Annotated in this window: 53 protein-coding genes (2 of these 53 only partly in view); 12 read left to right on the top strand and 41 right to left on the bottom strand. The window is 69.1% G+C overall.

What is annotated here, in order from left to right; translation table 11 throughout:
* Positions 1-1,058: the 3' portion of an alkaline phosphatase family protein gene (locus tag K0817_RS02725; protein ID WP_219979824.1), read on the top strand. It extends 256 nt beyond the left edge of the window; only the last 1,058 of its 1,314 coding nucleotides appear in the window; its start codon lies beyond the left edge, outside the window; it ends in the stop codon at positions 1,056-1,058.
* Here K0817_RS02725 and K0817_RS02720 read toward each other — a convergent pair.
* From K0817_RS02720 to K0817_RS02710, 3 genes are all read right to left on the bottom strand, one after another.
* A complete protein-coding gene (locus tag K0817_RS02720; protein WP_253735137.1) occupies positions 1,033-1,365 on the bottom strand; it encodes a hypothetical protein in 333 nt (110 codons plus the stop codon). The two genes, K0817_RS02725 and K0817_RS02720, sit on opposite strands and share 26 nt — an antisense overlap.
* Positions 1,362-1,868, bottom strand: coding sequence for a DUF2867 domain-containing protein (locus tag K0817_RS02715; RefSeq protein ID WP_219979823.1), 507 nt, complete (start codon positions 1,866-1,868; stop codon positions 1,362-1,364). The genes K0817_RS02720 and K0817_RS02715 overlap by 4 nt, the downstream gene beginning before the upstream one ends.
* A gap of 117 nt (positions 1,869-1,985) precedes the next feature.
* Positions 1,986-2,417, bottom strand: a complete 432-nt coding sequence (locus K0817_RS02710) for a hypothetical protein (protein WP_219979822.1) — start codon at positions 2,415-2,417, stop codon at positions 1,986-1,988.
* Positions 2,418-2,545: 128 nt separating this feature from the next.
* Here K0817_RS02710 and K0817_RS02705 point away from each other — a divergent pair, with 128 nt between their 5' ends.
* Positions 2,546-3,118, top strand: a complete 573-nt coding sequence (locus tag K0817_RS02705; protein ID WP_219979821.1) for a TetR/AcrR family transcriptional regulator — start codon at positions 2,546-2,548, stop codon at positions 3,116-3,118.
* Between the two features lie 17 nt (positions 3,119-3,135).
* Here K0817_RS02705 and K0817_RS02700 read toward each other — a convergent pair whose 3' ends face one another.
* The gene (locus K0817_RS02700) at positions 3,136-3,711 is read right to left on the bottom strand and encodes an MOSC domain-containing protein (RefSeq protein WP_374209515.1); all 576 of its coding nucleotides are present in this window, start codon (positions 3,709-3,711) and stop codon (positions 3,136-3,138) included.
* Between the two features lie 54 nt (positions 3,712-3,765).
* On the bottom strand, positions 3,766-4,254 hold the full coding sequence (locus K0817_RS02695; protein ID WP_219979820.1) for a helix-turn-helix domain-containing protein: 489 nt from the start codon (positions 4,252-4,254) through the stop codon (positions 3,766-3,768).
* 95 nt (positions 4,255-4,349) lie between these two features.
* Between K0817_RS02695 and K0817_RS02690 the strand changes: the two genes are divergently transcribed.
* On the top strand, positions 4,350-4,949 hold the full coding sequence (locus tag K0817_RS02690) for a dihydrofolate reductase family protein (protein ID WP_219979819.1): 600 nt from the start codon (positions 4,350-4,352) through the stop codon (positions 4,947-4,949).
* 1 nt (position 4,950) lies between these two features.
* Here the strand turns inward: K0817_RS02690 and K0817_RS02685 are convergent, their stop codons facing one another.
* From K0817_RS02685 to K0817_RS02620, 14 genes are all read right to left on the bottom strand, one after another.
* Complete coding sequence (locus tag K0817_RS02685; protein ID WP_219979818.1) at positions 4,951-6,225, bottom strand: D-arabinono-1,4-lactone oxidase; 1,275 nt, start codon at positions 6,223-6,225, stop codon at positions 4,951-4,953.
* Positions 6,222-7,187, bottom strand: coding sequence for a 3-hydroxyacyl-CoA dehydrogenase family protein (locus K0817_RS02680; RefSeq protein WP_219979817.1), 966 nt, complete (start codon positions 7,185-7,187; stop codon positions 6,222-6,224). Before K0817_RS02680 ends, K0817_RS02685 begins: the two co-directional genes overlap by 4 nt.
* A complete protein-coding gene (locus K0817_RS02675) occupies positions 7,184-7,693 on the bottom strand; it encodes a ribose-5-phosphate isomerase (RefSeq protein WP_219979816.1) in 510 nt (169 codons plus the stop codon). The genes K0817_RS02680 and K0817_RS02675 overlap by 4 nt, the downstream gene beginning before the upstream one ends.
* Positions 7,690-9,417, bottom strand: a complete 1,728-nt coding sequence (locus K0817_RS02670; protein ID WP_219979815.1) for a dihydroxyacetone kinase family protein — start codon at positions 9,415-9,417, stop codon at positions 7,690-7,692. Before K0817_RS02670 ends, K0817_RS02675 begins: the two co-directional genes overlap by 4 nt.
* Positions 9,414-10,397, bottom strand: a complete 984-nt coding sequence (locus K0817_RS02665; protein ID WP_219979814.1) for a sugar phosphate isomerase/epimerase — start codon at positions 10,395-10,397, stop codon at positions 9,414-9,416. Before K0817_RS02665 ends, K0817_RS02670 begins: the two co-directional genes overlap by 4 nt.
* Before the next feature lie 120 nt (positions 10,398-10,517).
* Positions 10,518-11,861, bottom strand: coding sequence for a UDP-N-acetylmuramoyl-tripeptide--D-alanyl-D-alanine ligase (gene murF, locus K0817_RS02660; protein WP_219979813.1), 1,344 nt, complete (start codon positions 11,859-11,861; stop codon positions 10,518-10,520).
* Entirely contained in the window at positions 11,858-12,484 is a 627-nt protein-coding gene (gene vanX / locus K0817_RS02655; protein ID WP_219979812.1) for a D-Ala-D-Ala dipeptidase VanX, read from the bottom strand. The genes murF and vanX overlap by 4 nt, the downstream gene beginning before the upstream one ends.
* On the bottom strand, positions 12,481-13,521 hold the full coding sequence (gene vanA, locus K0817_RS02650; protein ID WP_219979811.1) for a D-alanine--(R)-lactate ligase: 1,041 nt from the start codon (positions 13,519-13,521) through the stop codon (positions 12,481-12,483). Before vanA ends, vanX begins: the two co-directional genes overlap by 4 nt.
* Positions 13,514-14,431 (bottom strand): NAD(P)-dependent oxidoreductase, encoded by a 918-nt coding sequence (locus K0817_RS02645; protein ID WP_253735149.1) that lies wholly within the window; start codon positions 14,429-14,431, stop codon positions 13,514-13,516. Before K0817_RS02645 ends, vanA begins: the two co-directional genes overlap by 8 nt.
* 227 nt (positions 14,432-14,658) lie before the next feature.
* Entirely contained in the window at positions 14,659-17,679 is a 3,021-nt protein-coding gene (locus tag K0817_RS02640; protein WP_219979810.1) for a glycoside hydrolase family 38 C-terminal domain-containing protein, read from the bottom strand.
* Positions 17,680-17,691: 12 nt separating this feature from the next.
* A complete protein-coding gene (locus K0817_RS02635; RefSeq protein ID WP_219979809.1) occupies positions 17,692-19,575 on the bottom strand; it encodes a glycoside hydrolase family 3 protein in 1,884 nt (627 codons plus the stop codon).
* A gap of 28 nt (positions 19,576-19,603) precedes the next feature.
* Complete coding sequence (locus K0817_RS02630) at positions 19,604-20,527, bottom strand: carbohydrate ABC transporter permease (protein ID WP_219979808.1); 924 nt, start codon at positions 20,525-20,527, stop codon at positions 19,604-19,606.
* Positions 20,524-21,474 (bottom strand): carbohydrate ABC transporter permease, encoded by a 951-nt coding sequence (locus K0817_RS02625; protein ID WP_219979807.1) that lies wholly within the window; start codon positions 21,472-21,474, stop codon positions 20,524-20,526. Before K0817_RS02625 ends, K0817_RS02630 begins: the two co-directional genes overlap by 4 nt.
* The gene (locus K0817_RS02620) at positions 21,471-22,721 is read right to left on the bottom strand and encodes an ABC transporter substrate-binding protein (protein WP_219979806.1); all 1,251 of its coding nucleotides are present in this window, start codon (positions 22,719-22,721) and stop codon (positions 21,471-21,473) included. Before K0817_RS02620 ends, K0817_RS02625 begins: the two co-directional genes overlap by 4 nt.
* Positions 22,722-23,053: 332 nt before the next feature.
* Between K0817_RS02620 and K0817_RS02615 the strand changes: the two genes are divergently transcribed.
* Together K0817_RS02615 and K0817_RS02610 are read left to right on the top strand one after the other, a co-directional pair.
* Positions 23,054-24,094, top strand: coding sequence for a hydroxyacid dehydrogenase (locus tag K0817_RS02615; RefSeq protein WP_253735136.1), 1,041 nt, complete (start codon positions 23,054-23,056; stop codon positions 24,092-24,094).
* Between the two features lie 219 nt (positions 24,095-24,313).
* Positions 24,314-25,405: a LacI family DNA-binding transcriptional regulator gene (locus tag K0817_RS02610; protein WP_219979805.1), complete on the top strand. Its 1,092-nt coding sequence runs from the start codon at positions 24,314-24,316 to the stop codon at positions 25,403-25,405.
* Between the two features lie 26 nt (positions 25,406-25,431).
* On the opposite strand, the gene K0817_RS02605 is transcribed toward K0817_RS02610, so the two are convergent.
* From K0817_RS02605 to K0817_RS02565, 9 genes are all read right to left on the bottom strand, one after another.
* Positions 25,432-25,761, bottom strand: coding sequence for a hypothetical protein (locus K0817_RS02605; RefSeq protein WP_219979804.1), 330 nt, complete (start codon positions 25,759-25,761; stop codon positions 25,432-25,434).
* Between the two features lie 2 nt (positions 25,762-25,763).
* On the bottom strand, positions 25,764-26,108 hold the full coding sequence (locus tag K0817_RS02600) for a hypothetical protein (protein ID WP_219979803.1): 345 nt from the start codon (positions 26,106-26,108) through the stop codon (positions 25,764-25,766).
* 111 nt (positions 26,109-26,219) lie between these two features.
* Positions 26,220-27,338: a zinc-binding dehydrogenase gene (locus K0817_RS02595; RefSeq protein ID WP_219979802.1), complete on the bottom strand. Its 1,119-nt coding sequence runs from the start codon at positions 27,336-27,338 to the stop codon at positions 26,220-26,222.
* 25 nt (positions 27,339-27,363) lie between these two features.
* Positions 27,364-28,401 (bottom strand): LacI family DNA-binding transcriptional regulator, encoded by a 1,038-nt coding sequence (locus K0817_RS02590; protein WP_219979801.1) that lies wholly within the window; start codon positions 28,399-28,401, stop codon positions 27,364-27,366.
* Entirely contained in the window at positions 28,398-29,222 is an 825-nt protein-coding gene (locus tag K0817_RS02585) for a carbohydrate ABC transporter permease (protein ID WP_219979800.1), read from the bottom strand. Before K0817_RS02585 ends, K0817_RS02590 begins: the two co-directional genes overlap by 4 nt.
* The gene (locus K0817_RS02580) at positions 29,219-30,082 is read right to left on the bottom strand and encodes a carbohydrate ABC transporter permease (RefSeq protein ID WP_219979799.1); all 864 of its coding nucleotides are present in this window, start codon (positions 30,080-30,082) and stop codon (positions 29,219-29,221) included. Before K0817_RS02580 ends, K0817_RS02585 begins: the two co-directional genes overlap by 4 nt.
* Before the next feature lie 20 nt (positions 30,083-30,102).
* Complete coding sequence (locus tag K0817_RS02575) at positions 30,103-31,422, bottom strand: extracellular solute-binding protein (RefSeq protein ID WP_219979798.1); 1,320 nt, start codon at positions 31,420-31,422, stop codon at positions 30,103-30,105.
* 38 nt (positions 31,423-31,460) lie between these two features.
* Positions 31,461-32,741, bottom strand: a complete 1,281-nt coding sequence (locus tag K0817_RS02570; RefSeq protein WP_219979797.1) for an FAD-dependent oxidoreductase — start codon at positions 32,739-32,741, stop codon at positions 31,461-31,463.
* A gap of 140 nt (positions 32,742-32,881) precedes the next feature.
* Positions 32,882-33,295 (bottom strand): NUDIX domain-containing protein, encoded by a 414-nt coding sequence (locus K0817_RS02565; RefSeq protein WP_253735135.1) that lies wholly within the window; start codon positions 33,293-33,295, stop codon positions 32,882-32,884.
* 25 nt (positions 33,296-33,320) lie between these two features.
* On the opposite strand from K0817_RS02565, the gene K0817_RS02560 reads away from it, so the two are divergent.
* Positions 33,321-34,826, top strand: a complete 1,506-nt coding sequence (locus tag K0817_RS02560; RefSeq protein ID WP_219979795.1) for an SDR family NAD(P)-dependent oxidoreductase — start codon at positions 33,321-33,323, stop codon at positions 34,824-34,826.
* A complete protein-coding gene (locus tag K0817_RS02555; RefSeq protein ID WP_219979794.1) occupies positions 34,820-35,023 on the top strand; it encodes a hypothetical protein in 204 nt (67 codons plus the stop codon). The genes K0817_RS02560 and K0817_RS02555 overlap by 7 nt, the downstream gene beginning before the upstream one ends.
* On the opposite strand, the gene K0817_RS02550 is transcribed toward K0817_RS02555, so the two are convergent.
* Positions 34,977-36,413, bottom strand: coding sequence for a helix-turn-helix domain-containing protein (locus K0817_RS02550; RefSeq protein ID WP_253735134.1), 1,437 nt, complete (start codon positions 36,411-36,413; stop codon positions 34,977-34,979). The genes K0817_RS02555 and K0817_RS02550 overlap by 47 nt on opposite strands.
* A gap of 182 nt (positions 36,414-36,595) precedes the next feature.
* Between K0817_RS02550 and solA the strand changes: the two genes are divergently transcribed.
* From solA to K0817_RS02530, 4 genes are all read left to right on the top strand, one after another.
* Entirely contained in the window at positions 36,596-37,771 is a 1,176-nt protein-coding gene (solA, locus tag K0817_RS02545; RefSeq protein WP_219979792.1) for an N-methyl-L-tryptophan oxidase, read from the top strand.
* Positions 37,772-37,822: 51 nt separating this feature from the next.
* Positions 37,823-38,743, top strand: a complete 921-nt coding sequence (locus K0817_RS02540; RefSeq protein WP_219979791.1) for an ABC transporter substrate-binding protein — start codon at positions 37,823-37,825, stop codon at positions 38,741-38,743.
* 62 nt (positions 38,744-38,805) lie between these two features.
* On the top strand, positions 38,806-39,726 hold the full coding sequence (locus K0817_RS02535) for an amino acid ABC transporter permease (protein WP_253735133.1): 921 nt from the start codon (positions 38,806-38,808) through the stop codon (positions 39,724-39,726).
* The gene (locus tag K0817_RS02530) at positions 39,723-40,499 is read left to right on the top strand and encodes an amino acid ABC transporter ATP-binding protein (RefSeq protein WP_301339626.1); all 777 of its coding nucleotides are present in this window, start codon (positions 39,723-39,725) and stop codon (positions 40,497-40,499) included. Before K0817_RS02535 ends, K0817_RS02530 begins: the two co-directional genes overlap by 4 nt.
* Before the next feature lie 147 nt (positions 40,500-40,646).
* On the opposite strand, the gene K0817_RS02525 is transcribed toward K0817_RS02530, so the two are convergent.
* The 9 genes from K0817_RS02525 to K0817_RS02485 form a co-directional block, all read right to left on the bottom strand.
* Positions 40,647-41,090, bottom strand: coding sequence for a cupin domain-containing protein (locus tag K0817_RS02525; protein ID WP_219979789.1), 444 nt, complete (start codon positions 41,088-41,090; stop codon positions 40,647-40,649).
* 176 nt (positions 41,091-41,266) lie between these two features.
* The gene (locus K0817_RS02520; protein ID WP_219979788.1) at positions 41,267-41,686 is read right to left on the bottom strand and encodes a PRC-barrel domain-containing protein; all 420 of its coding nucleotides are present in this window, start codon (positions 41,684-41,686) and stop codon (positions 41,267-41,269) included.
* 110 nt (positions 41,687-41,796) lie between these two features.
* On the bottom strand, positions 41,797-43,005 hold the full coding sequence (locus tag K0817_RS02515; RefSeq protein WP_219979787.1) for a M20 family metallopeptidase: 1,209 nt from the start codon (positions 43,003-43,005) through the stop codon (positions 41,797-41,799).
* On the bottom strand, positions 42,998-43,777 hold the full coding sequence (locus K0817_RS02510; RefSeq protein ID WP_219979786.1) for an ABC transporter ATP-binding protein: 780 nt from the start codon (positions 43,775-43,777) through the stop codon (positions 42,998-43,000). Before K0817_RS02510 ends, K0817_RS02515 begins: the two co-directional genes overlap by 8 nt.
* Positions 43,774-45,564 (bottom strand): dipeptide/oligopeptide/nickel ABC transporter permease/ATP-binding protein, encoded by a 1,791-nt coding sequence (locus K0817_RS02505; protein WP_219979785.1) that lies wholly within the window; start codon positions 45,562-45,564, stop codon positions 43,774-43,776. The genes K0817_RS02510 and K0817_RS02505 overlap by 4 nt, the downstream gene beginning before the upstream one ends.
* Before the next feature lie 97 nt (positions 45,565-45,661).
* Positions 45,662-46,678 (bottom strand): ABC transporter permease, encoded by a 1,017-nt coding sequence (locus K0817_RS02500; RefSeq protein WP_219979784.1) that lies wholly within the window; start codon positions 46,676-46,678, stop codon positions 45,662-45,664.
* A gap of 10 nt (positions 46,679-46,688) precedes the next feature.
* Positions 46,689-48,278 (bottom strand): ABC transporter substrate-binding protein, encoded by a 1,590-nt coding sequence (locus K0817_RS02495; RefSeq protein WP_219979783.1) that lies wholly within the window; start codon positions 48,276-48,278, stop codon positions 46,689-46,691.
* 39 nt (positions 48,279-48,317) lie between these two features.
* Positions 48,318-49,892, bottom strand: a complete 1,575-nt coding sequence (locus tag K0817_RS02490) for a hydantoinase/oxoprolinase N-terminal domain-containing protein (RefSeq protein WP_219979782.1) — start codon at positions 49,890-49,892, stop codon at positions 48,318-48,320.
* Entirely contained in the window at positions 49,889-50,995 is a 1,107-nt protein-coding gene (locus K0817_RS02485; protein WP_219979781.1) for a DUF917 domain-containing protein, read from the bottom strand. The genes K0817_RS02490 and K0817_RS02485 overlap by 4 nt, the downstream gene beginning before the upstream one ends.
* Positions 50,996-51,068: 73 nt before the next feature.
* Between K0817_RS02485 and K0817_RS02480 the strand changes: the two genes are divergently transcribed.
* Positions 51,069-52,547, top strand: coding sequence for a PucR family transcriptional regulator (locus K0817_RS02480; protein WP_219979780.1), 1,479 nt, complete (start codon positions 51,069-51,071; stop codon positions 52,545-52,547).
* A 22-nt stretch (positions 52,548-52,569) separates the two neighbouring features.
* On the opposite strand, the gene K0817_RS02475 is transcribed toward K0817_RS02480, so the two are convergent.
* The 3 genes from K0817_RS02475 to K0817_RS02465 form a co-directional block, all read right to left on the bottom strand.
* Entirely contained in the window at positions 52,570-53,700 is a 1,131-nt protein-coding gene (locus tag K0817_RS02475; protein ID WP_219979779.1) for a CaiB/BaiF CoA-transferase family protein, read from the bottom strand.
* A 122-nt stretch (positions 53,701-53,822) separates the two neighbouring features.
* Positions 53,823-55,406 carry an amidohydrolase gene (locus K0817_RS02470; RefSeq protein WP_219979778.1) on the bottom strand — a complete coding sequence of 528 codons (1,584 nt, stop codon included), beginning with the start codon at positions 55,404-55,406 and terminating at the stop codon, positions 53,823-53,825.
* A gap of 5 nt (positions 55,407-55,411) precedes the next feature.
* Positions 55,412-56,348: the 3' portion of an amidohydrolase gene (locus tag K0817_RS02465; protein ID WP_219979777.1), read on the bottom strand. The gene runs 536 nt beyond the window's last position; the window shows 937 of its 1,473 coding nt (coding positions 537-1,473); its start codon lies off the right edge, out of view; the stop codon is at positions 55,412-55,414.

Here is a 56,348-nt window from a genome sequence, read left to right as displayed (position 1 = left end):
TCATGACCTCCATCACCAACCCCTCGTGGTCGTCGATCGCCACCGGCGCGTGGCCGGCGACCCACGGCAACACCGCATTCTGGTTCGATACCGACACCGGCGTCGCGCGCAGCTCGCAACGGGATCTCGCCGTGCCCACGATCGCGCAGGCCATTCGAGAACAGGGCGGCACCGTTCTGTCGGCACAGTGGTTCATCCTCCAGAACTACGGCGTCACGTTCGGCGACGCGGACGGCTTGTACACACAGCCGGGCGGGGATTGCGCCCGGCGGACCGACGATGCCGTCGCGGTGCTCGACGGTCAGCCCGTCATGAGCGGAGGCAATCCGGTCCAGATGAACGGCATACCGGACCTGATCGCGGTCTACTGCGACCGCCTGGACGCGCTCGGCCACGCCGACGGCGCCGAAGCGGAGGGGATGCCGGCTGCCCTGGCCGAGGTGGATGCCCAGATCGGCCGGCTCGTGCAGGCGACGAAGGACGCCGGCATCTACGGACGCACGGCCTTCATCGTGACCGGTGACCACGGCATGGGCACCTTCACGCAGGGGATGCGCGACGAGCTGCTCGCCGCGATCGAAACGGCCGGTTTCGACGCGGAGATGCTCTTCGCCGGCCAGGCGCCTCAGCCCGAGACCGACGCCGTCGTCGTCGTGGGCGGAGTGGGATCGCTGCACCTCGTCGGCGAGTCTGCCGGTGATCCGGATGCCGCGGCGGCGATCGAGGCTGCCGTCTCGGCGCTGCCGCACATCGCCGCGGTGTACGACAAGACCGAGCAGCAGGCGATGCACATGTCGGCGAAGTACGGCGAGCTCGTGATCGAGCCCGAGGCGGGCTGGTCGCTGGGGGCCACGCCGGCCGATCCCGCCGGCGCGCACGGCACGACGCGGGAGCTGTACGTGCCGCTCGTGATCGCCGGCGCCGGGGTCCGTCCGCATGCGGCCCCGCAGGACCCGCGTCACATCGACGTCGCCCCGACGATCGCCGCACTCCTTGGATTCGAAGGTCCCGCGGGCGCCGAGGGGCGCGTGCTCACGGAGTCGATTCGCCTGCGGTGACGGGTGGCGCCGTGCCAGGAACCGACGGTCGTTCGTGCGGGAGAGGGGATGCCACGACCCGCTCGCGAACGAGGTCGGTCCAGCGGTGGTAGCCGACCGCAGACGGATGGAAGCCGTCGGCAGCGAAGAAGTCGGGACCGACGTCGGCCCGATCGTCTGCCGACGGCATCCATTCCGCCGTAGCGGCTCGTCGAGCGAGTCGCCGATCAGCCCTGAGGTCGGCCCGCCGGCGGCTGGCAGCAGGTGGGGCGTGCGGTCGCACCCACCGGCCCTGCGCGGCGACGACGAGCGGCTGGAGAGGATTCACGAGGATCCTCGCGTTCGCGCGGGAACGCCGCGACGGGCGGGATCCAGCCGCTTCGCCGCTCGGCGGAGCATGCCTCGCACGATCGTAGAGTGCACGATCCGCACCGGCATCAGATACAACCGGCCGAGCAGGTTGTGCACTTCGACGAACGTGACGACGTCTACAGTGTGGCGCGTGCAGCGCACCGACGCGCGGAAGTCGAGATGCCGGTCGTCGCTGCCGACGAGAACCTCGTCCTCGTTCCGCGCCAGCACGCGGAAGCTGTCGCGCGAAGCCGGCCGCAGTGCGACCAGTGCGACCAGGCGGTCACGCACCGCCAGCACCGCGGTCATCGTCGCCGAGGGCTCGTGGAACAACGCGGCCGTCCACACCGCGGGATCCGCACACGCGTCCGCCGTCACAGGCTGGCGCTGACGGCTGGTCCAGTCCCCGCGGATGGCGGAGGCACGCAGCAACGGGGTGCGCGACGCGGGCGCGGAGAACGCACGAGCGGGGTGCGGCATCCCGCCCGCTCCGCGTCTACGTGACCGGCCGGTCCGCATGGCCGGGCCCGCCCAGGGCACGTGAGGACCCGGCTCGATCGCCGACGTCGTGGCCCGCCGCGACCGGCGTCGATGCGTTCACGACGCGACGGGCTCGAGGCGTGTGCCCGCGGCGGCGGCACGCTCGAGACGCCGCGCACGAAACGCTGCGACCAGCAGCAACCCGGCCGCCACGAGCACGATCAGGCCCTGCCCGAAGCCGACGCCGGAGAGCACGTTGTCGACGATCGTCCAGCCTCCGAGCGACCAGCCGATGAACGCCGGCGGCGTGATGCCTCGCCGTGCGAGCCACAGCACGATGAAGCCGATCACGATCAACGCCGGGCCGAAGCTGTTGATGCTCAGCCAGTACGCGCTCATCGCGGGCCCCAGAGTGGTGAACAGGCTCTCGTTCCAGAGCCCTCCCGTGAGCCATACCCCGGCGTGCTGCCCGGCTCCCAGAACGGTGAGCGCGCCGACGGTGTGCGCCGTTGCGAATGTGACGATGAGCCATCCTGCCCACGTGACCATGTGATCTTCTCCTTCCGACGGGCCGAGCCTGTGCCAAGCCATTGACCGCTCGGCGTTATACGATGCCGAATAACTTGAAGGTACACCGGTTATACGCTGCCGCACAACCGGTTCGATGGGAGGTCCAGATGGGCGCGTTGCGCACACCACGGGAGAAGTGGATCGAGGAGGGTCTGCGAGTGCTCGCCGAGCAGGGCGTGGACGCCGTGCGCGTCGAGGTGCTGGCGAGGGCGCTCGGGGTGACCAAAGGCGGCTTCTACGGATACTTCGACGATCGCGAGGCGCTCCTTGCGGCGATGCTCGACGCGTGGGAGCGCGAGAGCGTAGACGACGTGATCGAGCGCGCACGCAAGGCGGGGGGCGACATCGTGGACCAGGCGCGCATCGCGGGCCAGCTGACGTTCTCGAACGACCGACTGCTGCCGATAGACCTCGCCGTCCGCGCGTGGGCGCGGCGCGACCCGGCCGTCGCCGAGCGCCTGCACACGGTCGACAACCGGCGCATGCAGGTGCTCCGCGAGGCGATCGGCAGTTACTGCTCAGACCCCGACGAAGTGGAGGCTCGCGGCTTGGCCGCCTTCTGCCTTGCCATCGGGCGCCATCTCATCTCGGCCGACCATGGCGGCCGCGCGCGCGACCAGGTCGTCGCCGATGCGGCGACGATCATCCTGGGCCGCACCGGAGGCCTCGCGGCACCGTGAGCGCCGGCGTCCCGCCACTAGACGCGAGTCAGCGGATGATGCGGAAGGGGAGGCGGCTCCACGCGAATCGCGGCGCCCGGTTCGACCCGCCCTGAACGCGAGACGATCCCCATGATCCCCGCGAGGCGCACGACGTTTCCGTCTTCGTCGCGCCGGATGACCTGCTTCAGCAGTCCCTCGCGGAAGTCGTTGATCTGCTGGCAGGGATTGCGCAAGCCGGTCACGGTGATGACAGCATCCCCGATCGCCATCCGCGTCCCTACCGGCAGGTCCAGCAGCGCGACCCCGCGCGTCGTGATGTTCTCGCCGAGGTCGCCGGGGGCGACGTCATACCCGGCCGCGCGCAAGTCGTCGAAGAGCTCGCAGTGGATCAGGTGCACTTGACGCAGGTTCGGCGCAGACGGATCGGCGGCGACCCGGGACCGGTGCTTCACGGTCGCTCCGAAATGCGCGTCGCCCTCGACGCCCATCCCCTCCACGAGGTCGACGAACGGCTGCGACCGCTTGCTGAAATCGTGCGAGTCGCTGCGATGGACACCGACGACCTCACGGGCCAGGGCATTCGCACTGTCGTCCGACTCGGTCTTCGTCACGAGCCCCACGCTATTATCCGGAGGCGTATAGACGCAACCACCGCCCCGCCCTCGCTACACCCGGGCGAGCTCTGCCTCGTAGGCCGCGCGCAGTTCGCCGAACGCCGATGGCGCTCCGGGCGGGCGAGTGATGCCGAGGTGCTGCTCGCGCAACTCGTCCATGAAGCGGTCCCAGAAGTCCGGGCCCCCTCGTTCGAGCACCTCTGCACGGACCGAGAGCTCCCGGCTGACCGGGAGGTGGCGGCGCCCCCACGCACCGAGGTGGGCGAGCACGGGCACCAGCTGGATCGCCGGCTCGGTCAGGCTGTACACGACCTTCTGCTTGTGACTGGGATCGGGGGCTCGCGAGATCATGCCCAGACCCACCAGCCGCTGCAGCCGATCCGCGAGCACATTCGAGGCGATCCCCTCGTCGGACTTCGCCAGCAGCTCGTTGAAGTGCCGGCGATTGCCGAACATCATGTCGCGGATCACGATGAGCGACCATCTGTCCCCGAACACCTCGAGCGACAGGTTGATCGGGCATCCGGATCGGTGATCCATGCCGGCCTCCTTCGAACAACTACTTGCAGTCTACAACTGGTCTGCGCTAGCCTGCCAACCAGTTGCAATCAACAACCAGTTCAAAGGAGCACATCATGGGCATCGTTTTCAGCGATCTCGCCGTCTCGGCCGACGGCTTCGCGACCGGACTCAACCAGCGCGAAGAGGCGCCGTTCGGCGACATCGACGAGAACTGGCTGCACGGCTGGATGTTCGAGGCGTACGACGAGAACAGGGCCGAAGTCGACGCGATCGTCGCCTCGGGTGCGACCATCATGGGCCGCAACATGTTCGGCCCCGTGCGCGGCGAGTGGGACCGCGACTGGCGCGGCTGGTGGGGTCCTAACCCGCCCTACCACGGGCCGGTGTTCGTGCTCACGCACTTCGCGCATGACCCGATCGAGATGGAGGGCGGCACGACCTTCCACTTCGTCACCGACGGCATCCACTCCGCGATGGACCAGGCCCGGGCCGCCGCCGGCGACCGGAACATCTCCATCGCCGGCGGACCGACGACCGTGAACGAGTACCTCGCCGCCGGAATGATCGACGAGCTGAGGCTGCACGTCACGCCGTGCATCCTCGGCGCCGGCGAGCGCGTGTTCGACGGCGTCCCGCCGCAGTCGCTCGAACGCGTCTCGGTGCGGCCGACGTCACGCGTGACCCATATGGTCTACCGGCCCGTGCGACCCTGAATCACAGTCCGAGCCGGGCCAGGAAGTCGTTGCGGAAGACTCCGCGCGGGTCGAGGCGGTCGCGCAGGGCGGCGAAGTCGTTCCAGCGGGGATAGAGCTGCGGCATCCGCTGGTCGGCCCCCTCGAGCGTGAACAGCTTGCCCCAGTGCGGGCGAGCCTCGAGCGGCGCGAGGGCGGCCTCGATCGTGGGCAGCAGCGCTTCGACGCCCGGCTGGTCCGGCTTCCAGGTGAAGTGAAGGCCCAGCACATCGGTCTCGGACGCCGGTGACAGCCACAGATCGTCCCGCGCGACCGTGCGCAGCTCGCACACCTGCAGCAGCGGGGCGACGCGCGGGGCGAGCTCTCGCAGGGCCGAGATGGCCGCCACCGCGTTGCGTCGCGGCACGAGATACTCCGACTGCAGCTCGTCGCCGTTGGACGGCGTGAACTCGAGCTTGAAGTGCGGCAGGCGCGCGAACCACGGGCCGGGCTCGCCGAGCTGATCGGTGCAGCTCGCCGCCGAGACGTCGGGAAGCGGATGCCGCTTCACAGCCGACCGCGCGGAGCCCAGCACCTCGGCAGGCGCGGTGCCGGCGGCATCCGCTCGTCGCTTCACCCACAGCTGGTCGACGACGGCGGGATCGCGCCACGTGTGGAACATCGAGACGCTGTAGCCGAGGCCCGTGACGGCGTCGAGGTCGTCGAGCACGGCGTCCAGCGGCAGCCGCTCGTAGACGGTCTGCGCGATGTCGAAGGTGGGCACGATGTCGAGCTCGAGGGCGGTCACGACGCCGAGCGCCCCGAGTGAGACCACGACCCCGTCGAAGTCCGCCTCGCCCCGCGCGAAGCGGCGGGTCTGGCCGTCGGCCGTCACGAGCTCGACCGCGGCGACGGATGCCGCCAGGGACGCCACGGCGTCGCCCGACCCGTGAGTGCCCGTGGCCACCGCTCCGGCGAGCGAGATGTGCGGCAGTGAAGCGAGGTTCGCGAGCGCCCATCCTTCGGAGTCGAGCCGGGGCGCGACATCCCCGTACCGCAGGCCCGCCGCCACCCGCACGACGCGGCGCTCGCTGTCGACCGCCACTTCGGCCGGCAGCTCACGAGTGACGATGTGCACGCCGTCGGTGTCGGCGATCGTGTTGAAGCAGTGACGACTGCCCAGGGCCTTCACGCGTGACGCGGAGCGGACCGCATCCGCAAGCTCTTCGATCGAACGCGGGGCCAGGATGCGCTCGGATCCGTAGACGAGGTTCGATGCCCAGTTGCGCTCCCCGATCGTCCCTGTCGCCACGCTCACCGCACCTTCCCCGCCGGCTCGTCGAACGGCGAGGGGCCGAGCTCGTCCAGCAGCTCCTTCATCTTGGCGTACGCGCGGTTGCGATACGCCACCAGCTCCGGAATGCGTTCCGGCTCGATGGCGCGGAATCCGGCCCCCGTCTTGGTTCCCAGCTCGCCGCGCTCGATGCGCTCGGCGAGGATGGCCGGCGTCGCGAAGCGCTCGGGAAAGTCGCTCTGCAGTGACGCGTAGCAGAAGGCGTAGACGTCGAGCCCGGCCATGTCGGCGATCGCGAAGGGACCGAAGAACGGCAGGCGGAATCCGAACGTCGAACGGACGATCGCGTCGATGTCCTCCGGGGTCGCGACGCCCTCGTCGACGAGCTGGGTCGCCTCGTGGAAGAGCGCGTACTGCAGCCGGTTCAGCACGAATCCGGTCGCATCCTTCACGCGGGCGCCGATCTTGCCGCTTCCGACGATCAGCGCTTCGGCCGCGACGATCGCGCTCTCGGCGGTGGTCGGGTGCGGGATGAGCTCCACGCCGGGCACGAACGGGGCGGGGTTGGAGAAGTGCACGCCGAGAAACCGCTCCGGGTGCTCGACGGCCTCGGCGAGCTTCGCGATCGAGATCGTCGAGGTGTTGCTGCCGATGACCGCGGCCGGATTCGCCCGCGAGATGCGCCGCAGCGTCTCGTGCTTGATCTCGATGCGCTCGGGCACCGCCTCCTCGATGAACTCGGCATCGACGACGGCGTCCTCGATGCTCTGCGCGGCGGTGATCCGCTCGGCGATGACGGCCGTCGCGCCGGCCGCGAAGAGTCCTTGCTGCTCGAACTGCTCGGTCTCGGTGCGGATCCGCTCCAGGTTCGATGCGGCGATCTCGGCGGTGACGTCCGAGATGACGACGTCGTGGCCGCCCAGCGCGAACACCTGTGCCATCCCGCCACCCATGTAGCCACTGCCGACGACGGCGATCCGGGTCATGAGCGTGCCTCCGCGGTGTTGTGATCGGGGTGCTGGTCGGCTTGGCCGCCTTGGTCGTAGGAGTCGATGGCCGCCACCTTCGCCGCCGAGGCGGATGTCGGGTCGAACCGGTAGCCGAGCCACTCCGACACCAGGCGCTTGGCCAGCTCGAGACCGATGACGCGCTGGCCCATGGTGAGCACCTGCGCGTTGTTGCTCATCACCGAACGCTCCACCGAGTAGCTGTCGTGCGCGGTCACGGCACGGACGCCCGGCACCTTGTTCGCCGAGATCGCCACGCCGAGCCCGGTGCCGCAGATGAGCAGCGCACGGTCCGCGTCGCCCCCGGCGACGCGCCGCGCGGCTTCCACCGCGACATGCGGGTAGTCGGTGTGCTCATCGCCGCCGACCCCGACATCCGCCACTGAGGCGACCCGAGGATCGGCCTCCAGCAGGGCTTTCAGGGCCGACTTGTACTCGTAGCCGGCGTCGTCGCTTCCGACGACGATCCGCAGGGGCTCGGTCATCGCTCTTCCTCTCGGGTGGGACGTGATGAGGATGCCTCGGCGATCGCGGTCGCGATCAGCGCCAGCGAGGTGGCGCCGGCGTCGGGGTGCCCCAGGCTCTTCTCAGCGAGCGGCCGGGCCCTCCCGAGCGCGGGGCGCAGCGTCGAGGTGGCCGCCGCGGCGTCGGTCGCCGCCTGCGCCGCGGCGGCGAGCGCGTCGCCGATCTCGGCGCCGGCGTCGAGGCGTTCGGCGAGCGCTTCCACGTACGGGTCGAGCGCGTCGACCATCGTCTTGTCGCCGACTCGGGCGCCGCCCCGTGAGGTGACGGCCTCGAGCGCGGCGCGAGCGGCCTCGACTGCGGTCGCGCGCGGGTCGGCATCGTCGTGATCGAGTGCGCGCCCGATCGCGCGCAGCATCGCACCCCACAGCGCCCCGGACGTGCCGCCCGCTTTCTCGCTCCACGCGTCGCCGGCGGCGGCGAGCATGCCCGAGAGTCCGAGCGCCGGGTCTGCGGCATCCGTCGCGGCGTCGATGCCGGTGCGCATGCCGACCCCGTGGTCGCCGTCCCCCGCGATCGCGTCGATGCGGCCGAGCTCTGTCTCGTGTTCATGGATCGTCGCACGGACGACGTCGAGGTGCGTCAGCGCCGCGCCCGCGGCGCGCTGAGACCACTCCGACGCCGGGGGGATGTCGGTCGGCGCCTCGATCTCGTCCTCGAGATCTTCAGCGCCATCGGCACGTGCGATCTGCACGGCACCCTTGCGATACGCCGGCGTGTACGCGGGAGCAGCCCACAACGGCTCGAGTTCGTCATCGAGCCAGAAGAAGGTGACGGATGTCCCGGCCATGTCCAGACTCGTCACCAACTCGCCCACCTCGGGCTGCACGACGGTGATTCCGGCGCCGTCGAGCCGGGCCGCGACGTCCCCGAAGAGCACGAAGAGCTCCTCGTACTTCACGGTGCCCAGCCCGTTGACGATCACCGCCACGCGATCACCCCGGTTCTCGGGCACATCGCCGAGCAGCTCGTCGACGAGGGTCTGGGCGAGGTCGGCCGAACTCGTGCGCGGCACATCACGGATGCCGGGCTCGCCGTGGATGCCGAGCCCGATCGACATCATCCCCTCGGGCACCGTGAACAGCGGCTCGTCAGCCCCGGGGAAGGTGCATCCGCCGAACGCCACCCCGAGGGTGCGCGTGCGATGGTTCGCCAGGCGCGCGAGCCGCTCGACCTCATCGATCGAGTCGCCCCGTTCGGCGGCGGCGCCCGCGATCTTGAAGACGGTGAAGTCGCCCGCGATGCCGCGGCGCTTGTCGATCTCGTCGAGGGGCGCGCTGGCGATGTCGTCGGTGCACAGCACAGTGCGCGCGTCGATGCCCTCTTCGCGCAGCCGTTCCTGGGCCTCGCCGAAATGCAGCACGTCGCCGGCGTAGTTGCCGAAGCTGTACAGCACCCCGCCGCCGCGATGCGCCGCCTTGGCGACGCGATACGCCTGCCCCGCCGACGGCGACGTGAAGATGTTGCCGCAGACCGCCCCGGACGCCATGCCGGCACCCACCACCCCGGCGAAGGCCGGGTAGTGGCCGGAACCGCCACCGATCACGACGGCGACCGATCCACGAGGGGCCGGATTCGTCCTCACGACGCCGCCGTCGACAGCGCGCACGAGCTCGCCGTGGGCGGCGACGAATCCGGCGAGGGCCTGCGGCACGAAGTCCGCGGCGTCGTTCGCGATGCGGGTCATGCGGCACCGCCGTCCTGGCGCGGCTGACGCACCCTGCTTGTACCCAGCGAGTAGCCCTGGCGCTTGGGCAGCACGTGCCGGCGCAGGTAGTCGCGGTTGTCGGCGCACACGCTCAGCCCGTCGCCGCCATAGTGCTCCACGCAGATCACGCCCTGGAACCCGTGTTCGATCGCGTACGCGAAGGCTCGGCGGTAGTCGATCAGGCCGTATTGCATAGGTGCCGGCACCGCGAAGTACGCGCCACGCGCGGTGTCTTCATCGCGCGCGTAGTTCTTGACGTGCCAGAAGTTCGCGTACGGGACGGTCTTCTCGACCAGCTCCCACCACGGCTCGATGGGCCGGTGCAGCCGCACCAGATTCCCGATGTCGGGGTTGAGCCCGACGTTTTCCATGCCGATGTCCTCCACGAGCCGCACCGCGGAATCCCCGGTGCCCAGGAAGGTGTCTTCGTACATCTCGAGCGACACCAGGATGCCGAGCTCGGCCGCGTGACGGCCCAGCTCCTGCAGCCGGCCGACCGCGAGATCCCAGTCCGCCGGGTCGTCGTGGTGTCCTTCGACGGTCCAGAACCACAGCTGCTCCTGCTGCGCGGGGGTCAGCGCCTGGTGCAGACCGAACGACACCGTCTCGATGCCCAGCGCGGCCGCGGCATCCAGCGTCCGGTGGCTGTAGGCGAGGTTCGCCTCGCCGTCGGCGTGGTCGATCACGCTGCACCGGATGGCCGAGACCGAGGTGGGCACCACGCCCGTCTCGGCGGCCAGAGAGGTCAGGTCGGTCAGGCGCTCAGCGCTCAGGTCTCCGACGCGCAGCCAGGAGTCGGTGATGTCGATGCGGTCGAAGCCGGCGTCGGCGACGTCGGTCAGCGGGCCGCTCCACGCCTCGGGCCCGGCATCGGTCACGCTGCGACCGTCGGGCAGGCGACCCGGGAACGGAAGGGCCGCGGCGGCGATAGGCCAGTTCTGCGCGGTCAGGCCGGTCATGCGGGCTCCCTGTGTCATCCTTGACCTTCCGCATATTTGTTCTCGTCAACAACAATTGCGGTTTCAGCGTAGCGTCGCCGTACAACGTTGCCAAGACCGTCGGTCAGGTTGCGCAACGGGCTACTCCAGCGCGGCGACGACCTCATCGAGATGCGCCCCGCGCGAGCCTTTGACCAGCACGACGTCTCTCGGCGAGAGGTTGGCGCGCAGCCAGTCGACCGCGGCCGCGTTGTCGGGCACGGCGACACCCCGTTCGCCGGCGGCGTCGGCGAGCGGGCGCACGTTCTCGCCGACACCCACCACGATGTCGGCCCGGGCGGCGGCGTACGCACCCGCGGAGCGGTGTTCGGACTCGCTGTGGTCGCCCAGTTCGAGAATCTCGCCGAGCACGGCGATGCGCCGCCCGCCGTTGATCGAGACCAGCGCGTCGATCGACGAGCGCACCGAGCCCGGGCTCGAGTTGTACGAGTCGTCGAGCAGGGTCGCGCCGTTCTCCAGCTCTTTCACCTCGAGCCGCTGCCCCGAGTCGGCCGCGGCCGCGAGTGCGGCGGCAGCCTGTTCGAGCGGAACCCCGTGCACCAGACCGGCGGCGGCCGCGGCTGCCGCGTTCAACGCCTGGTGCGCGCCGACGAGCGGCAGGGAGACCGCGGCCGCGGCATCCGCTGTTCGCAGGGCGAATTCCGGACGACCCAGACGGTCCAGCGTGACGTGCTGCACACGCACGTCGGCATCCTCGGCCCGACCGAACGTGAGCACCGGCCCGTCGGTGAGCGCGCGCATCGCCCGCACGCGCGCATCGTCGGCGTTGAGGATCGCCGTGCCGCCGGGCACGAGCCCTCGTACCAGCTCTGCCTTGCCCCGCGCGATAGCCGACCGCGATCCGAACTCACCCAGGTGAGCCTTGCCCACGTTCAGCACGATGGCGACGTCCGGGGCGACCATGCCGGTCAGCGTCGCGATGTCTCCGACCCGACGCGCACCCATCTCGAGCACGAGGAAGCGCGTGTGCGGCTGGGCGCGCAGCATGGTGATCGGCACCCCGAGCGCATTGTTGAAGTTTCCGAGTGTCGCCACCGTCGGAGCGAGCGAGCCGAGCACCGCCGCGGTGAGGTCTTTCGTGCTCGTCTTGCCTTGCGAGCCGGTGATCCCGATCACCGTCATCTCCGGGCGCAGCCCCGCGACGACGTGCGTGGCGAGCGACTGCAGGGCTCGCGCCGAGTCGCCCGCGACGACCGTGGGCAAGGTCGTGCGGCGCGTGCCCAGGACGGCGACGGCGCCGGCTCGCTCCGCCTGCTCCGCGAAGTCGTGCCCATCGGCGTGCTCGCCCGCGAACGCGACGAAGAGCCCCCCGGTCTCCGCGCGTCGGCCGTCGAGCACCGCCGGCGCCGTCACCGTCACTGCCACATCGCCCTCGACCCGGCCGCCGACGATCTGCGCGATCTCGGCGAGGCTGAGGGGAATCATGAACGCATCCCCGGCTGCGCGATCGGAAAGTCGAAGTAGGTGTCGGGATACGGCTCATCGCACAGCGTGTAGTGCCACCACTCGGTGTCGTAAGAAACGAATCCGGATGCCTCCATCGCGGCACGCAGCCGCCTCCGGTTGCCCGTCTCGAGGCGCGTGAGCCCTCGCGCATCGTGGTGCGAGACGGGATCCATCAGGTCGTGGCCACCGCCCATGGCAGCCAGGTCGCCGGTGTCGAGGTGAAAGAGCGTCAGGTCGACCGTGCTGCCACGACTGTGCCCGGACTTCGTCGCGACATAGCCCCTCTCGAAGATCGCATCCCTGTCGAGGTTCGGGTAGTGACGCGACTTGGTGCGGCCGTCCTCGGGCCGCTGCGCCCAGCGCGTGAAGCTGTCGACGGCCCGCTGGGGACGATAGCCGTCCCACAGCAGCAGGCCGAATCCGAGCTGGGCGGCATGCTCCCGCGCGACGCGGAGCGCCTCGCAGAGCGAGCGGGTACCGACGATGCGGTTGGCCGAGTAGCCGTCCACGGGCCGGCCGGTGAAGTTGTCCCACGTGGCGTACTTCGCATCCCAACGGATGCCGGGCACCACCTCATCGACGAAGGCGAAGTCGCGGTTCATCGCCGAGCCCCCTCCATCGCCTCGGTCGCGAGTCGGTCGATGAGCTCGGAAAGCGGGATGCCAGCGGCGGCCATCATGCGCGGGTACCGGCTGTACGAGGTCATACCCGGCATCGTGTTGACTTCGTTGAGGATGACGGCGCCCTCTTCGGTCAGGAACAGGTCGACCCGGGCGATCCCGCTGCACCCCAGCGCCCGGTAGATCGCCTCGGCGGTGGCCTGCACCAACCGCCGTGAGGGAGCGGGGATGTCGGCCGGCACGATCGGCGTCGAGTTCTCGGAGCCCGTCTCGGGAGCGCTCTCCTGATGGATGCGGAAGAACCCGCCCGACAGCGCGATGCGGTCGACCTCGCCGACGGTCAGCTCGCGGCCGCTCCCCATGACCGCGCACCCCACCTCGCTGCCCACCACCGCGGCTTCGATCAGCACCTTCTCGTCGTATCGACGTGCCGCGGCCACCGCCGCGTCGAATCCCTCGGGACCGGTGACTTTGCTGACACCGAACGACGACCCGGAGCGAGCGGGCTTGACGAAGACGGGATAGCGGATCGCCCGCGGATCGATGTCCTCCCCCCGCGAGAGCACCCAGAAGTCGGGCGTGGCGATCCCCGCGGCGCGCGCGACGACATACGCGAGCGACTTGTCCATGCACACGGCGGAGGACTGGATGCCACAGCCGACGTACGGAATGCCCGAGAGCTCGAGCAGGCCCTGGATCGCGCCGTCCTCACCGAACCTGCCGTGCAGCACCGGCAGCACCACGTCCAGCCCGATCGCCTGGTAACCCTCGTCCCCCAGGACGAGAAGCCCCCGGGTCCCGGGATCCGGCGAGAGCACCACAGGACGCGACGAGCCCGAGTCCCAGCCGTCGCCGGGATCGTCGCACAGCCGCCAGGCGCCCTCCGGGGTGATGCCGACGTAGAACGGCTCGTACTTCTCGAGGTCCAGGTGCGCCGCCACCTCGCGTGCGGACTTCAGCGAGATCGGATGCTCCTCCGATCGACCGCCGAACAGCACGCCGATCCGGGTTCTAGCCATGGTGTCTCCCTTCAAATCGCAGGCAGTTGCTGAGCGAGTTCTCGACCATGTCGCGCAGCGCTCGCTCGGTGAAATACGCGGAGTGGGGGCTGATGATCACGTTCGGCAGCATCTGCAGGCGCCGCAGCCGCTCGCTCTCGACGGGCCGGCCGCGATGATCCGCATAGAAGACGCCCTCCTCTCCTTCGACGACGTCCAGCGCGGCACCGCCGACGCGGCCCGCCTCCAGCGCCCGAATCAGCGCATCGGTGTCGATGAGGGGGCCGCGCGCGGTGTTGACGACGACGGCGCCGGACTTGAGCTGGCCGATCCGCTGCCCATCCAGGAGGTGATGTGTCTCGCGTGTGAGTGGGGTGTGCAACGTCACGATGTCGCTCTCGCGCAGCAGCTGGTCGAGCGGCACGTCCTGGCCTGGGTTCGTCTGCCGCTGATCGTGCGCGAGGATGCGGCATCCGAATCCGCGCAGTCGATCGATGACGGCCGCGCCGATCCGCCCCGTTCCGATCACTCCGACGGTGAGGTCGCCGAGTTCGCGACCGCGCGTCTCGGGCAGCCGGAAGTCGTGCGCGGCGACGCGGCGCAGGACGGAAGCGGCGTGCCGCACCGCCATGAGCATCAGCATGAGCGTGTAGTCCGCGACGCTTGCGGGCGAGTACGCCACGTTCTCGACGCGGATGCCGAGGCTCTCGGCCGCGGCCACGTCGATGTGGTCGTAGCCGATGCTGCGTGTGGAGATGTACTCCACACCGGCGCGGCGCAGCGCCGTCAGGTGCGATGCCGTGATGTCGCTCTTGTGCCCGACGCTGATGCAGCGGCTGCCCACGGCGAGTTCGATCGTCGCCTCTGAGACCGCGGCCCCGGTGATGACAGGTGTGACGTCGAGCCTCGGTGCCACCTCCCGGAGCAGCATCGCCTCGTCCACGTCGCACCCGAAGGCGGTGACTTCGAGACTGGCGGTCGGACGCCCGGCGCCGGACCCATGCCCGGGACGAGCGGATCCGACGAGGAACGAGGGCGGCGGCATCCCGAAGCTGCCGGTTCGCGCGGTAGGGGGAACGACCATGCGTTCAGTCAAGACAGCGGGCCGTTGTCACCCCGTATGCGCTTTCCGATATGCGGGCGATATTTCGCGTCGAGCTACGGGCGCCGGTACCGGAGGGTGACGACCTGAAAGGGTCGCAGGGTGAGCGTCACCCGATCCGGTTGCCCGTCGATCGGCGCCGCGCCCACGAGAGGTCGCTCGAGGAGATCCACGACCTGCACGTGTTCGACGACGGCATCGGTGGCCACGACGGTCGAGCGGCGCCCCCCGCTCGATTCGTACAGTCGCACGACGAGGTCTCCGCTGCGATCCTCGGCCAGCTTGATCGTCTCGATTCGCACGGCTGGGTCGGCTGACCGCACCAGAGGCGTGATAGCACGCCCGCCGACGGCCTCGCGGAGTGAGCGGTCCAATCGATGCCCCTCCGCGGCCGCGTCCGCGAGTGACGCCTCCGGTCGGAGCGCGAAGCGGAGCGTGTGCCGCCCCTGATCGGACTGCGGGTCGGGGAACGTGGGTGCGCGCAGCACAGACAGTCCCACCCAGGTCGTCGTGCCGCCATCGGAGCGAGTGTCGCGCGAGACGGAGTGTCCGAACGTCGAGTCGTTCGCGATGGCCACCCCGTAGCCCTCCTCGGCGACGCGCAGCCAGCGATGTGCCACGAACTCGAATCGAGCCTCGTCCCAGGACGTGTTGGCGTGAGTGGGGCGATCGAGGTGGCCGAACTGGATCTCGGACGTCGACCGGTCGGCGTGCACGTCCAAGGGGAAGACGAGCTTGAGCAGCTTGTGCCGTTCACGCCATTCCACGTCGAGTGTGATGTCGACGGCCGCCTCGCCCGGCGCCAGCGCGATCGTCTCCACGGCGACGGACGCTCCGAACCGCCGGGTGGCCTCGACCACGGCGACCCCGTCGCGGACGGACGCCGTGATGCGCTCGACGGTGGCGAGGTCGACGGCGGAGTGGCGATAGTGCCGGTCGATGTCCCACGCATCCCATTTGTCGGGCACGTCGCGGTGAAGGCGCAGCAGGGCGGCGCGTTCGCCGGGGGCGATGGCGTCGCGGCCGGACGCGCCGCGGACGGAGCGGAGGAGTCCATCCGCGTCCACGACGACACGCACCTCCCCGTTGTCCAGCACCCAGCCCCCGGCCTCGGGATGGATCGTCGCGGGGGGAGGATTGCGTGACGGCGCCTCGCCGAGGGCACCTGCTGCCACTCCTGCGAGCGCGACCGGCGCCGAGTTCGCCAGAAGGCGCCGCGGGCCGTCGCCGGCGACCGCACGCAGCGCCTCGCCGACGATCCGATCGAGCTCTTCGCTCAGCCGTTCGTAGTCCGCTTCCGCCTCGCGGTGCACCCACGAGATGGAGCTGCCAGGGAGGATGTCGTGAAACTGCAGCAGAAGCGTCCGCTGCCAGATCCGCTCGAGCGCGTCGTACGGATACGGGTGGTCCGCGGTGATGGCGGCAGTCGTCGCCCAGAGCTCCGCCTCGCGCAGAAGCCGCTCCACCCGACGATTCCCCTGCTTGGTGCGCAGCTGGCTGGTGAGGGTTCCACGGTGCAGCTCGAGGTACATCTCTCCCGACCACACCGGCAGGTCGTTGTCGCGCTCGGTGCGTGCCCGATCGTAGAACTCGCGCGGCGTGCCGAGTCGCACCCGGGGAGACCCATCGAGGTCGGCTTGGCGGTGCGCGGCCGCGATCATCTCGCGCGTCGGACCTCCGCCCCCGTCGCCCCACCCGAAAGGAGCGAGCGAGACGGTCCCTGCTCCGTGGTCGCGGTAGGTCCGCTGCGCGTGCGCCAACTCGGCCGGCGACAGTTCAGCGTTGTAGGTTTCGATCGGCGGGAAATGCGTGAAGACCCGCGTGCCGTCGATGCCCTCCCACCAGAACGTGTGGTGGGGCATGGCGTTCGTCTGATTCCACGAGATCTTCTGAGTCATGAACCAGTCCGAGCCTGAGAGCCGGATGAGCTGCGGCAGGGATGCGCTGTACCCGAACGTGTCAGGGAGCCACACCTCGGTCGTCTCGACGCCGAACTCCTGCAGGAAGAACCGCTTGCCGTGCACGAGCTGACGCACGGTCGACTCACCACCGGGCATGTTCGTATCGGGCTCGACCCACTGCCCGCCCACGGGCACGAACTGACCGGAAGCAACCTTCTCGCGGATGCGCGCGAACAGATCGGGGTGACTCTCCTTGATCCACGCGAGCTGCTGCGCAGACGAACAGGCGAAGCGGAAGTCGGGATGCTCGTCCATCAGCGCGACGACATTGGAGAAGGTGCGGGCGGTCTTGCGCACCGTCTCTCGTACCGGCCACAGCCACGCCGAGTCGATGTGCGCGTGACCTGTCGCGACGAGGGTGTGGGCGCTCGGTGCCGAACGGGCTGCGAGAACCGGCGCGAGAGCTGCCCGGGCTGAGGTTGCGGTCGCCGCGACCGCGTCCGGATCGGCGGCATCCAGCATCCGGTCCAGCGCCGCCCACAGCTGTGCGGTGCGGGGGTTCTCGCTGGGAAGCTGTTCGGCGAGGCCGCGCACGACATCGATGTCCTGGAGCAGTTCCCAGATCTCCCGGTCGATGAGCACGAGCTCGAGTCGCCGAAGCCGGTAGAGCTCTTCCTCACCGGCAGTGGCCTTGTCGCCGAGACCCGTCGTCACCCAGTGGGACTCGGGCTGGATCCGGGGGTTCGCCGCCAGCTCGAGGAAGACGTCGATCGAGCCACCGGCATCGACAGGCACGTGGGAATTGCGAGGAGAGACGCCTTTGATGATCGTCCCGTCGGAGCGGAACGCGAGTGCTTCTGCTTGGAAGCCCGGGGCGGTCCGGTCGAACCCGAGATCTATCGCGATCTCGGCGCGCCGGCGGGAGTCGAGAATCCAGTCGGCGGGAACCGTCCCGCGCACGCGCAGCCAGTGCGTGCCCCAGGGCTTCCCCCAGCACGTGCCGACGGCGAAGGGCTCGAATGCCTGTCGGCGGGCATCATCGAAGCGGACCGGCTCGCCGGGCACGGCCCAGCCGGAGATGTCGAGTTCGGCGGTGCGCAGCTGCACCGCGTCGCGGAGGCTCTCCTCGACGAATCGGGTCAGGCGGTCTCGAACGCGCCGGGGATCGGAGTGCATCGCGTTCCCCCGTCAGCGCGCGAACACGGTCGCCGTCGGCCTGTCAGAACCAGCGGCCACCGAGAAGCCGACCGGAAAAAGCGGGTCTGCGGTGTCGTTGGGAACGTCCTCTCGCGATCCACGCACCGCCTCCATCGAGCGCGGGATCTCGAACGGCAGGTTCCCCCGGGGCGTCATGCGGCCGGTGAGCGCTGCGACCAGTGCCGCATCGCTCGACCCGAAAGTGGCGAGCAGCACCGACGCCACCGGAACCAGCGGGGTGAGGATCGCAGGACGATCCAGCGCGACGTCGAGCACCAGCGGAATGCCGTCGGCGAGGCGGGCAAGGCGAGCGACGAGTCCCGGACGAAATTCCAGCGAGCCCTGGCGGAAGCGAGACTCGAAGAGCAGGTCGTCGCGCGGGTCATACGGGGCGGCGATGCGTACCAGGGCCAGGTCGGCTTCCTCGGGCGTATCGACCACCGTTCCCAGCGCCTCGGCCTCGGCCGGGTCCATCCCCTCGACGTACACCCGACGGTGGCGTGATGGTGCGAACGGAAGAAGCGGAGCACCGTTGCGTCCGGCGTCCTGGAGGACCGTGATGGCCGCAGCCTGCGCGCGGAGCCCCGCCGCGCGGAAGTCGGCGCGACCCACGATGTCGTCGGCGGCCTCCTCGTCGACGAACGGGTCGTCGAAGAGGCCGAGCCGGAACTTGAGTTCGAGCAGGCGCCGCGCCGACGCGTCGATACGCGACTCGCTCACTCTGCCCGAGCGCACGAGATCGATCAGCAGATCGACGCACTCCTCTCCCCCGAACTGATCGCAGCCCGCCTCGAGCACCATGAGGAGCCGCTCTTGCGGGCTGAGGTGCTCGACACCCCACGCCTTGGCCGGGAGCACCTGCCCCTGGGCGACGTTGTCGTTGACGAGCTCCCAGTCGGTGACGACCACGCCATCGAACCCCAGCTCCTCGCGGAGAAGTCCGGTCACGATCTGCCGGTTGTAGCCGAACCCCACGGATTCGATCGGGATGCCGTTGCGCTCCAGTCCGACCGGCATCCCGTAGTACGGCATCATCCCGGCGGTTCCCGCATCGATAGCGCTGCGGAACGGCTCGAGGTGCACGTCGAATGCGCCTCCGGGATAGACCTGCTCGCGCCCATAAGGGAAGTGCGCGTCTTCGCCATCCTGCTGGGGCCCCGCCCCTGGAAAGTGCTTGGTGACGCATGCGACCGACTCCGGCCCGACAGCGGAACCCTGGAGGCCGGCGATGTACGCGGTGAGCGCACGCGAAGTGCGCCCGGGGTCGGATCCGAAGGTGTGAAGCTGGCGGCCCCATCGCGGTTCGGTGGCGAGGTCGACCTGGGGGTGAAGGGCCATCCGGATTCCCACGGCCCGGTATTCGCGGCGTGCGATGTCGGCGAACTCACGGATGTCGTCGTCCCCCAGCGCCGCCAGTCCCAGCGGCTCCGGCCACTGCGAGAACGAACCGGCCGCGAACGACGCCCCCTCGTTCTCGAAGAATCCGTGGCGGGGGTCGGAGCTGATGGTGACCGGGATTCCGTGCGGAGTCTCGGCGGCGAGCCGCTGCAGCGCGTTGGCCCAGCGCGCCGCGTCCCGTGCGCGACCGAGAGCATGCACATTGAAGTGGTTCATCCGTTTGCCGAGCACGACCGCGCTCGTCGGCGACTTGCTCAGCGCGCCCGGCGTCTCCAGGAGGGTACCCTCGGGCCCGGCTTCGATCACCGTGTGGAACATGAGCCCCACCTTCTCCTCGAGGCTCAGACGCGGGAGCAGGTCGCTCGCGCGCTCGACGGGATCGAGGCGAGGATCCTCGTACGGATCGAGCCGCCCATTGCCGTTGAGGTCACGCCAGACGAGGTCGGTGGGCGGATCGGACGGAAGACGTGCGTGCACGGTGCGAGTTCCTTTCGGGTCGGGCAGATCAGCCCTTGAGGCCGGTGAAGCCGATTCCCCGCACGATCGATCGCTGGAAGATGAGGAAGATGAGGATCGGCGGGATGCTGGCGATGAGCATGCCTGCGATGAGGTAGGCCGGATCTGTCGCCTGTGCCAGGCGGGGCAGTGCCACGGCCAGCGGCTGTGTGGCTGGGTCGGTCAGCACGATCAGCGGCCAGAGGAATTCCTTCCACGCCGTCATGATCGACAGCAGAGACACGACCGCGAGGATCGGTCGCGACATGGGAAGCACAATCCGCCAGAAGATCGTCCACCAACCGGCCCCGTCCAGCTGGGCGGCCTCGAACAGATCGCGCGGGATCTCTTCGAAGAACTGCTTCACCAGGAGGATCGTGAAGGCGTTCGCCCCGGCCGGGAGCCACACCGCCCATGGCGTGTCGGTGAGTCCGATTCCGAGCAGGGGCAGATCGAGCACCGTCAGATAGAGCGCGATGAGGGTCACCGTTGCAGGAACGAACAGGGTCACGAGGAACGCGCCGTACACGAACCGGCCGTACCAGGGGCGGATGACGGCGAGCGCGAAACCGGCCGTCGCCGACACGGTCAGCTGGACCACCCACGAGCCACCGACGAGCACGACGGTGTTCATCAGGTAGTGACCGATATCGAGCAGGTCCCAGGCGGTCGGGATGTTCTCCCAGCGCGCGGGTTCGGGGATGAGGCTGAGAGGGCGCTGCACCAGATCGGTGGTCGTCGATATCGCGGCGCGCACCATCCAGACGATCGGGATCGCGCCGAACGCGACGAGGCCGGCGAAGAGGGCGACGTGCATCGCCCGCCATCCGACGAAGATCCTGGGACGCCGCCAGTCGAAGGACGAGAGGAGACCGCGCTCGTGTGCGCGGCGCTCGGGCCGCCACCTGGCGCGCGCGGGCGCGGGCGCCGTCATCGGGAGCTCCAGGAACGGGTCAGCCGCAAGTACACGGCGGAGACGATGATGAGGACGATCGCGAGCAAGACGCTGAGCGCGGTCGCGACGCCGTAATTGCCGAACAGGAAGGCGTAGCGGTAGATCATCAAGAGGATCGTCACCGTAGCGTTCGCGGGCCCACCGTCGGTCATCACGTAGGGCTCGGTGAACACCTGTATCGCGCCGATGATCTGCAGGAGAAGGAGCACCAGGATGATGCCGCGCATCTGCGGGAGCGTGATGTAGCGCACGCGTTGCCATACCGATGCGCCGTCGAGTTCGGCCGCCTCATACAGCTCTGTGCTGACACCAGCGAGGGCCGCGAGGTAGATGAGGATCGCCGTGCCCGCGCCGGACCACGTGGCGACGATCACCAAGCTGGGCATCGCCAGCTCGGGGGACTGAAGCCAGGGGAGCGGACCGATCCCGACCAGAGCCAGGAGGGAGTTGACGACTCCGGTCTCTCCGGGGCTGAAGAAGACCTTCCACAAGAGCACGGCGACGACCGGGGGAACGACGACGGGCAGGTAAGCCAGGACGCGTGCAAGTGTGCCCCCGCGGCGAAGTTCTGACATGAGGACTGCGCAGACCAGCGGCACGGGCAGGCCGATCGCAAGCGACAGGACCGTGAACCACAGGGTGTTCAGTGCGGCCTTCGGGAGGAGCGGATCCGCCAAGAGGATCTCGAAGTTGCGCAGCCCCACCCATTGGGCAGGCTCGATGAGGTTCGTCTGCTGGAACGCGAGGGCCGCGCTCTGGAGGATCGGCCACCACGCGAAGTAGCCGAAGGTGACCAACGCCGGGATGAGGAACAGCAGCGCGGCGATCGCGGCGCGGCGCCGTTGCGGATTGCGCCTGCGCACCGAGCCCACGGCCTGAGCGGCACGGTCGACCGTGCCGCTCAGGCGCTCGGGGGCGATCGTCATGAGGCGTACTGGGCCAGGATCGCGTTCACGCGGGTCTCGGCATCGGCGAGAAGCGTCTCGATGTCGGCGTTGGGGTCGGTCAGGATCGCCTGGACGACGGGGTCCAGCGCCGCATAGATCTCCTGGGATGCCACCTCGGGCTCTGGCACGTACTCGAGGGCACCGAGCGACTCGACGTACGGGTCGAAGTTCTCCACCGGGACATTGACGTACTCAGCGATCGCATCACGATACTCGGCGTAGGCCTCATCGCTGAAGATCGGCAACACGGGGACGCCCACCGGCAAACCATCGGCTGCCGAGGCCTCCGCCGTCTCTGCCGCGACCTCGAGGTCGTAATTCGGCCGGAGCGCTCGCCAATCGATCCATTTGACCGCGGCTTCCTTCTCCGCCTCGGTCGCGGCGGCGTTCACCATGAGCACTGTGGCCCCCGCGAGCGTCGCGTCCGCCCCACCCTGCGGCATCGGACCGGCTCCGAACGCCTCCGGGTCGCCCCCGGCCGCAATGTAGTTCGGGTAGACGTCGGGCGGAGCGCTCACCCACATGCCGACATTGCCGGCGGTGAATTCGGCGACGAGGTCCTCCTGCTTGCCGAGCACGTTGTCGCCCAGGGAGTCGTCCTCCCAGCGCATCGCCTTCCACAGCTCGAGCACCTCACGCGCAGCGTCGTCGTTGAACGCGGCGCTCCACTCTCCGTTCGAATCCTGCTCGATGATCCGGCCACCGAACGTGTAGTCGTATCCGGTGAGATGCCACCCGCCACTGTTGTTGGTCGTGATCTCGCCGAAGCCGGTCTTGCCCGTGGTCTCGGCGATCTGCGCCGCGTATTCGCGCACCTCGTCCCACGTCTCGGGCGGGCTGTCGGGATCGAGTCCCGCCTGCTCGAACAGATCCCTGTTGTAGACGAGGCCGAACGCATAGCTCTTCTCGGGGATGCCGTAGACCGCGCCGTCGCGCTCGAGAAACTGCATGACTCGCGGGTTGAGGTCGTCGAAGCTCTCGAGCTCGGCCGCCGCGTCGGCGATGTCGGCGACCTGGCCGCGCTCGATCAACGCCGGCGGCTCGGTGAGGGGAACGCGAAGGAGCGTGGGCGCGCTGCCTCCGGCGAGTCTCGTCGCGAACGTCTTCGCGTCCCACGGGACGTCGGACGCCTCGATGGTGATGTTCGGGTTGGCTTCTTCGAACGCGGCGACCTGCCGCTCGAAGAGCTCGACCGCTGCCGTGTTGGTGGCTGGCGGCTTTCCCATGATCGAGATGGTGACCTTCTCGTCTTGGGCTGAGGGTGGGGCATCGTTCGATCCGCTGCTGCAGGCCGCAGTGCCTGCGAGCAGCGGGACCGCGACAATTGCTGCGAGGGCGCCCCGGGTGCGCTGGTGCATGATTCCTCCGTTCGGACGCGACCGCCTGTTGCGGTCGCGGAGCCGCCGACGAAGGCGGAGCCGGAAGGGCCGGTCACACCGCGTCGTGCGTCTTGGCCAGTATGGGGACCGTTTGATCACTTTGCAAGCTTTGAGATCAAATCTTTCCATCTAACTTTCTAACTTGTGAAGTTTGTGGCTGGTGTGCTCTTATTGCCTCCATGGCACACGTCATCGAGGACCCGGCCGGACTGGGCCCGCCCGCCGGCCTGCTCCTGATGAGCGCGCGCACATTCACCGACCTCTTCGACTCAGGCCGCCTGGCACGCCTGCACCGACTGCTGGACCTGAACACCCCCGAACGCCTGGACGATCTGAGCGGCCCGGATGCCGCTGCCCGGCTCGCCGGTGTCGAGATCCTGGTGACCGGGTGGGGCTCGCCCATCCTCGGGCCAGAAGTCCTCGACACCGCGCCGGCGCTTCGCGCGGTCATCCACACCGGCGGCTCGGTCAAGCAGCACCTCTCGCCGGCATTCTGGGACCGCGGCATCCTCGTCACGAGTGCAGCCGACGCGAACGCGATTCCCGTCGCCGAATTCACGCTGGCGACGATTCTGCTCGAAGGAAAGCGGGCGTCGCAGTACGTGGAGGGGTACCGCCGCCATCGCGACGGCGGCGGTCGGTGGCGGGACTCCATCCCGCCGGTGGTCAACTTCGGCGGCACAGTGGGCGTCATCGGATTGTCGAGGGTCGGCCGTCGAGTCGCCGAGTTGCTGCGGCCGTTCGACTTCGAGGTGCTCGTTGCGGATCCGCACGTCGGCCAGGCCGACGCAGCCGCGGTCGGCGCCCGCCTTGTGGACCTCGACACGATGCTCGCGCTGAGCGACATCGTCACCGTGCACGCTCCCGAACTGCCCGACACCCACCACCTCCTGGACGCGCGACGGATCGCCCTCCTACGGCCCCACGCCGTCGTGATCAACACCGCGCGAGGATCCCTCGTCGACACCGATGCTCTCGTCCACCGCTGCCGGGCCGGCACCTTGCGAGCGATCCTCGACGTCACCGACCCCGAACCCCTGCCATCGGATTCGGTGCTCTTCGACACGCCGGGGATCGTCCTGAGCCCTCACATCGCCGGCGCGATGCACGCCGAGACCAGGCGTCTCGCCGACTCGGCACTCGACGAGATCGAGCGGCTGCGCCGGGGACTCCCGCCGGCGCACCGTGTCTCGGGATCCTCGCTCGGCATCATCGCCTGACCCGTACCGCGGGGACGCGGGTCAGGTCGTGTCGGTGGTGCGGTGCGCACGAAGCTTCGGCCACCGTCGTCACCGGCGTCGCCCGTACCGACAAGAATCAGATCGATTGAAAGATTTGTAAACATTGCGCTAACTGAAGTGTTCGTTTCTGGCAGGCATGATCGAAACCGATCGCGGCGTTATGATGGGGATCGAATTCAGCCTCGGGAAGGGGTCGGCATGCTCGCAGCCGAGCGTCGCGCACGGATCCTCGACCGCGCTCAGCAGGACGGTGCCGTGCGCATCGCGTCGCTCGTCGACGACATCGGCGTCTCGCATGTCACCATCCGGCGGGACCTGGACGCACTCGTCGCCGAGCACCTCCTCGAGAAGGTGCGCGGCGGCGCTGTCCTCCGAAGTGATCACATTCCGCTCTCGACGCGCGAGACCTTCACCGGCACGATCGGGGTCGTGGTTCCGACGTCGTACTACTACCGCTATGTCGTGGAGGGAATCGACGACGCGCTGGTCGCCGGCGAGATGAAGCTCGTGATCTCGGAGTACGACCTCGACGAAGAGTATCGGCTCATCGACGAACTCGTCCGCGAGGGCGTCGACGGGCTCCTGTGGGTGCCAACGGTCTCAGAGCGCGAGGCGCCTGCCGAGTTCCGGGAGAGAGTCGAACGGCTCCAGATCCCCGTGGTGTTCGTCGAGCGCGAGATGCCGGGGGGCGGCCTCGGCTCGGTGTCGTCGGTGCGCTCCGCCCATGAGCGCGGCGCCCATAGTGCTCTCAGTCACCTGCATGATCTTGGGCATCGTCGTCTGGTGATGGTGAGCCGCGGAAGATCCCAGAGCTCAGAGTTCGTCCGGCGCGGGTGGCGCGACGCGGTGGACCGATTGGGTCTGGACGAGCAGAGCACGATTCTCGGACCGGGCGAGCTCGGCGCGGGGCCACGGTGGGAGCGCGGAAGCGCGGACGTGGTGCTCGACACTGTGGAGCGTATCGGCGCCACGGCCCTCTTCTGCCACGGCGACGAGAATTCGCTGTTCGGTCTTCTGCAGAGCGCGCGCGCTCGCGGACTCTCCGTGCCCGATCGGCTGTCGATCGTCGCTTACGACGACGACGTCTCGGCGCGCGCCGATCCCCCGATCTCCGCTGTCGCTCCCGACCGCCGACGCGTGGGCGCTCTGGCGACGCGCCTGCTCGTCGATCTCATCCGCGAGCCGAGTGCCGAGCCGCCTCTGCAGATCCAAGTCGAACCCCGCTTGATTCTGCGCTCTTCGACCGCCAACGCGCCCGGGTCGGACGGCGGAGCTCAGAGTGCGCCATAGGGCGCGGTCCTCGAACGCGGACGCTCCTACTCCGTAGTGCCCGGTTCGGGTACGAGCCGCAGGCCGCTGCCGCTGTTCGCGGAGGCCGCGAGCGCGTCGAGCCAGGCCCTGTTCAAATCACGCGCCCGCGGCTTGTCGAAGCTGAAGTAGAGCGAAGAACCCTTCGAGATCCAGACCGTGCCGTAGATCCCCGGCGCATCGTGCGCGACGTCGCCGTGGACATCGGGCTCGTTCTCCCAGTTGAAACTGAAGCTCTCGTCGCGACGGAGCTTAGTGACGATGACGAAGCGCAGGTGCTCCAGTGCCCAGTCATCGATGGCGATCGCGGGGGCAACGCCGTAGATCAGATGACCCATGCTCACACCCCGCGGAGGTCGATGTCTTCGTGATCGAGCATGCCGCCGTCCACCTCGGCCTGCACCGTAGGGGGCCGGTTCAGGCGCTCGATGCACCCGTGAAGGTACCGAACCGCTTCCGCGTTGTCGGGAGGGATGACGGTCGAGTTCGTCGACTCGACCGTCATCGCGCTGGTCGCAGTGAGCAGCAACGCCGCATCCACCGTGTTCCCGTCGGCTCCGATCGCTCGCACGGTCACCGTGTCGGCGTGAAACCCCTCCGCAAGAAGCCGCGCGTACTCCAGCAGCGCGTCGGCGACGTCATCCCCCATCAGCAGGGACTTCTCGGCGTACATCACGTGCTTCATGCCCACACCGTAGAACTCGGAACCCTTCCTGGCATGGGCCTTGACATTCGCGGCAAACGACGACCAAAGGTCACCGTTGCCGACAACCCCCGCAGATCGGCGGGGATCCGGTCAGCCCGTCACGACGATCGCGCGGCCCGTGATCTCGCCGCGCGCGAGGGCCTGGTACGCGGCATCCGCATCGTCCAGCGAGAATCGCCTCGTCACGGCGCGCTGGACGTCGTATCCGCCCTCTGCGGCCAGCGCGGCGACGCGGGGCAGGTCGCGGCGCGTGCGCGCGCCGAACGAACCGCGCACGGTGTGCCCGCGTCGCACCAGCTGGGTGATCGGCACCCGCCCGACGGCGGCACCCGCCGCAATGCCCACCGCGACCATGCGACCGCCGTCGGCCAGGAGGGTGATCGCCTGCTCGAACGTCTCGCTGCGTCCGAGCGCCTCGAACGCGATGTCGACACCGCCGGGGACGATCGCGCGGACGGCGGCGGCGGCATCCGTCGTCGCGGAGTTGACCACCGCAGTCGCGCCCAGTTCCGTCGCCGCGGCGAGCTTCTCGTCGCTGACGTCGATCGCGATGACGTGTGCGGCGCCGAGATGAGCGGCGAGTTGGACGATGCTCGACCCGACGCCGCCGGTGGCGACGACGGCGACCGACTCGCCCGATTCGAGCCCCGACGCCGCGAGCGCTCCGTACGCGGTGAAGGCGGCGCACCCCAGGACCGCCGACTCCTCGAGAGGCAGTCCTTCTGGAAGCCGCGTGATCGCCGTCGCCGGGATCACGCTGTACTCGGCGAGCCCGGCCATCGAGTACATCGAGAGCCGGCTCCCGTCGGCGCGGCGCAGGCGCGACGTGCCGTCGAGGAGATTGCCGCCGAGTCGGTTCTCGCGGAAGAAGGTGGAGCACATGTCGTCACGACCGCGACGACACAGGTCGCACGTGCCGCACGGCATGATGAAGGCTCCGATCACGCTGTCGCCGACGTGGAAGCCTTCGACGTCGTCGCCGATCGCCACGATCACACCGCTGACCTCGTGGCCGAGCACGGCCGGCCCCGGAAAGGCGACTTCGCCCTTCAGGACGTGGAGGTCGGTGTGGCAGACGCCGCACGCGGCGACACGGATGAGGACCTCACCCCGAAGCGGCTGGGGCGTGCGGATCTGCTCGATCTGCAGACGTGCTTCTCCGCCGTCCCAGACGGCGGCCTTCATCAGCTCGGGGACGTCGGTGACCATTCGCTGTTCCTCTCGAATCTCTGCCTCACGGGCTCGGGGAAGGGGACGCCGGACCGGTGGTCGAGCGTACGACCAGCTCGGGGTCCAGCGTCACCGACGAGGGCTCCCCGCCGCGCGTGAGGTCGCGCAGGAGCGTGGTGGCCGTGCGTCCCATGAGCCGCCGCGGCTGGTTCACGCTGGTCAGCGCGATGGGCTGCAGCTGCGCGAGGATCGTGTTGTCGTAGCCGACGACCGACAGATCGGTCGGCCAGCGAAGGTTCAGGTCGGCTGCCGCACCGAGCACGCCCAGTGCCGCGAGGTCGTTGGACGCGAGGATGGCCGTGGGCCGCCGAGCCGCGGTGAGCATCTCGCGGCCGGCCGCGTACCCGCCCTCCTGATTGGGAGCAGCCGACGCGATGTGCGCACGGTCGGCCAGGCCCACGCCGGTCATTGCGGCGAGGAAGGCGTCCTCGCGGGCTCGAGCTCCGGGATTCTCGCCGGCCGCGACGAACCCGATCTCGCGGTGGCCCAGCGCCAGCAAGTGGTCCAGCGCGACGCGCACACCGCGCTCGTCGTCGGTGAGCACGCGTCCGGTTCCGACGGGCCGAGGCCCCGGTCGCCCGACGATCACCGTCGGCACGGCCAGGGCGATCGCCTCGATGTCTTCCGTGCTCATGGTCGGCGTGATCAGGATCACGCCCTCTGCCCGCAGCTCGGCGAACGCTTCGGCTGCGGCCTTCTCTTTGGACGGGTCGCGCTCGCCGCTCGCGATGAGCACCTGGTGACGGAAGTCCTCCGCCGCCTCGAGGATGCCGTCGATCACCTCCGTGTAGAACGGATTGTGCAGGTCCGACACGAGCACGCCGAACGTGTCGGTGCGCTGACTGGCGAGCTGACGAGCCGCCGCATTCGGCCGATAGCCCAGGCGGCGCATGGCATCGTGCACGGCGCGCTTGCGCTTGTCGCCGACCTTCTCGGGGTGCTGGAGCACCAGGGAGACCAGCGACCTCGACACGTTCGCCTCGCGCGCGACATCCGACATCGTGGGCCGTCGCGTGCCGGACGACCCCGCGGTGGCGGTCATCCCTTCACCGCCCCGGAGGTGAGTCCGGCGACGAAGTACTTCTGCAAGAAGGCGAACAGCAGCGCGACCGGGATGATGGCCACGACCGAGCCGGCCATCAGCAGGTCCCATTCGGTGGCGAACTGGCTGCGCATGCTCGCCAAACCTACCGGGATGGTGCGCAGGTCGGCATCATTGACGGCGAGCGACGGCCAGGCGAACTCGCCCCACGTCCACATGAACTTCAGCACCGCGAGCGTCCCGTACATCGCCAGGGCGTTGGGCACAAGCACGGACCACAGCGTGCGCAGGCGGGAAGCGCCGTCGATGAACGCCGCCTCGTCGAGCTCGCGCGGCATCGCCATGAACGTCTGCCGCAGCAGGAAGATGCCGGTCGGACTGACGACATAGGGCGCGATGAGGGCCGCATAGGAGTTGAGCCAGCCGAGGTCGCGCATCTGGATGTACAGCGGCACGAGGATGACCTGGGCCGGGATCATGATCGCCGCGACCACCAGCAGCAGCACGATCGGCTTGCCCCAGAAGTTCATGCGGGCCAGCGGATACGCGATGAGGCTGTCGAAGACGAGATTGGCAAGGACGACGACGATGCAGACGACGAGCGAGTTGACGAACCAGCGCGCGAAGTCCTTCTGCTCGAAGAGGCGTGCGTAGTTGTCGAGTGTCGCGTCCGCGAAGGCGAACACGTCCATCTGGGCGCCGAGCAGGTTCTGCAGCGGCTGCAGGGACGCCAGCACCATCCAGACGAACGGCACCCCGCAGAACAGGACGATGCCCACGAGTGCGGCCACGTAGCCCGTGCGTTTCAGTGCGCCGTTCATGCCGTGACCTTCCGTCGGGCGATCAGCTGGAGGGTGAGCGGGATGAGCACGAGCAGGAACAGCACGGCGGTGCCCGCCGCGGCGAATCCGATGTCGATCTGCATGCGCGTGTAGAGGAACGTGATGATGGTGAGGGTGGCGTTGCCTGGACCGCCCTCGGTCATCACCCAGACCTGGTCGAAAACCTTGAACGAGTTGAAGATCAGCAGCACGAGAACGAAGAGGTTGACGGCGCCGAGCATGGGGAACTTGACCCGCCAGAAGGTCTGCGTGGCGCTGGCACCGTCGATCGAGGCCGCTTCTTCGATCTCGCGGGGAATCTGCTGGAGTCCGCCCAGGAGGACGAGCATGTAGATGCCGAAGTCCTTCCAGACCGACACGAGCATGACCGACGGCAGCGCGAGGGCGGGATCCTGCAACCACGCCGGCCCGTCGATCCCGAAGACGGCGAGCATCTGGTTCAGCGGCCCGCCGGTGGGTTCGTAGATGAACTTCCAGATGACCCCGGCCACGACCATCGGGATGATGGCGGGCAGGAGCGACACGGTGCGGACCGCTTTGACGCCCGCGATCGCCTTGTTGAGCATGACCGCGGTGCCGAGTGAGAGCGCGTAGGCGGTCACCGAGACTCCCACGGTATAGACCAGCGTCACCATCAGCGACTGATGGAAGGTCTCGGATGCGATCAGCCGCTCATACTGCAGCGTTCCGACGAACTTCGGATCGCCGAGGAGGTTCCACTGGAAGAAGCTCAGCCCGAACGCCTGTCCGAGCGGCCAGTAAAGGAAGGCGACGAGCGGGATGAGCCCCGGGAGCATGAACAGCCACGCAGAGACACCTTCGCGCCGCGCCGCGCTCATCCCGCGTCGTCGCGCCCCCATCAGTAGCTCGCCACCTCGAGCGCCTCGTCCACCGCAGCATCGATCGCGGCAAGCGCGTCGTCGATGGACATGTCGCCGTTGATGGCCGCCACGATGTACTGCTTCTGCGCTTCCCATCGGGCTGCTTGCGCGTAGCGCTCGGCGACGATGTTCGACAGGCTGGCGCGCTGGAGCTGCTCCAGCAGCGCGCCGCGGTTGGGATCGGCCTCGATGAGCCCCTCGACCTGTTCGCGGACGTCGTCGCTGACCTTGTCGAGCTCGTAGGCGAACAGCGGCGCCTTCTCCATGTACCGCACGCCCTGCTCGGGCGAGGTCATCCACTTCATGAAGGTGCCGGCGGCTTCGAGCTCTTCGGAGGCGGCGTTGGCGACCAGGAACTCGCCGTCGGTGTACGAGCTCGCCGTGTCGGGGCCTTCCGGCATGGGTGCCAGCCCCCACTCGTCCTCCAACGTGGATGCCTCGATCTCGGGCAGGTGCAGCTGCTGGAACGTGAACATCGCGACAGTGCCGTCGATGAACCCGCCCTTGGCGCTCGGACCGGGGGTCGTGATGCCTTCCTCGACGAAGCTGCGCAGATACTCCAGCGCCTCACGGCCGGACTGGGAGTCGGCGTTCGCCTTCGTGAGGTCGTCGATCAGCTGCTCACCGCCGGCCTGGTAGAAGAAGTTCGCCCAGGTGTGGTTGATCGCGTTGAGGTGATCGTCCATTCCCTTGATCTGGAAGCCCATGACGGGATCACCCGCCGCGGCGGACTCGGTGGTGATGGTGGCCGCGGCTTCCTTCAGCTCGTCCCACGTCTCGGGTGGCCCGTCGAACCCGTACTGCTCGAGCACGGTGGCGTTGTAGTAGAGGACGTTGGTGTAATAGCCGATCGGCACGCCGTAGACCTCGCCGTCGTAGCCGGCTGCGGCCTCGATGATGTCGAGGAAGGGGTCGACGTCCTCCGGGGTGTATCCGAGGTCGTCCAGGGAGGCGAGCGATCCCGACGAGAGGAAGTCCTGGTTCACCGGCGCCATGATGAACACATCGGGGCCGGTCCCGGCTCCGACCGCCTGGATGATCTTGTCGCGCCCATCGGCCCACTGCAGGCCGGTGAGCTCCACCACGATGTCGTCTTGACTCTCGTTGAACTCGTCGACGTATGCGGCGACATCCTCTTCGGTGTGGCCGCCGAACGGCATGCTCCAGAACTCGATCGTCACGGGCCCGTCGTCCTGGTCGTCTCCGGTGTCTCCGCTGTCGCCGCCGGCGCACCCGGCGATCATCAGGGTGAGGCCGGCCGCGGCCGCGATTCCAGACGCTGCTCTGCGTAGAAACATCGTCGTCTCCTTCTCTCTTGGTGGGTGGTGCGAGGTGGTCAGTTCAAGATCACGCCGTCGGCCCGTAGGGCATTCTGCAGGGTCTGGGTGTCGAGATCCCGTACTCGGGAGCCGGATGCGACGGCCAGCGCCGCCGCGGTGCCTGCCGCCTGTCCCATGGCCATGGCGGTCGCGGTGACGCGTGACGAGCCGGCCGCCCGGCGCGTGGCGGAATGGCAGCGGCCGGCGACGAGCAGGTCGTCCCACCCGCGGGGCAGGAGCGTGCGGAAGGGGATGTCGTAGGGGTCGGGCGTCCACGCGTCGTAGTCGTGTGTTCCCGCTCGATCGGACGGGTGCACATCGACGTAGAAGACGCCCTGCAGCACAGCATCCTCGAACCGCCGCCCGGAACGGATGTCGTCTTCGGTGAGCTGATAGTCGCCGACGATCCGACGCGTCTCGCGCACGCCGACCGAGGGCCCGCTGTAGATCAGGTACGCGTTGCGGAACTCGGGCACGCGCTCACGCCACGCCGAGACGAGCACGTGGGCGTCCTTGCGTCCCCGCATCTCTGCGGCGGTGAGGTCGGCCGGGTCGGTGCCGTCCCCGGGGATGCGGGTGATGTTGAACACGAGCTCGTCGGGCGCGTGCGCGAAGTCGTCGTGCTCGGCGTGGAAGAAGTACAGCCCGATCGCACCGGTCTCGTGGAGGTCCTCGACGACCTCACGCATGCGGGGCGTCAGGGTGTCTGTCTCCTCCACGTTCCCGACGCGGAAGTGCAGCGTGAGCGGCTGCATCGGAACGCTTCGCTCGACCGGCGCGCCTGCCCAGGCCGCGACGTCGCCGTCCCCCGTCGCGTCGATGGTCACCTTAGCGCGCACGGCGGACAGGCCCGCCTTGTTGGCGAGCACGACCTCGTCCACCCGGCCGGCGCCGGCACGGACAGCCGCGACCGACGTGTGGAAGAGCACGTCGAGGTTGTCGTGCTGCTCCATGAGCATCTGATCGGCGACGTGCTTGAACGCCTCCGGGTCGATCGGCAGAAAGGGGTGGTCCAGGTGCGTCTGTTCCGGTTCGGCCAGACCGAGCCGCTGGAGCACTTCGATCGGGATGCCTCCGAGGGCGATACGACCGGTCGTCAGGTGGGCGACGCCGTCGAACCAGGGGTTGCCGACACGGGTCAGAATGCCGCCGATGAAACCCGACTGCTCCACGAGCAGCGTGCGGGCACCGCCCCGAGCGGCCGCGAGCGCTGCGCCGAATCCCGCGCAACCGCCACCGGCGACCAGAACGTCGACATCAGAGACGGGCAGATCCGCTGCGAACTGTGTGTGGGTCATCTTCGACTTTCTATTTTGGAGCGCTCCAGACAGTGCGAAGCTACACGGAGCAAGCGAGCAATGCAACCCGTAGGGACGAATTCTTGGCGCGCTCCAACTGCAAGTAGACGCGTACTCCGAAACGGTGCCCGGTCTGGGCCTCAGCGCGGGAGGAAGTTCTCCCGGGCGAGGGGTGCGATCTCGAGGGTCGTGGCATCCGCTCCACCGACCCAGCGCAGCTCGGCGATCTCGGCGCCGACCCGCGGACGCTGCGCGCCGATGTCGGCGGCGAAGACATCCGCTACGACAAGGAAGCCCGGCTCGTTCGCCGCCGCGGCGGTGAACTCTCCGAGAGGACGCAGCTCCCACGGATCGACCCGGATGCCGAGTTCTTCGGCGAGCTCGCGGCTGAGAGTCTCGCTCGCCGTCTCGCCCGGTTCGGGCTTGCCACCCGGCTGCATGAACGCCGTCGTCCCGGCCTTGCGCACGAGCAGCAGCCTGCCCCGATCATCCAGGATGACGGCGGCCGAGACGTGGATCCGAAGCGGAGCGGGTGCGGCGTTGGCAGAGGTCACCGTCGCACGGTAACAGGCTTCGTCCATGTGGGCCGACGTAGAATCGCGTGTGCCCGCCGAGACCCCTTCCGCCTCCGACCTCCCGCCGAGCGGCATCGACCCGGCGGATCTCGAGGTCACTCTCCGCGTCCTCGACGGGATGGCCGGCCTCGACGAGACGCACCCCGACTTCGTCGCCGTGCGCCAGGCCACCGCGAAGATGTTCAAGGCCGTCAAGAAGGAGCGTCGTCGCGAGATCCGCGAGGCGATCGCCCAGGCCGACAAGGCTGTCGTCGCCGCCACGGCCACCGGCGCCGCCGACCGCATCGACGACGAGACGCGCGGCATCCCGATCAGCACCACGACAGCCGCCCCCACGGCGGGCACTCTGCTCAAGGCTCGCGCCTGCTACATCTGCAAGCAGCCGTACACGCTGGTCGACGCGTTCTACCACCAGTTGTGCCCGGACTGCGCGGCGATGAGCCATGCCAAGCGCGAAGCCCGCACCGACCTGACCGGCAAGCGGGCGCTGCTGACCGGCGGCCGAGCGAAGATCGGCATGTACATCGCGCTGCGCCTGCTCCGCGACGGCGCGCACACGACGATCACCACGCGCTTTCCGCGCGACGCCGTGCGCCGCTTCAGCAGCCTCCCGGACGCCCCGGAATGGATCGACCGCCTCAAGGTCGTCGGTATCGACCTGCGAGACCCCGCCCAGGTCATCGGTCTCGCCGACGATGTCGCGGCGGCCGGTTCGCTCGACATCCTCATCAACAACGCGACCCAGACCGTGCGTCGATCGCCGGGCGCCTACCAGCCGCTCGTCGACGCCGAGCTGGCGCCGCTCCCCGACGGGCCGCTGCCCGAACTCGTGACGTTCGGCCACACCAACGACCAGCACCCTCGCGCGCTGGAACGGTCGGTGAGCGCCCACCCCATCCTCGCCGCCGCCGCAGCGCGAGCCGACGAGCTGACCGAGCAGGCGATGGCCGCCGGCTCGAGCTCTCTCGAGCGCCTCGCCGCGGGTACCGCGATCGATGCCGGCGGGCTCATCCCCGACCTCGACCACGTCAACTCGTGGACCCAGCGCGTCGGCGAGGTGGATCCGCTCGAGATGCTCGAGGTGCAGTTGGCGAACACGACCGCGCCGTTCCTGCTCGTGTCGAGGCTGCGATCCTCGCTGGCCGCCAGCAGCGCGCGGCGCACCTACGTCGTCAACGTCAGCGCCATGGAGGGCGTCTTCGGTCGCGGGTACAAGGGGCCGGGGCATCCGCACACCAACATGGCCAAGGCGGCGGTCAACATGCTCACGCGCACGAGCGCCCGCGAGATGTTCGAGACCGACCGGATCCTCATGACCAGCGTCGACACCGGGTGGATCACCGACGAACGCCCCCACCCCACCAAAGTGCGCCTCGCCGAGGAAGGCTTCCACGCACCGCTCGACCTCGTCGACGGGGCTGCCCGCGTGTACGACCCGATCGTGCGTGGCGAGGCGGGCGAGGATCTCTTCGGGGTCTTCCTCAAGGACTACGCGCCGGGCGCATGGTGAACCTGCCGGCACCCGGGCACCGCGTGGTCGTGCGCTACCTGCTGCCGACGGGGCAGGCGACCGACGCACTGGGCGAACTGCTGAGCGCGGATGCCGAGACCGTGGTGGTCGACGGCAAGCGCGGCGTCGAACGCATCGCGGTCGCCGACATCATCGCCGCGAAGGAAGTGCCGCCTCCCCCGCGTCCCCGCCAGTAGCTCGGTCACCCCCGACGAGGCCAGAGAGATCCGCGGCCATCTCACCTACCACCGTCGAGAGCTCTGCGATGCGCGGGCGCATTTCATCGGTCGCTCCCACCAGGCACGCCGCGGCCACGACCGCGCCGCTGGAGTCACGGATCGGGGCCGCGAATGCCGTCTGTCCAGCTTCTTCGAACGCTTCGCGGGCGATGACACCATGCTCCGCGAGCGTTTCGACTCGCTGGAAGAACTCCGCCGCCTCGCGAGGATCGGTCCGCTTGGGCAGGAACGCGGCGATAGCGTCCCGGTCGAAGTCCATCACCAGGGCCGGCCCGCCATCGGAGCTGAGGATCGGGCAGGGCCTTCCCAGCCACCGGGTCATCTCCAGCCCCGGCCCGAGGCTTCGCAGCTCCTCCACGAGAGTCACCGATCGCATTCCGCGCAGAACAGTGATGAACGCGCACACGCCTGTGCGATCCGCCACGTCGGCCACGATCGGCGCGCCGTCGCGGGCGAGCGTGGGTCCGGATGCGGCGCGCATCCATCCGTGAAGTGACCAGTCCAGCCGCACACGGGTGCCTTCCGGCTCTACCCGGAGGAATCCAGCACGTCTGCACGACTCCACCAGTCGCAGCAGCCGGTCGCGCCTCAGCCCGGTGGCGCGGACGAGGTCGGTGACCGTCCCATCAGACGTCGCCAGAATCTCCAGCAGCAACTGTGCCGCAGCGAGGGCAGATTTTGGAGGCACAGACGGCGCCGTCGCGAATGGGCGCGTGCAGCCCTCGTGCTCGTTGAGGACGTGTTCGAGCGTCCGTCGCGCCGCGACCGCGGCACGGTGAGCGACCGCGACGCCCTCCTTCGCCCTATTCACGGGAAGCCGCACGGCCACTATCGCGACCGCCTCGCCGCCGGGCTCCAGCACAGGGACGGCCAACTCGACGCACTTGCCGACGATCGCCTCGACCACCTGCCCGTTCCGGTCCCCAGCGCGCACGATAGCGCTGGCGGGGTCGACGACGAGTTCGCCCACGGTTGCCGGTGAGTGCAGCGTCCACGGCGAGGTCACCGCGCCGATGACGCGCATGCCGTCGGGCGTGCTTGCCGCCAGCAGCGCACTCTCGCCGGTGCTCTGCGCGATCCGCGTGAGGACGGTGCGTGCCGCACGGGCGAAGGGCGCGGCGGCGCGCCCGGACAGCGCGAGGGCCGCATACCCCACGCGATAGGACCCGTAGGCCTCCCCCCTGGCCAGGAGGCCGAGGTCGACCAACTCGGCGCATAGGCGCGACACGCTGCTCAGCGGCAGACCTACCGCCCGCGCGATCACCCCGGCGGCGACCGCGAGCGTGGGATCCGCCCGCGCCGCAACGACCTGCACGACGCGCAGCCCCGCCACCACTCGAGCCGTCACGCCACCCCTCCGTTCCAGAAGGAACAAACCCAGGCGCCTGGATTTGCTTGTGCCGAGCACTGTAACAGTCACGTGCTGGGACGTTCGAATAATGGCTTCACTCGCTCGGAGCCCGCCGGACCGCCCCTTCACAGGGCAGTCCAGGGCACCCCCGAAGTCCGCACCTCGCAGAACGGAACATCATGAAGCAGTTCGACGTCGCTGTCGTCGGAATGGGAGCGCTCGGAAGCGCCGCGGCCTACCACCTCGCCCGCCGGGGCGTGAGCGTCGTCGCTTTCGAGCAGTTCGAGCTCGGGCACGTCCGCGGCGCCTCGCACGACACCTCCCGCATCATCCGCACGTCCTACGGCGCCCCGCAGTACGTCCGGCTCGCGCAGTCGTCGTACCGCGACTGGGCCGAGCTCGAGGCCACGACCGGCGAGCAGCTGACGGTGATCACCGGCGGGCTCGTCTTCATCCCGATCGGTGGGCCCTTCTCCGCCCGCGACTTCGTCGACAGTCTCAACGAAGTCGGGATCCCCCATGAGCTGCTCTCCCCCGCGCAGGTGCACGAGCGCTGGCCGCAGTTCTCCCTCCCGGACGGCGTCGAGACCATCTACACCCCCGACTCGGGCATCACGCACGCAGCCCGCTCCGTCGCGGCACTGCAGATGCACGCCCGAATGAACGGCGCCGTGATCCGCGATCGCACGCCCGTGCTCTCCCTCGACCCCGACAGCGACGGCGTCGTCGTGCGCAGCGACAAGGGCGACATCCACGCAGGGAAGGTGATCCTGGCAACGGACGCGTGGACCAACGCGCTGCTGGAGCCGCTGGGGGCGTCGATCCCGCTCATCACGATGCAGGAGCAGGTGACGTACTTCAAGCCGCAGGATGCGGGTGCCTACGACCGCGAGCGCTTCCCCGTGTGGATCTGGGAGGACACGCACTGCTTCTACGGGTTCCCGACCTACGGCGAGCCCACGATCAAAGCCGCCCGCGACCGCTCCGACAACCTCATGACGCCCGAGGAGCGCACCTTCGTGCCCTCGCCCGAGCTGCTGCAGCAGCTGGAGGAGTTCATGAACGCGACGATCCCGGGCAGCGGCGAGCCGCTGCGCACGGTGACCTGCCAGTACGCGATCACACCCGACCGCAACTTCGTGCTCGGTCCGCTGCCGGAGCATCCGGACATCCTTGTGGGCCTCGGGGCCGGGCACGCGTTCAAGTTCACACCGACGATCGGTCGCATCCTCGCCGAGCTCGCAGTCGACGGGGAGACCAGCGACGACATCTCAACCTTCTCCGTCCAAGCCGCCGTTCACCCCACGGGCGGCGTCGACTCGCGTCCTGTCATCGTCGAGCAGAGCCTGTCGTAACCCGGGACCCCGTGGTCCCATCCTTTCCACGATCGACTCCAAGGAGTAGCTATGCACGTCACGTCCCTCTCCGCCCATCGCCCTCTGGCCGTCACCGCGCTCGTCGTGGCTGGTGCAACGGTCCTCGCGGGATGCTCCGCTCCCGCTCCCGAGGAGTCCTCGCCGGGGCAGAGCCGTCTGTTCGATCAGTCGATCGCCGATCTGCTGCCGGACGCCATCGCGGAGGCAGGTGAGATCCGCGTCGCCAGCGGCCCCGGCTACCCGCCCATCCTCGATCTTGCTGACGACGGCGTGACCCTTTCGGGTTCGCAGCCCGAGGAGGTGCGTCTCATCGGCGAGGTGCTGGGTGTCGAGATCGTCTTCGAGGACATCAAGTTCGATGCTCTTTTCCCGGCACTGGAGTCCGAGCGTGTCGACATGGCCGCGGCATCCCTGGGCATCACCGCGGAGCGGCTCGAGACGGTCGACTTCGTCAGCGACTTCCAGGGCGGTACAACACTTCTCGTGCCGGACGGCAACCCGGAGGACATCTCGATCGAGACGCTGTGCGGCCACACCGCGGGCGTCCTGAAGGGATCCACCGAGGAAGTTCTGACCATCCCGGAGTGGAACGCTGCGTGCCTGGAGACGGGCGAACCGGCCATCGACGTGCAGACCTTCCCCACAGCAGCCGACGCCGTTCTCGCGCTGTCATCGGGGCGCGTCGAAGCGACGGTCAGCGCACTGCCGCCGGCGGTGTACCAGGCGTCGCAGTCCGACGGCGCCATGGAGGCGCTCGACGAGAACTACAAGCCGAGCCCGTGGGGCCTGGCCTTCCCGAAGGGCAGCGAGCTGCCCGACGCTGTCGCCGCGGCACTGCAGAAGCTGATGGACGAGGGCGTCTACGTCGAGAACCTCGAGCGCTTCGGGGTTGAGGTCGGCGCCATCGAGACAGCCGAGATCTACACCGACCCGTCGCAGGCGGAGCACTGAGCAGCATGACGCAGGTTCATCGAGAAGGAGCGGGGGCCTCCACACAGGAGGCCCCGCTCCGCGTGATCCCAGTCAGGCACTGGGGGCAGTGGGTCGCCACGGTGATCATCGTCGGCCTGTTCGCACTGCTGGTGCAGTCGGTGATGGCAAACCCCAACTTCCACTGGGACGAGGTGTTCGGCTACTTCCTGGACGGCCGGGTCCTGCGCGGCCTCGGCACGACGCTGTGGCTGACCGTCGTCGCGATGGCCGTGGGCATCGTCATCGGCGTGATCATGGCTGTCGGCCGGCAGTCACGCAACGTCGTCGTGTCGGGCGCCGCGTCGGCGTACGTGTGGTTCTTCCGCGGAACACCGCTGCTGGTCCAGCTGATCTTCTGGTTCAACCTGGCCGCGCTCTACCCGACCCTCGAGTTCGGCATCCCGTTCCTTGACCCCTTCTTCGAGGCCGACACCAACCAACTCATCACGCCGATCTTCGCCGCCATCCTCGGCCTCGGCCTGAACGAGGGCGCATACATGTCAGAGATCGTACGCGCGGGTCTGCTGTCGGTCGATCCGGGACAGACGGATGCCGCAGAAGCCCTGGGGATGCGCCGCTCACAGATTTTCCGTCGCATCGTGCTGCCTCAGGCGATGCGTGTGATCATCCCGCCGACAGGTAACGCCACGATCGCGATGCTCAAGACGACCTCGTTGGTGAGTGTCATCTCCATCGGCGACCTCCTGTACGCGGTGCAGGTGATCTACTCTCGCAATTTCCAGGTCATCCCGCTGCTGATCACTATCAGCATCTGGTACCTGCTGGTGACCACGATCCTCAGCATCGGCCAGCACTTCCTCGAACGGCGCTTCCGGCGCGGCGATCGCCGCGCCGAGCAGACCTACTTCGGAGCGTGGATCGAGGGCCTTGTACCCCGACGCTCGAATGTCGAGCCCGCGCCGGTCACCGTGGCCATCCCCGTGGAAGGAGAGCACCGATGAACGAGACACAGTCTCCCCCGATGGTCGAGGCGCGCGGAGTGCACAAGAACTTCGGGAGCAACGAGGTACTGAGGGGCATCGACTTCCAGGTCCGCGCGGGTGAGGTCGCGTGTCTGCTCGGTCCGTCGGGTTCCGGAAAGAGCACGTTCCTGCGCTGTATCAACCACCTCGAGAAGATCAACGCCGGCACTATCAGCGTCGATGGCGAGCTCGTCGGCTACCAGCGAGCGAACGACCGGCTCCACGAGCTGCGCGACGCCGAGATCGCCGAGCGCCGCAGCCGGATCGGGATGGTCTTCCAGCAGTTCAACCTGTTCCCGCACATGACCGTGATCCAGAACCTCATCGAAGCACCCGTTCAAGTGCGCCGCGAGAAGGTCAAGGATGCCACCGAGCGAGGTCGTGCGCTGCTCGAGCGCGTCGGTCTCGCCGAGAAGGCCGATGCGTACCCGCGGTCCCTCTCGGGCGGCCAGCAGCAGCGCGTAGCCATCGCACGCGCCCTCAATATGCGGCCAAAGCTCATGCTCTTCGACGAACCGACTTCGGCCCTCGACCCCGAACTGGTGGGCGAGGTCCTCGACGTCATGCGAGCCCTCGCCGCCGACGGCATGACCATGGTCGTGGTAACTCACGAGATCGGCTTCGCCCGGGAGGTCGCAGACTCCGTGACCTTCATGGACGGCGGCGCGGTCATCGAGACCGGAACGCCCGAGCAAGTGCTCGACGATCCACAGCGCCAGCGCACACGCTCGTTCCTCGCCAAGGTACTGTGACCGGCCGTGCGGGGCGCGGGTGACTACGTGGTCGAAGGGGCGATGGACGGCGGCCGCATTCCCAACCTGATGGTCCTGGAGTGCACGGGCTTCCCTCCCTTCGCCAGGGCCGTTCAACGCGAGATCGACCTGCCGGTCTTCAGCTCTTCAACCCTGCTCGAGTTCGCCTACTCCGCCGTTGCCCATCGCGGAGTCCCGCGGCGGCCCGAAGACGAGGATGAGCTCGGAGACGTCATCCGACTCGTTCACGACCCCGTGCGGTACGCCGTGCGGGGCGTACGCCGCATCGCCCGCCCGAAGCACGACGCGCTCGTCTCCGCGCACGAAGACGATCTCGCCGCGGGTGACGACGTACATCTCGTCGGAACTCTTCACCGAGCAGCTCTGGGGATCCCCCTCTAGGTGGAAGTGCGAACCCTCCTCCGCTCCGGGTTCGAGGTGATAGAGCATGACGTTCGCCGGCAGAGCCGAGGATTCGCGGAAGTACCACTCGATGCCGATCGTCCCGTTGCCGCCGTAGAGCGTCCACTCACGGGGATCGTCGCCGCGGCGCTGGATGGTCGCGGAGGAGTCGGTCGCAGTGCCGGTCATGCCGGCCACGCTAACGCGCCGGCATCGGTTACAAGCCGAGGCGACCGATGCCGGAAATTCTCGACCAGCCGGATTGCAGCCCCGTCGTCCTGGGTGATCCGGAAGTGCCGCCTCCCCCGCCGACGCGGCCGCGCCCGTAGCGAGCGCGGCCGCAGCCGTAGCGGGAGGGCCCGCGATCAGGGGTAGTAGGGATAGCCGGGGTATCGGTAACCGGCGCCCCACCACGGTCCGTAGCCGTAGTAGTCCAGGTAGCCGACGTAATCGTCGCGCTCCCGCACCAGTGCAGGGTCGTAGGCCGGAGCCCCCGCGACGTGGTCGCGGGTCTGATCGATACGCACTTCCTCGTCGGTGATCGCGGTGATGGCGTCGACCGGAATGAGCGAGGTATCCTGCCCGATTCCGAGGAATCCGCCCGAAGCCACTTCCAGGAATCGGACGCGCTTCTCCGACTGGTCGACCAGCAGGTCCTTCACCTTGCCGAGGTCCTCTCCGTTCCTGTCCTTCACATCGCGATCGCGAATGTCGTCTTGCGGGTTCGCCACGGTCTCATCGATCTCACTGAGCTTGAGCAGCGTTCCGGTGTTCGATGTGTTCATGTCGTTGCTCCCTTCGAATACAACTCGCCACGCTACGCCGGCCTTCGGAGCACGCCACCCCCTGGAAATCCGGGGCGAGGACGTGTAGAAAGGGCGACGGCAGGGCGCGGCTACAGCCCCCGATGGAGACGGCGCCAGGCAAGCTCGGTGAGGATTTCGGCTTGCAACGCCAGCACCCGGTCATCGAACGTCGCCCGCTCCGAATGGAGCGGGTTGGACCCGCTGTCCGGTGCCGCTCCGACGAAGACGAGAGCGCCCGGCACCTCCTCGAGGATGTAGGCGAAGTCCTCCGACGCCATCGACGGCGCCTCCAGGCGCGTCACCCGATCCGGGCCGACCAGGCTGTCGAGCAGCGCGAGCACTTGCCGCGTCTCGAACGGATCGTTGTAGGTCACAGGGTAGGAGGAGACGAATTCCGCCTCGAGAGTGCAGCCGTTGGCCTCGGCGATTCCCGTGAGCATCGGCGGCAGCTCGGTGCGGACCTTCTCGAGGGTCGCCGCCGAGAGCGTACGGATGTTGGCCTCGAGATGCACCGCCGCCGCGAGGACATTGCTCGCCTCGGAGTCGCTCCATAGCCGGGTCAGCGAGATCACGGCTTGATCCGTGGCCGGAAGACGCCGGGCCGCGAAGGCCTGCACCGCGAGGATGAGCTGTGCCGCCACCGGAACAGGATCCGCGGCCAGCTGGGGGAACGCCGCGTGGCCGCCGGTGCCCCGCAGCGTCAGGCGCAGCGCACTGGCGCTGGCCATCATCGCCCCCTCCCGGGTGACCAGCTGTCCCCGAGGTGTCGAGCTGTCGACATGGATGGCGTACGCCGCTGCCGGGCGGTCACCCGCGGCATCCAGCACGCCCTCCTCGATCATGATCCGACCGCCGGCCTGACCCTCCTCACCGGGCTGGAACATGAAGATCACCGTCCCGGGCAGCTCCTCCCGGCGAGCGACCAGCAGCCGCACGGCCCCGAGAAGTCCGGCCATGTGCAGATCGTGCCCGCACGCGTGCATCGCGCCCGTCTCGGCCGCGAAGTCCAGCCCGGTCGCCTCGGCGATCGGAAGCCCGTCCATGTCTGCTCGCAGCAGGACGACCGGTCCAGGCGCGCCGCCGCGAAGGACGGCGGTCACCGACGTGAGCCCTCGCCCTGTCGTGATCTCGAGCTCGAGCCCGTCGAGCTCGCGCAGCAGGATCGATTGCGTCTCGACGAGGTCGAGCCCGACCTCCACCGCGCGGTGCAGCTCACGGCGGATCCCGACCAGCCGGGGCTGGAGGGCTTCCGCGTCGGCGCGGAACTCGCCCGGCCGCCCTGAGCCGGGCTCAGACACGGTCAAGGTCCAGTTCGCGGCCGAGCACGGGGATGGCGGTGAGCAGTTCGCGGGTGTAGGGCTCGACGGGGTTGTCGAGCAGCGCCACCGTCTCGCCGCGCTCGACGATCACGCCGCCGCGCATCACCGCGATGTCGTCACTGATGTAACGGACGACGGCGAGGTTGTGAGAGATGAAGAGCATCGTCAGGCCCAGCTCCCCCTGAAGCCGTCGCAGCAGGTTCAGCACCGTGGACTGCACCGAGACGTCGAGCGCGCTCGTGACCTCGTCGGCGACGAGGATCTCGGGCTCTCCGGCCAGTGCCCGGGCGATCGTGATGCGCTGGCGCTGACCACCCGAGAACGATCGCGGCCGCTCGTCCGCGCGGCCCGGATCGAGCTCGACCTGGCGCAGGAGTTCGGCGATCCGGTCCCGGCGGGCGGTGCGGGAGAGCGTGCGGCCGGTCGCCTTGAGCCCTTCCGCGATGGAATCGCCGATCGACATCTGCGGGTCCAGGGACGAGAACGGATCCTGGAACACCATCTGGATCCGGCGACGCGCCGCGGTGGCCTGCCGGCCTCGTCCGACGGCGCTGGTGCCGTGCACCCGGATGTCGCCGCTGTGGATCGGAGTGAGGCCCACCGCCGCCTGGGCGATCGTCGACTTGCCCGAACCCGATTCTCCGACAAGGCCGAGCGTACGGCCGGCGCCGATCTCGAGCGACACTCCGGAGACGACCTCGCGCCGCCCATAGCGGACCCGCAGATCCTGGATCACGAGCGCGTCCGTCACAGCCTTGCCTCCTCGTGCTGAAGCATCCACAGGCCCTCCTCCTCGGCGGAAGGGGGGCGCTCCGCCACGCCACGGGACTGCAGGCTGTCACTGATGACGGGCAGCGGTCGGGTGCGGTCCGAGCTCATATCGGGCAGACACGCGATGAGCCCCTGCGTGTACGGATGGGTGGCCTGCTCCTTGATGCGCCGCGCATCCAGCTCTTCGACGACCTCGCCGTCCTTCATGACCACCACCCGGTCGCAGAAGCCCGACACCAGGGCGATGTCATGCGAGATGAACAGGATGCCTGCTCCGGTCGCCTGCTGCGCACGTCTGAGCACACTGAGCACCTGACGCTGCACCGTCACGTCCAGGGCGGTGGTCGGCTCGTCGGCGATGATCAGGCGGGGTCGTCCGGTCAGCGCCATCCCGATCATCGCGCGCTGCCGCATCCCGCCGGAGAACTGGTGGGGGTAGTCGCCCAGCCGTGATTCCGGTTCGGCGATGCCGACGGCGTCGAGGCCGTGCACGGCTCGGTCGTGCGCCTCGGCCCTGCTCATGCCGAGGTGCTCCCGGGGAACCTCGGTGAGCTGCCGCCCGATGGTCAATGCCGGGTTCAGCGAGGTGAGGGGATCCTGGAAGATCACACCGAGCTCGACACCGAGTCTCTTGCGCGCCGTGAGCGATGGCTTGGCCTCCAGATCGATGTCGTCGAAGCGCCGGACCTCCGCCTCGACGATCGCGGGCGCGTCCAGGAGCCCCGCGAGAGCCATGGCCGTCAGCGACTTGCCCGATCCGGACTCGCCCACGATGCCGACCACCTCGCCGGAGTCGACATGGAGGTCGACGCCCCGGACGCGTTCGACGAATCCGCCCTCGCCATCGGAGAACGACACGCGCAGCCCCCGCACCTCTGCGAGCGCCGACCCGGCGGCCCGGACCGGACCGGAGGCCGCCGCAGCTTGGGCGTGGCGTCGAACGGCCACGGCCGTGCGGCTGGCGCTGGCGACGGCGCGGATGCCTTGGCCGGGCTGCTGACCGACGGTCTCGGCGATCATGGTGAAGACCAGGCCCGCGAACACGATCGCGATTCCCGGCCCGAGTGCTGCCATCGGGTTCGTGTAGAGGTGGACCAGACCCTCGTTGAGCAGTCGGCCCCAGTCGTACTCGGGCGCCTGGACGCCCAGTCCGAGGAAGGACAGACCCGCGAAGGCGAGGAGCGTCGTGGTCGCTGCCGCCGCGGACTGCACCAACAGCGGATTGGCGATGTTCGGCAGGATGTGCCTGACCATGATCCCCAGCTTGCCGACGCCGACCACGCGGGCGGCGCGCACGTAATCCTGATCCGACACCGACGATGCCATGTTGTAGACGAGGCGCGTGACGCTGGGGATGCCGGCGAAGCCGATGGCGAGCATCGCTCCGATGGCCGAGGCATCCCAGATCACGGTGAAGAAGAGCACGAGCAGCAGCCACGGGAACGCCAGGAGCATGTCCATGACCCAGATGAGCGCGCGGCGCAGCCGCCGTGGGAGCATGACCGCGGTGAGGCCGATGACGAGTCCGCCGATCATGAGCATCGCGGTCGCCCCGGCCGTCAGCAGCAGCGAGGTCCGCGCCGCGACCATGACGCGGGCGAGAATGTCGCGACCGATGTCGTCGGTGCCGAAAGGATGAGCGGCGCTGGCCGGCGCCCACCGCTCGGCGACATTGCGCGTGGTCGCGGCGTCGGCCCAGATCTCGGAGCCGATGACGGCGATCGCGAGGAGGGCCGTGATGCCGATCATCGCGACGACGCCGGGCACGCTGATCCATCGGGATCGGCGCCGCCGTCTCACCGGGAGGGTGGCCGTGCGCGGAGGGCCCGGTGTAGGGGATGCAGCAGACATCATGGTCGCACCCTCACCCTTCTGCGATCGTCGTGCGCGGGTCGACCGTGAGCAGGATGAGATCCACGACGAGGTTCACGGCGAGCACCGTGAAGGCGTAGACCAGAACCATGCCCTGGATCATCGGATAGTCCTTGCTGCTGATCGCCGAGATCAGCGAGTTGCCGGCACCGGGGATGGCGAAGATCGTCTCGATGATGACCGTGCCCGCCACCAGTCCCGACAGCAGCAGCCCGCCGACCGTGAGAGTGGCGGTGACGATGTTCGGCAGCGCGTGTCGCAGCAGGATCACTCGCTGCGGAAGGCGCTTGGCCTTCGCCGTGGCGATGTACGTCGAGTCCAGAACCTTGATCATCTCGACCTGCACGATGCGTGCCAGGTAGGCCATGGCGCCCAGCGACAGCCCGAGCACGGGCAGCACGACGTTTCCCGCGTCTCCCCACCCCGCCGGCGGGAACAGCGCCAGCCACATGCTGAAGACCGAGATCAATCCGACCGAGAGCACGAAGTCGGGGACGGCGATCAGGATGCCGAGGAACCCGGAGATGCCGCTGTTCACTGTCCGCCCGCGTCCGCTGCGGGCGATGAGGGCAGCGCCCATGCCGATGGGCAGAGCGCCGAGGACCGCGACGACGAAGCCGAGCGCCGCCAGGGTCAGCGTTGTGGGGAAGCGCGAGGCGATGGTCGCTCCCACCGGCAGCCCGGACTGGATCGAGGTGCCGAGATCTCCCTGCAACAGCCCGGTGAGGTAGTTCCCGAGCTGCTGCAGAACGGGGAGGTCCAGGCCGAGCTGGGCGCGGGTCGCCTCCACCAGCGAGGCCGGGGCGGTCGGGCCGAGCGTGGCGCGGACGGGATCGCCCGGCACCATGTGCACCAGGAAGAACGCGGCGAGGACCACGACGATCAGACTCACGACCAGCCGCCCGATCCTGCGGATCGCGAAGTCGGCGCGTGGGGGCACCCGCTCCTTCAGCTGCCGCAGGCGACCCGGGACGGGTGCGACCGTGCTGGTGTCTGTCGTCGTGGTCATCGCCGGTGGCTCACTCGGTCATCCGGATGGTGCTGGGCTGGACGTAATCGGTGATCTCGAAGGTGGCGCCCGACATGTACGTCGGGCGGATCGTCCCGGTCAGCAGGAAGGTGTGGAAGTTCTCCACGACGAGCTTCTCGGCCTGCTCCCAGTACCCGCATGCTTCGTCCGCGTCGGCGGCCGAACCGGCCTGCTCAGCGAGCGCCAGATACTCCTCGTCGGCGACGCCCATGAAGTTCAGACCGCCCTCTTCGGGGAATGCGCCGCCGTAGAAGAGGTTCTGCGTGACGGGGCTCCCCACGCCGATCTGGATCCAGCCGGTGTCGTAGTCGAAGGTCTCGTAGAGGTACTCCGACCACGCCGCGCCATCCATCGCCGTGAGGTTGGTCACGATGCCCAGCTGCTCCCAGTCCTCGGCGAGAAGCTCGGCTGCGGAGGAGTGTGCAGCAGACGTCGCGTCGTAGATGAAGTCGATCGTCAGCGGCTCGCCGTCCTTGGACCGCATGCCGTCGGCGCCGACCGTCCAGCCCGCCTCGTCCAGCAGTTCGGCAGCGCGATCGACATCCGCTTCGGGCCGCTCCCAGACCGGCTCCTCGTTGAAGCAGGTGAACGGCGCGTCGGTGATCCATGACGTGAGCTCCACCGGCCGCCCGCCCGAGACCACCTCTCGCGCATCCTCGTGCGTGAACCCGATGATCAGCGCTTCCCGCACCCGTGGATCGTGGGTCGGGCGGTCGGGTCGTTCGTTGAAGAGCATCTGGCCGATCGGGTTGATCGTGCCGGCGAACTCATAGCCCGCCGCCTCGATGCGGTCCTGGTCGGGTCCTTCGACCGCGGCCGCGTTCAGCTCACCCGAAAGCAGCAGGTTGGCGCGCGTGGACGCGTCGGTGACCACGCTGACTTCGAGCCCGTCAGGCAGGCCCTCGGTCTCTGACGTGAGGCCGTCCGGCCCCCACGTGTAGTCGTCCCGCGTCTCGTAGACGTAGCGGTCGGCGCTCACATCCGTCAGTGCATACAGCCCCGTGCCGTTGGAGGCCTCCTCGAGACTCGCGGGATCCTCCAGCCCTGCCGCGCCGACCATGTCGATGCTGCCGATGATGGTCGCGAAGAAGGGGTCGGCGACGTCCGCCGTGACCTCGAGCGTGAGCCCCTCCCCGGTGGCCGCCAAGCCTGCCGGGAGCACGTCGCCGAGGATCGTGGCGTTGGCCGGATCGGCGTGGTAGTTGATGTTGTCGGCAGCGACCGCAGCGTCGAACTCGGTGCCGTCGTGGAAGGTCACCCCGTCCTTGAGCTCGAAGGTCACGGCGGTGCCGTCGTCGCTCAGCTCCCACGACTCCGCCAGCCACGGCAGCTCTTCGCCATCCTCGTCGATGTAGATCAGCGATTCGTACGCATAGCTGATGACTTGGATCTCCTGTGGCTGGGTGGCGGTCATCGGAACGATGCTGCCCACCTCCGGGAAGACGGCATGCCGGAATGTTCCACCCGAGACGACGGCGTCGTCGCCTTCGGGAGCGGATGGCGCGCCGCCGCAGGCGGTGAGCGTCAAAGCGAGGGCGGCGATTCCGACGCCAACCGGTAGTGCGGTGCTGCGTTTCATTTCCATTCCTCTTTCGGGTGCGGGTATTGCTCTTGGTGGTCAGCCGACCGGGACGCCGGCAGTGAGGCGGGCGAGCGGGCCCGCCGCCTTCACCGTGACGTTCAACGTCGGCTGGGCTGTGTAGGGCACATGGGTCTCGAGGACGTCGACCACCGAGACCTGGAGGGGATCGGCGCCGGCCTGAATGGCCTTCGCGATCGCTGCCTCCGACGCTGCCTCGATGGCGGCCTCGCGGTCTCCCATCGGCGCCATCTGGTCGGCGCGCCCGCCGGCGAGCGAGATCGCCGCCCCCACCGCGTTGGCGACGCCACCGTGCTCGGGGCGGAGAATCTCGCCGGCGCTTGCCAGATCGTCGGGCACGAGGAACCCGCCGCCGCCGACGACCACGAGCGGAAGGTCGAGCCGGCCGAGCGACAGACGCTCGACGGCCTCCTCGAGGCGCTCGGCGACGACCGCCATCGCGGCGGTGAGCGCGGCAGAGGTGGACGGTGACAGGGCGGGCAGCGCCCGGCCGCGGATCGGGCTGCCGGTCAGGGCCGCGGCATCCGTCAGGGTCGGGGTGTCGCCGCCGAAGACGAGCCCCTCCGGGTCGATGCGGTAGCCCACCGATTCGGGCCCGATTCGTCCGGTGGCGACGTCGATGACGGTTCCGCCGCCGATGCCGAGTGAGAGCACGTCGGGCATGCGGAAGTTCGTGCGCACACCGCCGATCTCACGCGGAAGCGTCGACTCGCGGGGGAAACCGCCGACGACGACACCCAGGTCGCTGGTGGTGCCGCCCACGTCGATGACGATCGCGTCGTCGCGCCCCGACAGGTACGCCGCGCCGCGGATGGAGTTCGCCGGCCCGGAGCCGATGGTCAGGACGGGGTATTGGGCGGCGTGGTCCAGGGACATCAGCGTTCCGTCGTTCTGTGCGAAGAACGTGGCCGCGTTCAGCCCCTGTTCAGCGACCGCGGTGACGAGCGCCTCGGTCACCGATCGCGCCACGCTGTAGAGCGCGGCGTTGAGGATGGTCGCGTTCTCGCGCTCGAGCAGACCCGTGGGACCGATGTCCTGGCTGAGGAAGACCCGTACGTCGGGCCCGAGGTGGCGGCGCAGAAGCTCGGCGACCTCGAGTTCCTGGTCGGGCGAGGACGGGCTGAAGATGCCGGCGACGGCGATGGCGTCGAAGCCGTCGAGGCCGTCCACGAATCGAAGGATGCCGTCACGGTCGAGGGGAGCGATCGGCGTGCCGTCGACCATGTGTCCGCCCCCGACCATCGCCGACCCGGCGAGCACGATGTCGACGAGATCCTGTGGCCAGCCGGTCAGCGGCGGGTACTCGGTCGCGGCGGGGGCGCCGAGGCGGATCATCGCCACGCGGTCGAGGCCGCGCCGCTGCACGATGGCGTTGGTCGCGTGCGTGGTGCCGAGCATCACGCGAGAGACCCGGCTGCGGTCGTCGCCGAGATCGGCCAGCACATCGGCGATGCCGGCCCGGATGCCGCCGGTGATGTCGTCACTCGTCGCGCGCTTGGTGTGGGCGAGCACGACGCCCGCGCCGTCGAGCACGACGGCGTCCGTGTTCGTACCGCCGACGTCGACACCGATCGAGAGGTCGCGCGCGGTCATCGGTGGGCTCCTTCGAACGGGACGTAGGGCAGGTCGTAGCCGAAGGCCGACGGCCCGGCGAGCTCGAGTCCGCGAGGTGTTCGCCAGATGGGGTCGCAGGCCCACGCCAGGACGGCGACGCGCTGACCGAACCGGAGCATCTCGGTCGTGATGGCGTGCCCCGTCTCGGCGTCGATGATGGTGATGAGGTCCGGGACGCTGACGAGCACCTCGCCGTCCTCGAGGACCAGGAGGTTCTCGTTCTGCACCTCCAGCCGCTGCAGTCGCCCGCGGTCGGCGCCCGTGCCCGTGATGGTGACCGAGCCGCGGACGAAGCCGCCGACGGTGCGGCGATCCAAATCGCTGATCTTGCCCGTGAGCAGCACCCGCGCGTCGAGCTCGGCGGAGATCGCCGCGACCGGGTCGGACGAGCCCATGAGCGCATGTCCCACGCGGATGGCCGCGCTCACCGTGCCCTCGATGACCGCGCCCTTCACCGTCTCGGCCGTCATCGGGTAGTGCGCGCCGATGCAGATCGACCCGCTCGCGACCGTCAGGGCGCGGGCGTGGCGTTCCAGCCAGGACAGGTCGATGGTCTTCATCACCGAGATGTTGCCGACGACGTCGCTCTGCACCGCCCACTCGCACGGGACGCCGGCCACGTTCATCGCGACCATGGCTGCGTTCGGAAACGCCCTGCCCATACCGTCCGCGTCCAGGACCTTCAACCCCAGTCGCGCGGCCCAACCGATCGGCTGAACACCGTTGCTGCCGCCGATCTCGGCGGCCATCAGTGTGGTGACCGAACGACCCAGCAGCCTCTCGGCCTCGGCGAGCAGCGCGTGGATCTGGCCGGTGGCCGACAGCATCTCGATGCCGACGGTCGGCGCGCCGATGCCCGACATCAGGATGACGACATCGTCGGGACCGAGCTCGTCCACCGCCACAAGGGGAACAGGTCCGTGCGTGCGCAGCGCGTTCTCGACCGTGATCTGGGCGGTGTACACCGCGCCGCCGCCGCCGGTGCCGAAGATCGCCGTGCCGACCCCCAGTGCCGCGATGTCGTCCGCGGTGATCTCGGTGAGGCGGCCTGTTGCCGGCGCGACGGGAGAACTCTGTGCCATGTGGCCACGGTACGGACGGCGCCACCGCGGGGCAATGTTCCCGCAATCCAGTGTTTTCGGCGATACTGTGCTGGTGGCACAGCTGACGATCGCCGACCTGCATGCCGACGCTGCGCGTCTGGGGATGCGATTGGCCGCAGGCCCCGGCGATGACCGGGCCGTCGAGCGCGTCGACCTGATCCCGATCACCCGCCTCGACACCGCGGCATCCGGAACGCTCGTGATCGTCTCGGACGAACAGCAGCCTGCCCCCTACCGCATGGACGTCGCCCTTCGGCAGGCCAGCGCGCGCGGCCTCGCCGGACTCGTGTTCGCGGTCGATCTGGCCCTGCCCGAGACGGCCCTCGCGTTGGCCGGCCGAGGCGCCGTGCCCGTCTTCGCCGCGCCGGGCGTCAAGCCCGCCGATCTCGCGAAGTCGATCGACCGCGTCCTCTCGGGCGGGGCGTCCGAGGCGATGATGCGCGGTGCGGACGCGATCGCGAGGGCGAGCGAAGCCGCATCCGGGGCCGACAGCACGCTCGATCAGATCCTGGCAGCCGGCAGCGCGGCTCTGGGCACAGAGCTCGCTCTCGTCGACGATCCCGCGGTGGCATGGTCAGCCGCCGACGCCGTGTGCGTCGGCGAGGTGCCGATCGGCCGCCTCGTCGCGCACACGCCGGACGCGGCCACGGCCGTCGCGCTGCCGGTCATCGCCTCCCTGCTCTCGCGCGTGGCGCAGCGGCAGAGTCGCGACCGGTACGCGCCCACCCAGTCCCGCGCGGATCTGCTGGTCGAACTGGTGCTCGCCGAGTCTCCGCGGGTCGAGGGATTCGTCGGGCAGGCGGCGCGCCTCGGTCTGCCGCTGCAGCTCTCGCACGCCGTGGCGTGGCTGTCGCCGGCGCGCCCGGCCGATCCGCTGGCACGGGCGCCCCGCAGCGTGCAGGCGACGCTCGAGCTGTTCGCCCTGCAACTCGTCGAGGCGCGCACCGAGATGTGGCACGTGGCGTTTCTGCAAGATGACATGTTGATCGTCAGCACCGAGGATCACGGAGCAGGCGATCACCAGCGCCGGGTGCGCGAGGTGGCCACCCGCATCCAGCAGCAGGCGCAGAATCTGGCTGGCCCGGGGTGGACGTACACCCTCGGGCTCGGCACTCCACAACTCGGCGCGATGGGGCTTCGGCAGTCCGCCGCCGAGGCGCGCGTCGCCGCCGAGTCGGCCATCGCCGCCGGTCGGCTCGGGGGTGTCGAGCTGACGGATGTCACGGGCCTTCGCCGCGTGCTGCTGTCGGTCTACGCCTCGCCGATCAGCCGGGATCTGCTCCAGGACATCCTGCGTCCGCTGGACTCGCTCGGCGCCGAGCGTGCCCTGACGGCGGTACGGACCCTGCTGTCATACCTGGCGCACAACGGTTCGCTGGCTCAGGCCGGCCGCGAGCTCGTGCTGCACTCGAACGGGGTCGGGTACCGGATGCGGCGCATCCGCGAACTGCTCGACATCGATCTGGACGACCCGGACGTTCGCTTCGCCGTGGAGCTCGCCTGCCGGGTACGCCTGCTGGGTTCTTCGTGACTCGGCCCTTCCCGCGCCGTCGCTAGGTGCGATCCAGTTCGGCGCGCACCTGTTCGTCGTGCTCGCCGAGCCCGGGCGCCCTGCCCAGCGCGACGGTGCCGTTCGTGCCGAGCGCGGAACGCGCGATCGAGACTCCGTCGTCCTCGGTGATGAGACCGAGGGATGCCGCGAGCTCGCCGTGCGCCGCCTCCTCCGGTGTGCGCACGCGCGCGGCGAGCACCCGGGCCGCCCGCAGACGCTCGACCACCTCGTCGACGACGAGCCCTGCGATGCGGGCGCCGAGGATCGCCTCCACCTCGTCCCGCTCCGCCACTCGCGCGCGGTTGTGTCGCCACCGCTCCGCGCCGAGGGTTGCTCCCAGCTCCAGCGCCTCGACCAGCCGCGCGAACATCGCGTCATTCGTCGCACCCATCACGACGTGTCCGTCGGCCGCCGCGAAGGCCCGGTAGGGGACGATCGACGGGTGCGAGCTGCCCCACGGCCGGGAAGCCGGCCCACCGGCCGAGGTCGCGGCGATGACCGTGCCGAGCGAGCTGATGGCTGTCGCGAAGAGCGAGAACTCCAGTCGGCGTCCTCGCCCGGTCCGCTCGCGCTCGAGCAACGCGGCGAGCACGCCGTTGATCATCGACATCCCCGTCGCGATGTCGACCATCGCGACGCCGGAGCGCACGGGGTCGGCGCCTTCGTAGCCGGTGACGTGCATCAGACCGGACTCGGCCTCGACCGTCACCGCCGTGCCGGGTTCCGCTGCCATCGGGCCGGTCTGCGAGAACCCGCTGATCGAGGCGTAGATGAGGCGCGGATTCCTCGCTCGCGTCCGGTCGGCGCCGATGCCCAGTCGATCGGCCACCCCCGGGCGGAAGCTCTCGACCACCACGTCGGCGGAATCGACGAGCCGGTCGGCCGTGACACGATCGTCCGGGTCGGCGAGGTCCAGCACGACAGAGCGCTTTCCGCGGTTGATCGCGTGGAAGTAGGCGCTCGCGCCGTGCACGAACGGCGGCCCCCAGTGCCGCGTCTCGTCGCCGATGCCGGGCTGCTCGACTTTGATCACGTCGGCGCCGAGCTCGGCCAGCGTCATGGTGGCGTAGGGACCGGCGAGCAGACGCGTGAAGTCGACCACCCGGATGCCACGCAGCGGCACGAAGGACATGACGCGACGCTACCGGTTCGCTTCGAGCACGGGGATGGTCGATGGCCACAGCGGAGCGGCGTGCCGGTGGGCCGCGCCGACAGAGCGCTCGGGCACCGTCGGCCATCCCAGAGACCGGAGCATCAGCGCAGGAAGACCCGCTCACCGCGGATCCACGTCTCGGCCACCCTGACCTGGGCGATCTGATCCTCCGGGACGGTGAAGACGTCACCCTCCAACACCGCGAAACTGGCGTCGAACCCCGGCGCCAGCATCCCGACGCCCTTCAGCGACGAGAGCAGCCGTGCTCGTCCTGTATAGAGCATCAGCGCCTGTGCGACGCCGATCGCGGCATCCGGACCGAAATCCACATCGTTGTAGGTGCGCCGGCGCACCGCGGCCTCGACCGAGAGCATCACGTCATCTGCTCCACTCCAGGCCGTGGCGGGGCGGTCCGACGACAGTGCCAGGGGCTCGAGCCCGGCATACAGCCGCGCGATCGGGTACGCGTCGGGCACCTGCTCGACCCGCAGTGCCTTCTCGTATCCGTCGTACTCCGCGAAGAAGAACACCGTGTGCGTCGCGATGCCGAAAGACATCCGCGCGGCGCGCAGCCGCTCGAGGTAGGCGTCGCTGACGATCGTGGCGTGCTCGATGCGCACCGACGGGATGTCGTCCAGCCAGGGCTCTGCGTCAGCGAAGAGGTCGACGACCCGATCCAGCGCCCGGTCGCCCATCGCATGAATCGCCAGCTGCACGCCGTTGCGGCGCGCCCATTCCCCCGCGGCCAGCACATCCTCGTCCGACACGAGCCGCAATCCGTGGTCGCAGGAACCCGGATACGGCTGGTGCACCCACGCCGTGCGGTTGGAGTACGCGCCGTCGAGCACGACCTTCACCCCGGCGACGTGGATGCGGCCTTCCCGGTCGCCGGGTGCGAGATCGGCGAGCGGATGCTGCGGGTCCCACCCGGGGTACAGAGCGACGGCCGTCCGCAGGCCCCGCGCGGCCGCGGCGCGGAACGTCACGAGCGGCTCGTCGATACGGGACGAGAGCAGGTCGCACACCGCGACGATCCCGCGCGAGGCCAGTTCGTCGCCGATTCCCGTGAGGGCGTCGATCTGCTGCTCCCGTGTGGGGGCCGGGATGAACGCCGTGACGGCCGCCACGGCGGCGATCTCGGTCAGCACACCGTTCGGCCGCCCGCTCTCGTCCCGCTCGAAGCGGGCACCATCCGGGTCCGGAGTCCGCGCCGAGAGTCCCGCCAGCTCGAGTGCTCGCGTGTTGCACACCGCCGAGTGGGCGTCGCAACGCCAGACCAGCACCGGCCGATCGGTGCTCACGCGGTCCAGATCGGCTGCCGTCGGCATGGCCCGCCCCGGGAACTTCGTGTCGTCGAAGCCCCTCCCGAGGATCCAGGCGTCCTTCTCGGTGACGGTCTGCGCGTGGGCACGCAACACCTCGACGAGGTCTCCGGCAGAGGTCACGAGCGGCGGAAAGCACTCGGCGGCGAAGGCGGTGCCGGCGATCAGCGCGGGGTGCGTATGGCTGTCGATGAGTCCGGGGAGGACTGTCCGCCCCCCGAGGTCGATGACCGATTCCCCCGTTGCCTCGACGGCATCGCCCACCCAGTCGATCACGCCGTCGACGACCCGGAATGCTGAGGCGAAGGCCGTCTCAGATTCCCCGGTGAAGACCTTCGCGTTCGTGAACAGCTGCTCGCCCATGCCGTTCACAGTCGCCGCCAGGTGAATCGACCACCGAGAAGCGTCGCCGCCACCGGCATCTCTCGCAGAGCGTCTCGATCGGTGTCGTACGGGTCGCGATCGACGATCACGAGGTCGGCGGGCTGGCCGACCTCGACGCGCGAGCGGGCGGATGCGGCCAGAGCGACGTCCAACGGCAGCCGCTGCTCGGGGTGCCACGCATCCCGGTCGCCCCGGCTGCGGGCCGTGGCAGCGGCCAGCGAGATCCAGGGGTCCAGCGGCGCCACCGGGGCATCCGATCCCAGCCGGAGCTCGGCACCCGCGCGGTGAAGCGACCCGAAGGCGAACGCACGCCCGGTGCGACCGGCCCAGTGGCGATCGGCGACGTCGCGGTCGTCCATCGCGTGTTCGGGCTGCACGCTGGCGATGAGCCCCAGCCGGGCGAAACGAGCGAAGTCGTCCTCGCGCACCAGTTGAGCGTGCTCGATCATGCCCGGCATGCCCAGGTCGGCGAACGTGTCGAGCACCTCGCTGTTGGCGCGGTCTCCGATGGCATGCACCGCCGCCTCGATGCCCGCGCCCCGCGCCCGCTCGAGAAGGCGCCGCAGCTCCGGGATCGCGACGCTCTCCACGCCGCACGCGTGCGGGTGGGCCGGATCCATCCCGGGATAGGGATGCCAGCACCAGGCCGTGCGCGTGTTCAGTGACCCGTCCACCACGACCTTGAGCCGGCCGAAGGCGATCAGGCCTCGTTCATCGAGACCGATGCCGCTGCGCAGCCCCGCCGCAATGGCCTGCTCGAGCCGGTCCGGCCACACCGCCACCTCGAGGCGCAGCGCGTCGAAGCCCCGCGCGCTGCGCTCAGTCCACTCCGTTGCATTGTCGGAGTTCTCGTACTCGACCACGCCGACGACACCCCGTGACGCGGCGGCATCGGCGGCCTCCCGGTACGCCGCGTCGGGA

It is taken from the genome of Microbacterium sp. HD4P20, from assembly GCF_019449275.2.
GTDB lineage: Bacteria > Actinomycetota > Actinomycetes > Actinomycetales > Microbacteriaceae > Microbacterium.
The sequence above is the reverse complement of the archived record's forward strand: the minus strand, read 5'-3'. Positions and strand labels throughout refer to the sequence as shown.

Bases quoted from the DNA above. Each gene is read 5' to 3' on its own strand.
- K0817_RS02560 (WP_219979795.1), top strand. From the start codon at position 33,321: ATGTGGGCCGACGTAGAATCGCGTGTGCCCGCCGAGACCCCTTCCGCC.
- murF (WP_219979813.1), bottom strand. From the start codon at position 11,861: ATGATTCCCCTCAGCCTCGCCGAGATCGCGCAGATCGTCGGCGGCCGG.
- K0817_RS02495 (WP_219979783.1), bottom strand. From the start codon at position 48,278: ATGAAACGCAGCACCGCACTACCGGTTGGCGTCGGAATCGCCGCCCTC.
- K0817_RS02620 (WP_219979806.1), bottom strand. From the start codon at position 22,721: ATGGGAAAGCCGCCAGCCACCAACACGGCAGCGGTCGAGCTCTTCGAG.
- K0817_RS02665 (WP_219979814.1), bottom strand. From the start codon at position 10,397: ATGACCGGCCTGACCGCGCAGAACTGGCCTATCGCCGCCGCGGCCCTT.
- K0817_RS02715 (WP_219979823.1), bottom strand. From the start codon at position 1,868: ATGCCGCACCCCGCTCGTGCGTTCTCCGCGCCCGCGTCGCGCACCCCG.
- K0817_RS02615 (WP_253735136.1), top strand. From the start codon at position 23,054: ATGGCACACGTCATCGAGGACCCGGCCGGACTGGGCCCGCCCGCCGGC.
- K0817_RS02680 (WP_219979817.1), bottom strand. From the start codon at position 7,187: ATGACCCGGATCGCCGTCGTCGGCAGTGGCTACATGGGTGGCGGGATG.
- K0817_RS02705 (WP_219979821.1), top strand. From the start codon at position 2,546: ATGGGCGCGTTGCGCACACCACGGGAGAAGTGGATCGAGGAGGGTCTG.
- K0817_RS02590 (WP_219979801.1), bottom strand. From the start codon at position 28,401: ATGACCGCCACCGCGGGGTCGTCCGGCACGCGACGGCCCACGATGTCG.
- K0817_RS02555 (WP_219979794.1), top strand. From the start codon at position 34,820: ATGGTGAACCTGCCGGCACCCGGGCACCGCGTGGTCGTGCGCTACCTG.
- K0817_RS02595 (WP_219979802.1), bottom strand. From the start codon at position 27,338: ATGGTCACCGACGTCCCCGAGCTGATGAAGGCCGCCGTCTGGGACGGC.
- K0817_RS02585 (WP_219979800.1), bottom strand. From the start codon at position 29,222: ATGAACGGCGCACTGAAACGCACGGGCTACGTGGCCGCACTCGTGGGC.
- vanX (WP_219979812.1), bottom strand. From the start codon at position 12,484: ATGAACCGCGACTTCGCCTTCGTCGATGAGGTGGTGCCCGGCATCCGT.
- solA (WP_219979792.1), top strand. From the start codon at position 36,596: ATGAAGCAGTTCGACGTCGCTGTCGTCGGAATGGGAGCGCTCGGAAGC.
- K0817_RS02625 (WP_219979807.1), bottom strand. From the start codon at position 21,474: ATGACGATCGCCCCCGAGCGCCTGAGCGGCACGGTCGACCGTGCCGCT.
- K0817_RS02475 (WP_219979779.1), bottom strand. From the start codon at position 53,700: ATGTCCTTCGTGCCGCTGCGTGGCATCCGGGTGGTCGACTTCACGCGT.
- vanA (WP_219979811.1), bottom strand. From the start codon at position 13,521: ATGGCTAGAACCCGGATCGGCGTGCTGTTCGGCGGTCGATCGGAGGAG.
- K0817_RS02690 (WP_219979819.1), top strand. From the start codon at position 4,350: ATGGGCATCGTTTTCAGCGATCTCGCCGTCTCGGCCGACGGCTTCGCG.
- K0817_RS02470 (WP_219979778.1), bottom strand. From the start codon at position 55,406: ATGGGCGAGCAGCTGTTCACGAACGCGAAGGTCTTCACCGGGGAATCT.
- K0817_RS02580 (WP_219979799.1), bottom strand. From the start codon at position 30,082: ATGAGCGCGGCGCGGCGCGAAGGTGTCTCTGCGTGGCTGTTCATGCTC.
- K0817_RS02575 (WP_219979798.1), bottom strand. From the start codon at position 31,422: ATGTTTCTACGCAGAGCAGCGTCTGGAATCGCGGCCGCGGCCGGCCTC.
- K0817_RS02570 (WP_219979797.1), bottom strand. From the start codon at position 32,741: ATGACCCACACACAGTTCGCAGCGGATCTGCCCGTCTCTGATGTCGAC.
- K0817_RS02485 (WP_219979781.1), bottom strand. From the start codon at position 50,995: ATGGCACAGAGTTCTCCCGTCGCGCCGGCAACAGGCCGCCTCACCGAG.
- K0817_RS02695 (WP_219979820.1), bottom strand. From the start codon at position 4,254: ATGGATCACCGATCCGGATGCCCGATCAACCTGTCGCTCGAGGTGTTC.
- K0817_RS02605 (WP_219979804.1), bottom strand. From the start codon at position 25,761: ATGGGTCATCTGATCTACGGCGTTGCCCCCGCGATCGCCATCGATGAC.
- K0817_RS02610 (WP_219979805.1), top strand. From the start codon at position 24,314: ATGCTCGCAGCCGAGCGTCGCGCACGGATCCTCGACCGCGCTCAGCAG.
- K0817_RS02600 (WP_219979803.1), bottom strand. From the start codon at position 26,108: ATGAAGCACGTGATGTACGCCGAGAAGTCCCTGCTGATGGGGGATGAC.
- K0817_RS02645 (WP_253735149.1), bottom strand. From the start codon at position 14,431: ATGCTGCTCCGGGAGGTGGCACCGAGGCTCGACGTCACACCTGTCATC.
- K0817_RS02500 (WP_219979784.1), bottom strand. From the start codon at position 46,678: ATGACCACGACGACAGACACCAGCACGGTCGCACCCGTCCCGGGTCGC.
- K0817_RS02525 (WP_219979789.1), bottom strand. From the start codon at position 41,090: ATGACCGGCACTGCGACCGACTCCTCCGCGACCATCCAGCGCCGCGGC.
- K0817_RS02520 (WP_219979788.1), bottom strand. From the start codon at position 41,686: ATGAACACATCGAACACCGGAACGCTGCTCAAGCTCAGTGAGATCGAT.
- K0817_RS02630 (WP_219979808.1), bottom strand. From the start codon at position 20,527: ATGACGGCGCCCGCGCCCGCGCGCGCCAGGTGGCGGCCCGAGCGCCGC.
- K0817_RS02640 (WP_219979810.1), bottom strand. From the start codon at position 17,679: ATGCACTCCGATCCCCGGCGCGTTCGAGACCGCCTGACCCGATTCGTC.
- K0817_RS02490 (WP_219979782.1), bottom strand. From the start codon at position 49,892: ATGACCGCGCGCGACCTCTCGATCGGTGTCGACGTCGGCGGTACGAAC.
- K0817_RS02530 (WP_301339626.1), top strand. From the start codon at position 39,723: ATGAACGAGACACAGTCTCCCCCGATGGTCGAGGCGCGCGGAGTGCAC.
- K0817_RS02675 (WP_219979816.1), bottom strand. From the start codon at position 7,693: ATGACCGAGCCCCTGCGGATCGTCGTCGGAAGCGACGACGCCGGCTAC.
- K0817_RS02540 (WP_219979791.1), top strand. From the start codon at position 37,823: ATGCACGTCACGTCCCTCTCCGCCCATCGCCCTCTGGCCGTCACCGCG.
- K0817_RS02710 (WP_219979822.1), bottom strand. From the start codon at position 2,417: ATGGTCACGTGGGCAGGATGGCTCATCGTCACATTCGCAACGGCGCAC.
- K0817_RS02670 (WP_219979815.1), bottom strand. From the start codon at position 9,417: ATGACCCGCATCGCGAACGACGCCGCGGACTTCGTGCCGCAGGCCCTC.